This window comes from Halorubrum ejinorense (assembly GCF_039522565.1).
Classification (GTDB): domain Archaea; phylum Halobacteriota; class Halobacteria; order Halobacteriales; family Haloferacaceae; genus Halorubrum; species Halorubrum ejinorense.
In genome coordinates, this window is the sequence record NZ_BAAADQ010000010.1 from 52730 (window position 1) to 106933 (window position 54204).

Genomic DNA, 54204 nt, shown 5'->3' on the forward strand with positions numbered 1-54204 from the left:
CCGCGTCCCCCCCCGTCGCCTCCCGCAACCCCTTTTCGCCCGCGGCCCAACCGGATCGTATGGCCGAGCTACCGGACCGCGTCGTGGGCGACGCGCGGACGAGCGACTTCGGGTGGGACCTCCTCACGGACCTGACCGACATCGGGAACCGAATGGCGGGGTCGACGGGCGAGCGCCGCGGCGCCGAGCGCGTCGTCGAGGCGTTCGAGGCGGCCGGCCTGCGGAACGCCGGGCTCGACGAGTTCGAGATCCCCGGCTGGTGGCGCGGGGAGTCGTCGCTGTCGGTGTCGGGACCGGTCGAGCGACGCCACGAGAACTCCCACGAGGTGATCGCGCTGCCGGGGACCCCGAGCGGCGAGGTGACCGCGCCGCTGGTCGACGTCGGCGACGGCACCGACGAGGCGTTCGCGGCCGCGGGCGAGAGGCTGGAGGGCGCGGTCGCGATGGCCTCCTCGCGCACGCCGGAGAGCCACGACCGGTGGATCCACCGGATGGAGAAGTACGTCGCGGCGGCCGAGCGCGGCGCGGTCGGGTTCGTCTTCCGGAACCACATCGAGGGGGCGCTGCCGCCGACCGGCGAGATCGGCTACCACAACCGCCCCGGGCCGATCCCAGCGGTCGGCGTCTCGAAGGAGGTCGGCGACCGGCTCTCGCGGCTCGCCGAGGCCGCCGACGAGAGCGACGACGCGGACGGCGGTGTCGGCGACGACCACGGCGACGAGCGGCCGACCGTCTCCCTCGACGTCGACTGCCGGAACGAGCCGACGACCTCGGTGAACGCCGTCGCGGAGGTCGGCCCGGACACCGAGGAGGCGGTGTATCTCACCGCCCACGTGGACGCCCACGACGTGAGCGACGGCGCCAACGACAACGGCGCGGGCTCCGCGCTCGTCGCCGAGGTCGGGCGCCTGCTCGCGAGCGTCGAAGGCGACCTCGACACGCGGGTCCGGCTCGTGACCTTCGGCTCGGAAGAGATCGGGCTATGGGGCGCGTACCACGCCGCCGAGACCACGCCGCGAGCGGAGATCGCCTGCGTGGTCAACCTCGACGGCGCCTGTAGCTCCCGGAACCTCCGCGTGGGAACGAACGGGTTCGACGGGATGGCGTCGGTGTTCGAGTCGGTCACGGACGCGTTCGACGCGCCGCTCGCGACCGGCGAGACCATCTCCCCGCACGGCGACCAGTGGGCGTTCGTTCAGGAGGGGATCCCGGCGGTGATGGTGTCGACGACGAGCGACCAGTCCGGGCGCGGCTGGGGGCACACTCACGCCGATACCCTCGACAAACTCGACTCTCGAGACCTCGGCGAGGTGGCGACGCTCGTCGCCGCGTCCGTCTACCGCTTCGCGACGGGCGAGGTCGAGGCCACCCACCGGTCGCGCGAGGCGATCCGAGACGCTATCGACGAGGGGTACGTCGAGGAGCTGAAGACGGGCGGGCGGTGGCCCTACGGCGACTGAGCGGGGAGGCGAAAGGGACCGAACGTCGCGCGAGGACGCGGAGGGGACCGAACGTCGCGCGGCGGCTCAGGGCCGTCTCGACTCGTCGAGACGGCGATCACTCCTCGTCGGAGCCGTCGCAGACGCCGAGCGGGAGCGAGTCGGGGGCGTCGCCGTCGCCGTCGAGACCGGCGTATGCGTCGTCGATGAGCCGGACAAGCTGCGTCTCGGGGCTCACGCCGCGGGCGGCGGCGAGCGCCGCGAGCCGCTCGTACTGCTCGTCCGGCACGGACACCATTCCCTCGTCCATACGCGGCGCTCCGTCCCGAAGCTACAAAAGCGTTGTTCGGACCCGCGTTCACGGCGAGTCCGCCCGCTCGCCGTCGCGGACGGCCCCGATCGGTTCACCCTCGGCGAACCGGTCGAAGAGCGCGTTCATCACCGCCGCCTCGGCGCGAGAGAGGTGTTCCCAGACGGTCGTCGAGCCCAGCCCGAGTTCGGTCGCGACCTCCTCGACGCCCACCCCGCCGCCGTGGTCGTAGTAGCCCGCGGCGATCGCGGTCGCGAGGACTTCCCGTTGTCTGTCGGTGAGATCGTCGAGGAGCCCCGACGCGGGGAGTTGGGGCGAGCGCTCGATCGACGCCAGCTCCACGTTCCGCGCCAGCTCTACCTCGTTGCCGCCGCGTTCCAACTCGCGGATGACCGCAGAGAGGTCGTCGTCGTCCCCGAGGTACGCCGTCCACCGCTCGACGCCGCCGGAGATGGTCGTCCCCGTCCGGTAGTGGATCCCCATCCGCGAGAACCGCTCGCCGATGCCCTCCCAGTCGGCGGCCGCGACGTCGATCGTCAGGGCGACGTACGCGTGCGTCCCCTCGATGGGCGCGAGCGGTTCGGCGGACACGATCAGGTCGAACTCGCGGAACTCCTCGACGAACGCCTCGATCTCGGCCGGCGGTCCGGTGAGTTCGGCGATCCGCTTGCGCTCGGGCCCGCTCCCGGTCATCGACGAGACCGAGCGGTACCGCACCTCCGGGTGGCGCGCGCTCACCTCGCATTCCGGCTCCCCCGCGTGGTAGATCCGGAACGTCACTTCCCGCATGGAGAAGGCTGAGGCGGCCGAGGTTCAAACGGGTTCCGGACCGGCGCGATCCTCCTTACGCGGGAGACCGCGCGCCGCCGCCGCGGCGACACCGAGACGGGGGCTCCTCGCGAGAGCGGTCAGTCGCCGCGGCCCATCGCGTAGAACTCGTCGTTCGGGCGCATGTCCGCGACGGTCGCCATGCGGTTGGAGAGGTTGAAGAAGGCCGCGACCGAGGCCACGTCCCACACTTCCTCCGGTGAGAAGCCGGCGTCTCGGAGCCGCTGGACGTCCTCGTCCGTCACGGACTCGGGCGATTCGGTGAGTTTGACGGCGAAGTCCAGCATCGCCATGTGGTGGTCGGAGACGTCGGCCTGTCGGTGGTTCGTGGCGAGCTGGTCGGCGAGTTTCGGCGCGCCGGCGTAGATGCGACAGAGCGCGCCGTGGCCGACCACGCAGTAGAGGCAGTCGTTCGCGCCCGACACCGCGACGACGATCATCTCGACCTCTTCGCGGGCGAGCGGCGTGTCCGCCACGAGCGCGTCGTGGTACGCGAAGAAGGCCCGGAAGTGGCTGGGCTTGTACGCGAACGCCGAGAACACGTTCGGCGTGAACCCGGCGTCCTCGGTCTCCTCGTCGATGCGCTCGCGCAGATCCTCGGGGAGGTCCTCGTAGTCCGGCACGGGGAACCGCCGCATCGCGTCCTCGTTCATACCAGCAGACGCGCGCCGCGACCACAAAGCCGTTCCCCCGGACCGCCCGCCGTTGCGCCGCTCTCGGTCGACTCGGACGGTCTCGCTGACTCGGGGCGGTTGATTTATGCGAGGTCGTGCTGTGCGTTGGCACACACACATGGCCGACCCGAGTGACACCGGCGAGGGCGACCGGCGGCGGGCGACGAGTTCGGGTGAGGCCGACCGAACGGCGGTCGTCGAGCGACTGTACGGCGACATCCCCTTCCATCAGCGACACGGCCTGGAGGTGCTCTCCGTGACTCCCGACCGCGCCAGCGTCAAGCTGCCGTTCGACCCCGGACTCGTGGGCAACCCCGACCTCGGGGTCCTCCACGGCGGCGTCGTCAGCGCGCTCGTCGACCTCGCCGGCGCCGCCGTCTTCGTCGGCGGCCGCGAGGCGTACACCCCGACCATCGACCTCCGCGTGAACTACCTCGAGGCCGCCGGTCGGGAGCCGCTGTACGCGACCGCCACGGTGGACCGCCGCGGGGCCGACATCGGCGTTGCGAGCATCGAAGTCGAGTCCGGGGACGCCGTCTGCGCGACCGGCACGGGCGTCTACAAGCTCACCGATGACTGAGTTCCCCGTCGAGGGCGTCGTGGACGCCCACGTCCACCTCATGCCCGGGCGCCTGATGGCCGCCATCCGAGAGGCGCTCGGCGACGCCGCCGGCTGGGAGTTCGACCACCCGACCGACCGCGAGCGGATGGAGGCGACGCTGGCCGCCGCCGGCGTCGAGCGGTACGTCGCGCTCCCGTACGTCGCGCGTCCGGGCGCGGCGGCCGACCTCAACGAGTGGGTGATCGAGGCCGCCGCGGCGTCCGACCGCGCGGTCCCGTTCGCCACGGTCCACGCCGCCGACGACGACCCGGGGACCGTCGTCGCCGACGCCTTCGACGCCGGGGCGCGCGGCCTGAAGCTCCAGCTCCCGGTCCAGGGGTTTTCGGCAGACGACCCGCGGCTCGACCCGGCCTACGAGGTCGTCGCCGCACGCGACGCACCGGTCGTGCTCCACGCCGGGACGGCGCCGATGTTCGAGGACAGTCCGCACGTCGGCGTCGAGCGCTTCGAGTCGTTCCTCGCCTCCTACCCCGACGTGCGGGTGTGCGCGGCACACATGGGCGCGTACGAGGTCGACGCGTTCGTCGACCTCGCCCGCGACAACGACAACGTCTTTCTCGACACAACCTTCGCCATGTCGAGCGTCGCCGAGACGTACATGGATTTCGACCCGGCGACCGTCGACGACGACACGCTGATCGAGCTCTCCGAGTCGGTCATGTACGGCTCGGACTACCCGAACATTCCGTACCCCTACGCCCGGGAGCGGGAACACCTGCTCTCGCGGGACCTCCCGATAGAGGCGCAACGCGACGTCTTCTCTCGGACCGCGCGCCGCTTCCTCGGCGGCGACTGAGCGGCGACGCCGCTCCCTCGGCGGCGATGAGCGCCCGCGCCGGTCGGGGGCTCAGTACCGCTCGTCGACGACGCCGGTCTCGTCGAGGTCCGCGACCAGTTCGACGGCGTCGGGCGTCACGATGAGGCGGTCGCCGAGCGCCGCGCGCAGCTCGTCGACGTCGGCCTCGCCCTCGCAGACCACGACGAGGCGGTCGGTGGTCTCCGGCTGTGACACCTCGACGCGGTACTCGCCGGTCAACCCCTCGAAGCCGGCGAGCACCGTCTCGATGCTCTCCGGGTACACCTTCACGCCCTTGACCTTCAGCCGCTCGTCCGTGCGGCCGATGACGCCGTCGGGCAACACGACGGTCCCGTCCCGAACCGCCAGTTCGGCGAGGTCCCCGGTCCGGTAGCGCACCAGCGGGATGCCCGCCTTCCGGAGGTGCGTCACGACGACCTCCCCGCGCTCGCCGGCGTCTAAGACCTCGCCGGTGTCCGGGTCGACGGCCTCCACGACGGCGTAGTCGTCGACGACGCGGAGGCCGTCCTCGGCCGCGGTCTCGGCGGCCACGGGCATGATGTGTCGCGTGCCGAAGTAGTCCACGGCCGTGGACGCGTCGAGCGCGTCTTTGACCGCCTCGCGACGGCCGGGGATCGAGGTGAACGGCTCGCCGGCGCCGACGAACGTGTCGACCGAGCCGCCCGCCGCGCCGATCTTCAGCGCGAAGCTCGGGTTGCCCACGACGGCGTCCACGTCGTACGACTCGATGGTCGCGGCGGCCTGCTCGGAGTCGCCGGGGCCGAGCGGGAACACCTCCGCGCCGAGGCGTTCGAGCGCCCGATGGAGCACGTACCCGGTGCCGAACAGCTCGTAGCCGAACGTGTTGACGACGCGGTCGCCCGGCTCGATGCCGGCGCGTTCGAGCACGTCCGCGTTGGCGGCCGCCTGACCGTCGAGGTCGTCGGCCGTGTCGAAGACCGGCCGGAGCTGCTCGCCCATCGGCGAGAACGTGACCATCGCCGCGCCGTCGTACAGCGACCCCCTCGGCGGCGCGTCCTCGAAGTCGGCCTCGAGCTCAGCGGCCGTCGTGAACGGGAGGGCTCGGAAGTCGGCCCACGAGTCGACCGCCGTCGGGTCGACGCCCGCGTCCGCGAACTTCTCGGCGTAGAAGTCGCGGTCGGCGACCCGCTCCAGCTGCTCCCCCACCGCCGCGAGTGTACTGTCGTCGTACATCGCGTTAACACACGACAAACTGCCACATAAACCTCCGTCACCGGTGTGGTGGCGGGACGGGCGACGCCTGTGCGGCGCGGCGTCGGAGCGGAAACGCGCGTGCGGTCGGAAGGGTCGGAACGGAAACGCGCGTGCTGTCAGAAGGGTCGAGACGACCGGGTCGTGGACCGCGGGCCGTCGCGTTCAGTACGCGAACGGCCACGTGCGCAAGTACTCCTTGATCTTGCCGAGCCCGGCCAACACCCCCTTCGGCTCGACGGCGAGCACGACGATGATGATCGCGCCGAAGAACACCGGCAACAGCGCGGTCGCGTTGGTGCCCGTGAGGTCGGCGAGGAAATTCAGCCCGTCGTTGAGGTAGTCTTGAACGAGCGTGACGACGCCCACGCCGAGCAGCGCCCCCCAGACGCGTCCGAGGCCACCGAAAAGCAGCATGACGTAGTGTTCGAGGGTGAGCCCGATCGTGAAGTACTCCGCGTTGATGAAGCCGATCTGGAACCCGAACAACCCGCCCGCGACGCCGATCATGAACCCGCCGATGGCGAACGCGAGCAGCTTGTTCTTGAAGACGTTCACGCCGAGGACGGACGCGGAGAGGTCGTTCTCGTGGATGGCGCGGAACGTCTTCCCGACGCCGGTCCGGGAGAGGTTCAGCGACAGCATCGCGAACACCAAGAGTAGCACCAAAGCGAGCAGGTACTTGTCGATGGTCGTGCCGAGCGCGCCGACGGGCCCGACGAGCCCCACGTTCGAGGGCAGCGACTGGGTCGTCCCGCCGTGGATGAAGGCGAGCTGTGAGTTCACGAAGAACCACTCCTCGGCGATGAACTGGAGCGCCAGCGTCGAGATGGCGATGTAGAACCCCTTGACCCGGAACGACGGCAGACCGAAGCCGACCGCGACCAGCGCGGCGAGGAGGCCGCCGACGGCGAGCGCCGGGAGGAGTCCCGCTCCGACGGCGAGCAGTCTGCTCGCGCTGTACGCGCCGATGGCCATGAACGCGCCCTGCGCGAGCACGATCTCGCCGGCGTAGCCGAGGATGACGTTCAGCCCCAACACCGCGATGGCGAAGATGTACGCCTGCGTCAGCAGCGTCACCGTGCCGCCGCCGAGGAGGAACGGCGCGATGAAGGGGATCGGCAGCCCCAAAGCGAGGGCTATCTTCTGTGTCCGCCACCGGACCAGCCCCATTCGCGACTCGTAGTCGGTGAAGTACTCACCGCAGGGCATGCGACCACCTCCCGTCGGCCGCGGCCGTTCGAGTCGTCGGTGCACCGTCGGAGCGCCCCGTAGCGCGCGAACTGTGTCCCTTCATGGTCAGAGCCTCTCGATCCGCTCGGTCCCGAACAGGCCGTACGGCTTCACCAGAATGACGACGAGCAGGAGCACGAGCGGGAGAATCTCGCCGAAGCCCGCGCCGAAGTTGGCCTGGATGTTCGTGAACGGGACGTACACCGCGGTGCCGCCCACGAGGTAGTACGACCCCAGTTCCTGGAGGACGCCCACGACGATGGAGCCGATGAACGCCCCCGGGATGCTGTCCAGTCCGCCCAACACGACGGCGGCGAAGATGATGATCCCCGTGTTCTCGATGGAGACCGCCGCCCCTCCGCTGGACGTCGCCAGCAGGATGCCGCCGATGGCGGTGATGGCGATAGAGAGCGTCCACGCGAGCGCGATGGTGCGCTCGATGGAGACGCCGAGGACCATCGCGGCCTGCTCGTCGCTGGCCGACGCCCGGAGGATCGACCCGGTGACGGTTTCGCGGAAGAACAGCATCAGGACGGCGACGACGACCAGCGCGATGGCGACCGCGACGGCGTACGCCGCCTGTATCGACGTGCCGAGGGGGAGACTGAGCTGGCCGCCGAACGTCAGCGCCTCGGGGTACGCCTGCGCGTTCTGGCCGTACAGGAAGAAGATGACCCCCTCGAGGATGCTGCCGAGCGCCAGGGTCACGATGATGACCGACAACACCGGCTCGCCGATGAACTGTCGGAACACGATACGTTCGAGCGCCAGCCCGAGCACGAGGCCGAGCAGGACCGTCACGAGCACCGCCGCCCACGCCGGTATCGCCGCCGGGAGCACGGTGGCCGTGCCGAAGATGACGACCCCGTACGCGCCGACCATCGCGATCTGGCCCTGCGCGAAGTTCAGGACGCCGGTCACCTTGTAGATGAGCGAAAAGCCCATCGCCACGAGCGCGTACAGCGCGCCCAGTCCGAGACCGCTCAGCGAGATGTCGATGAGCGTGACCCAGTTGACCATCTAGCTCACCTCCAGTTCGCGTTCGTCGTCGAGGACCGGTTGGTCCACGTCGACGATGCGCATGACGCCGCGTTCCTCGGACTCTCTGCCGTCTTGGTACGTGATCGTGAGTTCCATCGCTATCTCGGTGCTGCCGTCGTACAGGGCCGTCACGAGGTCGCCGTATCGGTCCACGACGACCTCGCGGCGGAGCTTCCCGGTGCGCGTGAGCTCCCCGTCGTCGGCGTCGAACTCCTTGAACAGGAGCACGAACCGCTGGATCGGGTTATCGAGGTCCTCGTTGGTCTCCGCGACCACGCCGCGAAGCAGCTCTAAGACCGGTTCTTTCCGCGTCAGATCGCGGTAGCCCGCGTACTGGATGTCGCGCTGGTCGGCCCACTCCGCGACGTTGTCGTACCGGATGTTCAGGACCGCGGTGAGCTCCGCGCGGTCGTCGCCGACGACCATCGCCTCCTTCACGTAGGGGTTGAACTTCAGCTTCGTCTCGACGCTGATCGGCGCGACGGCGGTGCCGTCGGTCATCTCTAAGACGTCGTCCATCCGGTCGAAGATCCGCACGTGGTCGTCGTCGGTGAGCGCGCCGAAGTCGTCGGTGTGGAGCCAGCCGTCCTCGAACGCCGACTCGGTCTTCTCCGGCATCCCGTAGTAGCCGGAGGTGACGACCGGGCCGCGCACGAGCAGTTCGCCGCCCGGCGTGATCCCCACCTCGACGTTCGGGAACACCTCGCCGACCGTCTCCACTTGCACGTCGTCGTCGCGGTGCATCGTCACGAACCCGCAGACCTCGGACTGCCCCCAGATCTGCTTGAGCGGGACGCCCATCGCGTGATAGTACTCGAAGTGGTCCTCGCCGAGGGGACCGCCGCCGGTGTAGACGTTCTTCGCGCGCTTCAGTCCGATCTTGTCGAGTATCGGCCGGTAGGCCGCCCAGTAGGACAGCCAGTGGGCCCCGCGCAGCCACGCCGGCGGCTCCTCGTCGTTCCTGTCGCCGATGACGTACTCGGCGTACTTCTCGCCGACGCTCATCGCCTTGTCGTACACCCAGCCTTTGAACCGCGAGGTGTTCTCGATTTTCGCCTTGACGTCCGCGACCCACGCCTCGTACCGCTTCGGCGACGAGAAGATGATCTCCGGACCGATCTCCCGGAGGTCCTCCTCCTCGGTTTCGGGCTGTTCCGGGAAGTTCGCTGTCCACCCGGCGACGAACGCGGCCGCGAGCAGGATCATCTGCTCGCCCACCCACGCCATCGGGAGGTACGAGAAGTAGTCCGACTCCTTCGGCAGCGGGTCGATGTCGATGGCCGCGTTTGCGAGGTTCACGAGGTTGAAATGCGAGAGCCGGACGCGTTTCGGCATCCCCGTCGTCCCCGACGTGGGCGCGAGCATCGCGGTCGCCTCCGCGGGCACGGCCTGGATCTCGGACGCGAGGTAGTCGTCGCCCACGTCGCCGGACTCGCGGCGCTCGCGGCCGCGCTCCTCGACGTCCTCGTAGGCGACGATGTCGGGGTCGCCCGGCTCGGTCTTCTCGCCGTTCTCGTACCGGAACATGCCCTTGTCGTCCCGGTAGATGATCGTCGACAGCGACGGCACGCCGTCCGAGACGAGGAGGAGTTTGTCCACCATCTCCTGATCTTCGGCGTACACCACCTCGGGTTCGAGCAGCCGGAGCTGTTTCTCGATGTCCTCCGGCAGCATGTCCTCGTAGTTCGGGGCCGCCATCCCGCCGAGGGACTGCGCGGCGATCCACGCCCACAGCTGGTGGGGACGGTTGTACCCGATGGTGAACAGCACGTCCTCGTCGCCGAACCCGTACTCCTCTAAGCCGAGCGCGAACCGCTCCACGCGGTCGTAGTACTCCTCCCAGGTGAACTCCTGCCAGACGCCGTACTGCTTCCAGCGCAGGGCGATGTCGTCCGGGTGCTCGGCGGCGTGATCGATGAGGATCTCGGGGAGCGCCCGGTCGGAGACGATGGGCACCGACTCGCCCTCCGGCGCGGTCAGGACGCGCTCGACGGACAGCCCCGAGTCGGCTGAGTCGCCCGACCCGACGCCCTCGCTCTCGGCGTTTTCGGCCGCCATCTACTCGACCCCCGTGTAGACGCGGGCGACCTCGGGGTCGTCCGTCACCTCCTCGGGCGGCCCGCGAGCGATGACGCCGCCCTTCTGCATGACGATCATCCGCTCTGAGACCGCGGTGACGACTTCGAGGTCGTGTTCGATCATCACGAGCGTCAGCCCCTCCTCCTCGTGGAGGTCGGTCAGGAACCGGATCATGTCGTACTTCTCGTCGAAGGTGAGCCCGCTCATCGCCTCGTCGAGCAGGAGCACGTCCGGCTCGAGCGCGAGCGAGCGGGCGAGGTCGACCCGCCGCTGGACGCCCAGCGGCAGCGTCGAGACCGTCGTGTGGCGGTACTCCCAGAGTTCGAGGTAGTCGAGGATCTCCTCGACGAACCGCATGTTCTCGGCCTCCGTCTTCCGCCCGGTGCCGTAGTACAGCATCGCCGAGAGCACGTTCGGGCGTTTGGCGACCGCCCGGGTCGTCATCACGTTCTCTAAGACGTCCTCGCTCTCGAAGAGCTCTAACCCCTGAAACGTCCGACCGAGGCCGTGTCGGGCGCGGTAGTGTTCCGGCCTGCCGCTGACCTCCTCGCCGTTCAGGAACACTTCGCTCCCGGCGTCGGGCGTGTAGAAGCCGTTGAGGATGTTCAACAGCGTGGTCTTGCCGGCACCGTTCGGGCCGACGATGGACACCCACTCGCCGTCGGCGATACCGAGGTCCACGTCGTCGACGGCGGTGATCGAGCCGAACGTCTTGGTCACGTTCCGGCAGCCGATCGCGGCCTCCTCGGGAGGCACGTGCGCGCCGCTTCTGAGCGACGCCGCGCGCGCCTCGACCCCCTGATCGGCGCTCATCAGGTCCACCTCTTGCGGATCTTGTAGTGCCTGATGTCGGTGTACCGGGAGTCCTCGCTGGACGTCCCGAGGTAGAACTCCTTTATCTCCTCGCGCTCGACGAGTTCGTCGGCCGGGTCGTGGAGCTCGATCTGGCCGTTCTCCATGACGTAGCCGTAGTCGGCGATCTCGAGCGTGCGCTTTGCGTTCTGGTCCGCGATGAGCATCGTGATGTCCTCCCGTTCGTTGATCTCTACGAGCGTCTCGAAGATGTCGCGAACCAGCTTCGGCGCGAGACCGAGCGAGGGCTCGTCCAACAGGAGCAGGTTCGGCCGGTGGATGAGCGCGCGAGCGATGACGAGCATCTGCTGTTGCCCGCCGCTGGCGTAGCCGGCCTTGAGGTCTAAGATGTCCTCCAGTTGCGGGAAGTACTCGAAGGCGATCTGGTAGTCGTCCTCGTCGAATTGGAACCGGCGGCCCTGACGGTAGAGCCCGCACCGGAGGTTCTCCTCAACGGTGAGGTCCTCGAACACCCGCCTCCCTTCGAGGATGTGCGTGATGCCGCGCTGGACCATCTCGTTGGCGCCGTAGTTGGTCACGTCCTCGCCGCGCAGGAACACGCGGCCCCGCGTGACCTCGCCGCGCTCGCTCCGGCCGATACCGCTTATCATCTTCAGTATCGTCGATTTCCCGGCGCCGTTCGGGCCGAGCAGCGCGACGATGTCGCCCTCGCTGGCCGACATCGAGACGCCCTGTACCGCGAGGAAGTGCCGGTCGTAGACGATCTCGACGTTGTCGAGTTCGACGACCGGCGGGTCGCCGTCGTCCGCCGCGGTCGCGGTCGCTTGCTCGTTGGTCGCCATTACAGTCCGATCCAGGAGTCTCGGCGGGGCAGTTCGACGCTGGTGTCGAAGCTCAGGCTCCCGTCGGTGACCTCGAACAGCCGCCCGTTCATCGTCGGGCGGCGGTCGCCCTCCGCGTAGCTGAACGGCTCGGCGAGGCCGAACATGTCGTCGTCCTCGATGCCGAACATCCCCTGCCTGACGTTCGGGCCGGTCGTGACGTCGTTCCCGGCCTCGGCGGCGTTTTGCATGCCCTTCAGCGCGAGCAGGGCGTGGATCACGCCGCGCACGTAGTTGAGCTGGGCGACCTCGGGGTCGTCCATGCTGCGCCCCTCGCGCTCGAAGTTCGCCTCGATGATCTCCGCGCCCCGGCCGCCGCTGTCGAGCGCGCCCTGAAAGGTGCGGAACGCGTTGACGTACCGCACGCCCTCGAAGATGTCGGGCGACTGCTGGACCACGCGCTCGTCGACGGTGTAGGTCAGGCCGCACACCGTCAGGTCGGGGTAGATGTCCTGTCGGTCCTCTAAGAGCACCCGCATCGGCGCGGACGTGTTCTGGTGGATGAGGTAGTCGATGTCCTGGTCTCTGGCCTGTCGGAGCTGCGTCGTCGCGGAGTTGGCGGTCAGCGGGAGGTTGATGTCCGGGGCCACGTCGAGTCCGAGTTCCTCGGCGTACTGCTTGCCGCCCTCCACGGGCGACCGGCCGAACGCCGTGTTCGAGAAGATGAACCCGACCGTCGCCTCGGGGTCGTTGTCCGCGATCCACTTCAGATGCGCCCGGGCCTGGCTGGTGTAATCGAGGTTGCCGAAGAAGTTGTACGGGAACTCCTCGGTGACGAGGTTCGCGGAGTAGGACGCGGAGACGTAGACGATCTCGTCTTCCGCAACGGTGCCCGCCAGCGCCTCGGTGTCGGCGGTGCCCCAGCCGATGATCAGCGGCGGCGACGACTCGGAGGTGTACTGTTGATAGTACTGCTGTGCCTGCGGCACCTCGTAGGCGTAGTCGTTGTTCGGGTGGTCGATGCTCACGTCGAACAGGTCGTTCTCGTTGATGTACGCGATCGTGTCCCGAGAGCCGATGGCCGTCGGTCGCCCCACGTCGGACGTCGCCCCGCTCTCGTCGTAGATGCCGGGTACCGTGACCGAGTCGGGCATGCTCCCGTCGCCCCCGTCGCCGCTCCCGCCGTCGCCCCCGTCGCCGCCGCCGATACACCCGGCGAGCGCCAGCGTCGCCGCTCCCGCGGTGCCGCTCTTCAGGACGTTCCGCCGCCGGTACAGCCTCGACGAATCCACTGTGTTATCGTTTGTCATGAGTTTCTACCTACTACCGTGAGTGACATACTACATAATCATTAGGGATAGATTCAGCTCTCTGCGGGCAGTTACTCGGTGCCCGCGCGCTCGCGAACGGCGAGTGAAGCCGTCGATTCGCCGAAACAACCAAATGCGAGTGCCGAGACGACTGGTCCATGTTTACGTTTGTCGTGGGTATCGACACCGACGTGGGGCGGGCCGAGACGCAGGCGGAGACCATCGCGTCGATGCCGCTGGAGGCGGACGAGGTGACGGCGGTGCTCGTTCACTCGTTCGCCGAGAACCGGGAGGGCGGCACCGTCGAACAGGTCAAGTCCGTTCGGGTCGCGCAGTCTCGACTCGAAGACGCCGGGATCGAAGTGACGCCGGAGGGGTACGGCGGCGACGCCGCCAAAGCGATCCTCAACGTCGCCGACGACTACGACGCCGACCAGATCGTCGTCGCCGGCCGGAAACGCACGCCGACCGGAAAGGTCCTGTTCGGCAGCGTCACCCAGAGCGTCATCCTCGACACCGAACGGCCCGTCCTCGTCTGTAGCGGCGACGACTGAACCGACCGCTCGGCGCGTCCGCTCCAGACCCCGATCGGGATCAGAGCGGAACTCCCCGGTCCGACAGGGTGGTTCGAGAGTCACCGGGGCCCATCGCAATCAGTTTATAACTACGAGCGAGTATATCGGGTCGTGGTGGCGATGACGAGTCGGTTACCCCCACTGAGCCCCTTGTGACGACGGGTTTCCACCGAGCCACCGTTCCCACGACCGCCAGCGATGCGGCCGCTTCGCGGATCTGGGGAGTGCTACCGATCCCGAACTGACGGCTCCGAACGGGTCACAGTGAAAGTGGTTAGAATCGGTGTCGGCCGTTCGCTGTCGGGTGATTTCGATGCGAAAGAAGCGGGTGGGGTCGGCGACCGCGGTGCGGGGTCGTGACCCCGTTCCGCGGCTCAGTACGAGGCGGCTCGCTTGTCGAGGCCGGCGGCCTCGATGTCGTCGCCGTCGACCGAGGTGCGGAGCACGTCCATCCCGTCGTCGCCGTCGATGTCGAAGTTGCGGGCGTACAGCGCTTCGAGGCGGTCGTACTCGGCGTCGGAGATGGGCGGCACGTCGCTCGCGGCGCTCCACTCGGCGATGTCGTCGCCGTCGCGGAACGTCGGCGTGACGGAGGCGACCTCGTCGTGGGCCAGCAGCCAGCGGATCGCGGCCTGCGCCATCGTTCGCGTCCCCTCGCCGTGGTCGGGCGTTTCGAGGAACCGGATCGCGTCGACCTTCTCCCAGCCGGTCTCGTACCACTCCTTCGGTCGGTGCGAGCGGTGGTCGCCGTCTTCGAGGACGGTGTCGGGCGTCACCTGCTCGTTGAGGAGGCCGGAGGAGTGCGGAACGCGGGCGATGACGGACGTGTCGGAGTCCGACTCGCGGATCGTGTCGACGAAGTGGCGGCCGGGCTCCTGCTCGAAGAGGTTGAAGACGGTCTGGACCGCGTCGAACTCCTCGTACTCGACGGCGGCGTCGCCCTCGGCGAGCCAGCCGATCGAGGGGCCGAGCGCCCAGCCGAGCGCGCGGACGCGACCGTCCGCCTTCCACTCGCGGAGGAGGTCGCGAACCTCGGGCGTCACCTCGTCGACGTTCGCGTTGTGCAGTTGGAGCACGTCGACGTAGTCGGTGTCGAGGCGGTCTAAGGAGGCCTCGAACGCCTCGGTGAGGTACTCCTCGTTCAGCTCCTTCGGCAGCTCGCCGTGGCCGGCCTGCGGGTTGTCGTAGAAGTCGTAGCCGATCTTCGTCGACAGCGTCACCTCGTCGCGGCGGCCGTCGATCGCTTCGCCGATGATCGACTCGCTGTCGCCGTGGCCGTACACGTCGCCGGTGTCGACGTAGGTGACGCCCGCGTCGAGCGCCTCCTCGACCATCTCGACCGCCTGCTCGTCCGAGCGGTCGCCCCACCAGTCGGTGCCGACGACCCACGCCCCGAAGCCGATCTCGGAGACCTCGACGCCGGAGTTCCCCAGTTCGCGGTGTTGCATACCCGTCGATTGGCGGTCGGGACACTTATCGGGCGCGGTCGCTCCCACGGATGCGGAACGGTCCGGTGACGGCCGGTCCGCCCGCGAGCGCACCGTTGGAGTTTACACGGTCGGTCGCGTTCGGAACGCGTATGGAGAAGCCCCTCCGCCGGCGGCTCGACGCCGTCGTCGCCTTCCTCGCGGTCGTCGCCGTCGCATCCGTCACCGACCTGTTGTTGTCACACGGGAGAGCCGGGATCGTCACGGCCGTCCTCATGGCCTTCGGCGTGTCGTTCGTCGGCGTCGTCGTCGGACTGTTCGCCAACGCCATGCGATCCTAGCCGACGGGCGCTCGCGGGACCACACAACCGAATCCATATCAACCACGGCGACGAAGGAGGGCCGATGACAAAGCGACACGTGTCCCTGCCCGACGGCGCCGAGGCCGGGGTCCGAGGGTTCATCGACGAGGTGGACGAGCGGCTCTCCTCGGACGAGGACACCTGCGAGGTCGTCCGCGACGTGCTGGTCGACCTCCACGGCGATCGCGAGGCGTGGGAGGCGTGGCAGGACGGCGAGTCGGTGTCGCGCGCCGAGCGCGTCCGCCTTCAGGGGTACGACCCGTGTAACGCGACGCTGGAGTCCGAGTACTACGCCGAGAAAGACGAGGACCGCTTCCAGCGCTCGAAGCACCTCCAGTGGCTCTGGCGCCAGTTCGACGCCACGCCGATGGCGGACAACGTCGAGTTCGCGCTCCGGTTCCGCCAGATGCTCGGCGACCACCTGTTCGCCGAGTGCGGGGACAACTGCCGCTTTTTCAAGGGCATCTCCGTCACCTACGGCCACAACATCGAGGTCGGCGACAACGTGGTCGTCCACGACGGGGTCCACCTCGACGACCGCGGCAAGCTGACCATCGGCGACCGCGCGTCCATCTCCGACGGCGTCCACCTCTACAGTCACGACCACGACATCGTCGACCAGACCGAGGTTCGAAACTTCCACACGATCGTCGAGGCGGACGCCCGCGTCACCTACGACGCGATGGTCAGAGCGGGCTGTCGAGTGGGCGAGAACAGCGTCGTCGGCGCGCGTTCCGTGGTCCAGGGAGACGTGCCGGACCACCACGTCGTCGTGGGGTCGCCCGCCCGCAGCGTCCGCGTCAAGCCCGGCTGGGAGTCCGCCGCCGAGGAGTTGGAGGACGGCCGCCTCCCCGACAACCAGGACGAACGCGAGATCGAGTACGAACTCCCGGACGACCTCGATCAGTTCGACGAGTTCGGGCGGGACCTACAGCCGCCGGACGTGGAGAACCCCTCGCCGCCGACCTCGCCGGAGCGTTGAGGCGCCGAAACGAGTTTCAGCGGCGTCTCGTAGCGACTGTCAGACGATAGTTTCTGAGTATGACTCAGAATCGGTGACGATCACCGCCGAAGCCCCAGCCGCTTACTGCGACGCGACTCTCTCCGAGGACACGACCGCCTCGCAGCTGCCCCTTCGGGTCCCACCCACGGCCCCGCACCGCAGCCTCACGCCTCCCCAGCCTCGTCGGCAGCTCCCGATGGTCGACGCCGACTCCAGCGAGGGACCGAAGGTCCCTCTGGCAGCCGGCGCGTAGCGCCGACTCCCTCGCGCGTGCTTCTCGCGGTCGCCCCCGGCGACCGCTCGCAGGCACGCGCCACCGCGAACCGCGGTCGCGGTCGGTCGTCGCGACCAGTTTTTGACATCAGTCCGCGGTGTGCTACCGCTCGCCAGTATCGTTATGAGATTGCGACACGTACGGCCACATGGTGTTACGCACATGACAGGACAACAGATACTGATGATCGTGGGCGACTTCGGGGAGGACTACGAGATCATGGTGCCGTATCAAGCGCTTCAGGCGGTGGGCCACGAGGTCCACGCCGTCTGTCCGGACAGGGAGGGCGGCGAGTCGATCAAGACCGCGATCCACGACTTCCGGGGCGACCAGACGTACCTGGAGACGCGCGGGCACAACTTCGAACTCACGCACGGGTTCGGCGAGGTCGACCCCGCTGACTACGACGCGCTGGTCGTCCCCGGCGGGCGCGCCCCCGAGTACCTCCGCGGCTACGAGGAGGTGCTCGACGCGGTGCGACACTTCTTCGAGGCGGACAAGCCCGTCGCGTCGATCTGCCACGGCCCGCAGATCCTCGCGGCCGCGGGCGTCCTCGACGGCTACGAGATGACGGCGTACCCGGCCGTCAAGGCGGAGGTCGAGGCCGCGGGCTGCTCGTGGGTCGACGGCGTGACGACCGACGGGAACCTCGTGACCGGCCAGGCGTGGCCCGACCACCCGGAGTGGATCGCGCAGTTCCTCGACCTGCTCGGGACCGAAATCGAGCACGGCGCGCCCGCCGCCACGGCGGACTGATCCCCGACCGACTTCCCGTTTTTCATGACTGACCCACGAGCCGTCGCCGTCAACGTCGCCGCCAACACGAACGAGCCCGGCTTTCGCGGCCCGGTCTACCCGGACGGGTCGTTCGCGTACGTCCCGATCCCGGAGTCGGCGGCGACGCTCCCGCGCGAGGGGTTCCCGGTCGACGAGCCGCTCCCGACCTACGGCGGCCTGGACCTCCCCTTCGCGGTGCCGACCGACCTGCGCGAGACGCCGGTTCACGCGGACCCGGAGTTCCCCGGTGTCCACGGTCGCGGGCGCGCGAGCTACGGTGACCCGCACGGCGTGAAAGCCAGCCGGATCGCCGGCCTCGAACCGGGCGACTGGCTGTTCTTCTACGCGACGCTGTCGCTGCGACCGCACGGCTGGGCCGGTCCGGGCGAGGGGTCGGTCGAGGAGCCCGGGGGCGTGCGAGCCGACGACGACTTGGCTCCGGAGTGGGGCGCGTACCTCTTCGCGGGGATCCGGATCGAGCGGGTGCTGGCGGCGGGCGGCTCCGAGACCGTCGACCGTGAGGCGGCGGCTGCCCGCGCGCCGACCAACGCGCACCTGAAACGCGACCCGTTCGACGCCCGCGTCGTCGTCACGGGCGACGCGGACGCGTCCGGGCTCTTCGACCGCGTCGTCCCGCTGAGCGCGCCCGAGGCCGGCGCCGAGGCGAACGCGCTGGTGACCGAGCTGTCGAGCGACTCCGGAAAAGGGCCGTGGTGGCGACGCCCGATGGCCTTCGACGCGGCGGCGACCGCCCGCCTGCTGGAACGGATCGACCCGGCCTGACGATCGGTGTGAGACGGGTCGGCCGAGCGGTGACGGGGCCCGCGGCTCGATCCGGCACCGCGATTTATACCGTGCGCTCCCGTCTTTACAGGTATGAGCGATGACACCACTGAGACGACCGCGGAGAGCGACGGTCGCGGCGCGCCCTCGCGGATCGGCCGCGTCCTGCTCGGCGTCGGCCTCGCCGCGCAGGCCTCCGAGGACTTCCGCGACATGGACGACACCATCGAGTACGCCGAGTCGGCCGACGTCCCGATGCCGGAGTTGGCGGCGCCGTTCGCCTCCGGGATGATGGTCGTGGCCGGCCTCGGCATCGCGCTCTGGCGGCTCCCCCGGATCGCGACCGGCGCGGCCGTCGGGTTCCTGACGGTCGTGACCGCGACGATGCACGACTTCTGGAACGCCGACGAGGACGACAAGGGCGGCGAGCGGCTCGCCTTCTTCGGCAACCTCGCGATGCTCGGCGGGGCCTTGGTGTTCCTGCGCGAGGCGTATAAGAAGTGAGCGAAGAAGCGGGGAACCGTTCCGAAGCTACGGGCGTTTGTCTGTAACTCGTTGCTGGCGCTCTCGACGGCGAACAGCTTCAAAGCCCCAGTCGCGAGGACGACGCAGACGACGTAAGCACCGCAGCGAGTGAGCAACGCGAACGAGCGAGGAGCACAACGAGTGTGCGTCGTCCTCGCGACCGCCCCTTTGAGTCCCACCCCGCACCGCAACCGCGGCCTCACACCTCCCCAGCCTCGCGGTTCGTTCGGGGCTCCCTACGGTCGCCCTCTCACCGCGTCCCTCGCGCGTGCGATTCGCGCCGCGGTGCGGCGCCAATCGGTACGCGCCACCGCGTCGTTCAGTATACATCGCCGGCGTCGAGCGGGTCCTCTAACTGCCCCATCACCGCCTCCATCGCGTCGGTCGCGGTGAGCAGCCCGACGACCTCGCCGTCCTCGACGACCAAGGCGAGCTCCTGCGACTCGGCCTGAAACCGGTCGTAGGCGCTGCTGACGCTCGCGTCCGCGGAGACCGTCATCGGCGGCGCCGCGACGTCACCGAACGTCAGGTCGCCGTCCCGGAGCCCGTCGTAGCGGCTCACGATGGAGGGGGCGTACACGATACCCTCGAAGTCGTTCAGGTCGTCGCCGACGAGCGGGAAGCGGGTGTGCGGCGTGTCCCGGATCCGATCGAGGTTCTCCGCGACCGACGCCGTCGTCGTCAGGGAGACGACCTCGTCAGGAGCGGTCATCACGTCCGCGACGGTGACGCGGTCCACGTCGAGCGCGTTGAGGACCTCCTCGCGGCGCTCCTCGGAAATTTCGACCTCCTCCATCATCGAGCCGAGGCGGTTGCGGAGCTCGGCGCGCGTCTCCAACACCTCCTCTTCGGCCTCGGTCCACGAGCCGGTCATCTCGACGCCGAACAGCCCGAGCGTGGCCTTCGCGACCCAGTCGCCGAACTTGATCAGCGGCGAGATGAGCCACGCGAACCAGTAGAGGGGTCGGGCGCCGTACTCGGCGACCTGCTTCGAGCGCTCGACGCCGAGGTACGTCGGCGTCTGCTCGCCGTGCGTCAGGTGGACCATGTTGATGAGAAAGAATCCCAACAGGGAGCCCGCGCCGGCTGACGCGAGCGCCGTGTTCTCGAAGATCGGGGCGAAAAGCGCCGCCAGCCCCGGCTCGGCGACGATACCGAGCGCGATAGACGTCCCGGAGATCCACACCTGACAGGTCGTGAGGTAGAACTCCAGGTCGTCGGTCATCTCCCACGCGCGACGCAGTCCGGGGGTGTCCATCTCCGATTCGGGGTACTGCCGCAGTCGGGTCAGCCCGAACTCGATCGCCACGAAGTACGCGTTGATCAGGATGAGCGCGACCCCCGCGGCCACGCGGAGGGCGACCTCGGTGGGAGGCATCGCCGTTGCGAGCGGGATCATCGTCCCCACCGTCCCGACGCGTGATTGAAAAGCGTTCAGGGATCGCGTCGCCCCCGCCGATGAGCCGCTGGCGCGCAGCCGCGTTACTCGTAGTCCTCGTACGTCGGCAGCCCCTCGTCCGGGGGGAACTCCTCGACCGGTACGGTCGTCTCGTCGCCGCTTTCCATGTCTTTCACCGTGTACTCGCCGTTCTCTAAGTCGCGCTCGCCGACGACCACGACCGTCTCGGCGTTGATCGAGTCGGCGTAGCCGAGTTGGGCGCCGAACGAGCGGCCCGAGACGTCCTGCTCGACGACCACGTCGTCGCCGAGCGCGCGGAGGTCGCGGGCGAGCGCGGCCGCCTCGCTCCGGGTGTCGCCCACGCTGAGGACGTAGTAATCGGTCGTCAGCTCCTCGTCGGGCCAGACGCCGGCGCGCTGGCAGAGGAGCTTGAGCGTCGCGTGGCCGGGCGCGACGCCGACCGCGGGCGTCGGCTGGCCGCCGAAACTCTCGATGAGGTCGTCGTAGCGCCCGCCGCCGAAGACGGAGCGCGACACCTCGCCGGTCGAGTCGAAGCACTCGAAGACGACCCCGGTGTAGTAGTCGAGCCCGCGGGCAGTCGTCAGCGACACGTCACAGAACTCGCCCGCGCCGAAGTCGTCGGCCGCGGCGAGGACGTTCCGGAGGTTCTCGACCGCGGCCTCGACTTCCTCGCCGCCCGCTTCCGCGACCGCGTCGAGGTCGTCGACCGTCTCCACGCCGGCGATGAGATCGTCGAAGTCGCGCGCGGTGTCGCGGGCGAGTCCGGCGTCCGAGAGCAGCCCGACGTACTCGGCGTCGTCTGTCTTCGCGCGCTTGTCGACCGCGCGGATCGCGGCCGCGGTGTCGACCGCCTCGGGGTCCTCGGCGAGCGAGCGGACGAGGCCGCCGAGGATGTCGCGGTGAGAGACCCGGAACTCGAAGTCGTCGCCGGTGAGCCCCAAGTCCGTGAGGGCGTCGGCGGCGACCGCGAGCACCTCGGCGTCGGCCTCGGGGGCCGAGGAGCCGAACACGTCGATGTTCGTCTGATAGAACTCGCGGAACCGCCCCTGCTGGACCTGCTCGTAGCGCCAGAACGGCCGCGTGGACATCCACTTGATCGGCTTCGACAGCTCCTGGCCCTTCGCGACGACCATCCGGGCGACGGTCGGCGTGAGCTCCGGGGTCAGGGAGACGCCGCGGCCCCCCTTGTCGTCGAAGGCGTACAGCTCCTCGACGATCTCCTCGCCGGACTTGTCGACGTACATCTCCGTCCGTTCTAAGGCGGGGGTGGCGATCTCGCGGAAGCCGTGTCTGGCGGCCGCGCCCTCGACCGCGTCGGTCACCTCGCGGCGGGCGGACTGCTCGCCGGGGTAGAAATCGCGGAATCCCTTGAGGCCGTCGTACATGAACCCCGGTTCGGCGAGCGCCCGCTTGAAAGCATCCCTTCGGGGGCGGCCCGCGCGAGAGGGCGCCCGGCCTGCGGGCGCCGTCGGAGAGCCGTCTCGCCTAGTCGCGCTGGTACTCCTTCTGGAACCCGCGGAACTCCGTCCGGTGGGCCTCCTCGTCGGAGAGGAGCGTCACGGCGAGGTCCTCGGTGACCGGGTCGTCCGCGTCCTCGGCGGCGTCGATCAGGTCGCGGTACGTCGCGATGGCGCCCTCCTCGGCGTCGAGCACGCCGTTTATCACCGAGAGCACGTCGGTCGAGTCCGCGGGCGGCTGGAGGGAGTCCTGGCTGGCGGTGAACTCCGCCGACCCCGGCGGGCGCGCGTCGAGCTGTTTGAGCCGCTGTCCGATCTGTTCGGCGTGGCCGAGCTCCTCCTGAACGTCCTGTTTGAGGCTCTCTTTGATCTCCTCGGCGCGGACGCCGTCGAGGACGATGGCGTTCGTCTGGTAGTTCATCACGGTCTCGATCTCGTCGGCGTACGCCTCTCGGAGCAGCTCGACCACTCGTTCAGATGACATACGTGCCGCTACGAGCGCGGGGTCAAAAGTCGTTCCGACGCTCCCGGGCCGACGGGAACCGGTCGGTCGCGTCCGGTATCGACGAGCGGGCCGGTCAGTCGTTCCGACCGTGGACGTAGGTCTGGTCGTGGTCCGGGAACACGTCACCGACCGTCTCCTCGCCGTGCGTGTCGGCGATGAGCGCGCGAAGCTCGTCCTCGTAGTCGGCCTTGGGCACCTCCTCGCTCGGCCCCTGTTGGACGTCGAAGGTGGCGTCGACGAGCTGGTCGACGGCGTGTCGGCCGAACCCGGAGAGCGGCGAGATGTAGTCGATCCCGTTGCGGTCTTCGAGGCTCTGCGCCTGCGCCCGCGACACCGTGGGGACGCGGTCGTCGCGGCGCGTCCCGTCCGCGATGGCGTCCACGTCGAGCGCCGCGATGGTCTCTAAGGCGTGCTCGTGGACGCGCTGGATTCCGTTGCGGGGGTAGCCGTCCGCGACCATCGTCTCGACGGCGCTCTCTGCCACCTCCCGGTCGAGGTCGACGCGCTCGAACGGGAAGCCGAGCTCGGCGGCCGCTCGCTCGGCGTGCTCCCAGTCGTCCGTGAGCCCGAAGCTCCCGGTGACACACCGAACGTCGTAGAACCGGTCGAGCAGGTGGGCGGCGAGGGAGGAGTCTTTCCCGCCGCTGTACAGCAGCGCGAGCTCCATCTACCGCCGCCGGATGTCGAAGCTCTTCTGGTCGGGCTGGAGCTCCTTGAGGAGCTCGCGCATCTGATCTTCGTCGATGCGTCCCTGAACGCGCCCGCTCTGTGCCAGCGCGGCGACCTGCTGTTTCACCTTCTCGCCGAACTGGGGCTTCGACATCTCGACCGCGTTGAGCCGCTGGCGCGCGCCGTCGGTCAGGTGCTGTTTCAACACCGCTTCCTGCTGGGCCTCGGCGCGCTCCTGGGCCTCCTGTTGGGCCTCGGCGGCGTCGCCTTCGCCGCCTTGGCGCTCGCGGAGCTCCTCCATCTTCTTTTCGCGTAGCTCTTCGAGCCGTTCGTCGTCGGGGTTCCCGCTCATACGTGCCCGTTCTCGGTCCGTGCGAAAAACCATTTCGGAGGTCGCGACCCGACGCGGCGCGCCCGAACTCGCCGTCGCCGGGGAGCGGCGGCCGCGTCGGTCCGCGTCAGTCCGCGCCGTTTAAACGGGTCCTCGGCGTATCCGCGCCCAATGAGCGAGTCGCGGGAGTTCTGTCCGCGCTGTGGCGATTCGGTCCCCGAGCGGCGCGACCCCCTCCCGGGCGAGCCGCGCGGGCGAGACGCGCTGCTCTGTGACGACTGTTACTTCGAGGACTTCGACCTGGTCGACGCGCCCGACCGGATCGAGGTGCTGGTCTGTTCCGGCTGCGGCGCGGTCAGGCGCGGCGAGTCGTGGCGCGACGTGGGCGCGCGCGACTACACCGACGTCGCCGTCGACGAGGTCGCGGAGGCGCTCGGCGTCCACGTCGACGCCGCGGACGTCGAGTGGGGCGTCGAGCCGGAGCAGGTCGGCGAGAACACCGTCCGGATGCACTGCCGGTTCTCCGGCGTGGTACGCGGGACGCTCCGCTCCGCGGAGGTGACGGTCCCCGTGAAGATATCGCGCGGGACCTGCGACCGCTGCGGGCGCATCGCCGGCGGGTACTACGCCGGGATCGTTCAGGTCCGCGCCGACGAGCGCGACCTGACCCCCGCGGAGCGCGCCGAGGCGCTGTCGATCGCGGAGACGTACGTCGCCGACCAAGAGGCCGACGGCGACCGCGAGGCGTTCATCACCGAGGTGGTGGAGACCGACGACGGGCCCAACGTCAAACTCTCCTCTAACCGGCTCGCGCAGAACGTCGCGACGCGGATCACGGATGCGCTCGGCGGGAGCTTCGAGTCGTACCCGACGCTCGTCACCGAGGACGGCGACGGCAACGAGGTGTACCGCGTCACCTTCGCGGTCCGGCTCCCGAAGTACGCGGTCGGCGAGATCGTCGACCCCGAGGACGGCGACGGCCCCGTCCTCGTCACGAGCGTCTCGGGCCGCCTTCGGGGCGTCCGACTCGCGAGCGGCGAGGGGTACACCTCCGAGTACGCCGAGGCGGAGGCCCCGGAGGCGACCCGGCTCGGCACCCGCGACGACGCCGCCGAGACGACCGTGGTGACCGTCGAGGACGAGAACGCGATTCAGGTGCTCGACCCCGTCACCTACGAGGCGAAGACGGTCCCGAACCCGACGTTCGTCGACGACGACGCGGACGCGGTGCTGGCGTTCGAACACGACGGGGAGATTCACCTCGTGCCGGAGGAAGACGCCGGGCCGCGGGCGACCGAGGCGCCGAGTCAGGAGTAGGGCGCTCGCCGCCGGCCGGGGGGATAGAAGGGAAATGGCGGCGTCGGATCTGATCGTTCGTGGGACTACTCGTGAAAACGGACCGATCCGACGGGGGTGGGCCGAAACTTCGGAGACCGTTCAGTCGGCGCGGGCGGGCTGCTCGCGGCCGAGCGCTGCGGCGCGTTCGGACTCGGTTACCTCGATGCCGCGGCGTTCGAGTTGCTCGATGAATTCGGCCTCGCTGAGCCCTGCCTGTGCCGCTGCCTGCGACAGCGTCAGCGTTCGCGCACCGTACAGCGTCAGCGCACTCGACAGCCCGTTCGTTGCCATACACCTACTGGACGCGTGAAGGTTTATGAAGGTTACTACTTCATTGAGGGCCATGATACACCTTATACGATATATATTGACGATCGGTCGGCGTCGTGACCATAATACACGAATCCACGGTCGCCGGGCCCGCGGTCGCGTCGGCGAGGCGAGCGAGGGCGCTCAGCCGCGCTACCGTCGCCCGCAGGAGTTATACCGCTCTGCGGTCCAAACGCGGGCATGGACAGACAACAGATCTTCGCGCTGTTCTTCGCGTTCCTCATGGTGAGCTCGATGGTCGCCTACGGCGTCTCGCTGCTGTAGCCGCTCGGGCGCCCGGTCGGTCGGCTCAGCCGTCGCCCCAGACGTCAGAGAGCGGGTGGTTCTCCCGCCGCTCCGCGTCCGCCTCCGAACGCGTCCGGACCGAGTCGTCTGATCCCCCGGGCTCGGCCGGCGCGTCGTCGGTCCCGCCCTCGCGAGTCGAGGAACCGCGCGCTCCCTCCGAGCGGTCGGCCCGGCCGTTGCGCCGTCCCGCGCCCGGGTCGCCGGCGTTCCGCGGCGGCGTCGCGTCGATCCCGGCGAGCGCGGCCTCGGGGTCGAACGACGGCAGCGACGGGGTCGTCATCGCGTCGACCTGCTCGCGGAACCACGAGGGCGTGTCGGCCTCGGCGCGCTCGAACAGGTCGAGCAGCGAGTCGTCCGCCAGGTACGTCGCGCCGTAGTCGTCGGGCGCGCGGACGACCCGCCCGCAGGCCTGGATGACGGTCCGGAGCGCCGTGCGGTGGTACCACGCCCACTGGCCGTCCTCGAGCCGCCGGGCGACCCGCGAGTCGTTGGTGTTCCGGTACGGCGCCTTACACACCACCTGCCAGCGACAGAGGTCGCCCTTGAGGTCTAACGCCTCCTCCATTTTCACCGAGACGAACACCTCCGGGTCCGAACTCGCCTTCCACGACTCCAGTTCGGCGTCGCGGTTCCCGCGCGAGTGTCGCCTGACCCGCGCGGCGACGCCGAACTCGCCGAGCCGCTCGGTGATCCGGTCGGCGATGTCGTACGAGTGCGCGTGGATGAGCCCCTTCTCGTCGGGGTGTTCGGCCATCAGCCGGACGATCAGGCGGGCGATCTTCGGGACGGTCTCGTCGCGGTGCTCGTAGGTCATCGACCCCTGCGTCACGTCGTACAGCGGGCGGTTCGCGAGCGGGAACGTGTGCTCGACGTCGACGAGGGCCACGTCGGCGGGGTTGAGGCCGACGCCGCGGCAGAACGCCTCCTTCGAGAGGATGGTCGCCGACAGCAGCGCGAACCGGTTCCCGCGGTCCCAGACGGTGTGTTTGAGGTACCGCGCCGGGTCGAGCGGCTTGATGTCGATCGCCGACCCCTCGCCGCCCGGCTGGTCGACGACCCACGTCGTCGGCGACTCCGGGTCGCGGTAGTCCTCTAGGAACCAGCCGAGTTCGCTTATCAGCTCCTGGAGCCGGTCGCGGCGGGCGACCTCCTCGCGGTCGAGTTCGGGTCGCCCGACCAGTTCGTCTTTCGCGCGGATCGCCACGTCGCGGAGGGTCTCGACGAACCGCGCGGTCCGGTCGAGCGCGTCCTCCTCGGGGCCGGCGTCGGCCGCCACGTCGGGGACGCCCACGTCGTCCCAGACCGGGACGCGCTCGGGGGAACACTCGATGGTGGCGTACATCTCGGCCCACTCCGCGAGCCCGTGGGCCTCGTCTATCACGGCCACGTCGCGCTTGCGGAACACCTCGGAGCCGGCGGTGCGCATGAAGTACGCCAGCGTCATCGCCGCGAAGCGGTTGCCGGAGGCGATGGCGCGGTCGGAGAAGTACGGACAGCGGTGCCGGATCGAGCAGTCGAACCCCTGCTGGCGCGCGCAGGGGGCGCGGTTCACGGGCGTGTCGTGCTCGCCGGGCAGCACGCAGTCGTAGTTCGACTTCCCGCGGATCACGGCCAGGTCGTCGAGCAGGTCGTCGGCCTCCACGTCGTCGATCTGCGACACCTGCGGGGTCGTGTAGTAGGCGCCCGTCGCCTCGCTGGGCGCCGCCTCGCCGGCGGTCTCGGCCGCGCCCATGATCGCCCGGGCGAGCAGCGACTTGCCGCTGCCCGTCGGCGCGCGCACCAACACGACCCGATTCCCCGCCGCGAACGCGTCGCGGATGTCGGCGAGGGCCTGCTTCTGTGCCCCGCGGTAGCTCGGCGCGGGGAACTCGTCGGGGATCCGGCTCGGGTCCACACGACGCCCTCGCGCGCTGGCGGAATTAAACCCTCGCTTGGTGGGCGCCGGCGACACCTATTGATACTCCGGGTCGAAACGGGAAGAGGAGATGAGCGACGACGGGATCCTCGGGTCGCTGTCCGCGGTCGGCCTGCTGAGCCTCTGTTGTATCGGCTTCGGCGGCGTGGCGGGCGGGGCGGCGGTGATCGGCGGCTCCGCCTCGGCGAGCGCGTTCGCGACCGGGGCGACGAGCGTCCGCGGCGCGCTCGTGTCCGGCGCCGTCACGTTCGCGACCGTCCTCGTCGCCGCCGCGGTGATCCGCTGGCGACTGAGACGGTGAGCCGAACCCGGAACTCGGCGGTGAAAGCGGGTCGTTCGCACTAGGTGACTCGCCGCGCTCGCAGCCCGTGAACGTGCGTCGGAGACGGCCACGCTCCGTGCGACCGCCGAGCGGACGCAAGAACGCTGGCAGACACGTCCCCTCACGGCCGTCACCGACCTCAATGACGCTCGCAAGGGTCCTCCGGCGCTGCTGTTCTCGTTCCGTTCGGAGGCCTGGCCAGCGGTCAACACCCCGTCCGATACGCCGGGCACGCCGGTGGTCTTGCGTGTCGGCGCTACGATGCTCGGTGCGGCCGCCGGGGTAGCGTTCTCCCGTCGCGCGGTCAAGACCGGCCACTGGAAACCCGTCCCATTATCAGTAATCCGCAACGGAAGCCGTGGGCTTGTCAGTGGGAACTCCTCTCAGCGCCATACTAACGGGGGAGCTACACCCAGAAGTCAAGTACAGTCGCCGTAACACCGGTACACGACAGATTCGCTTTCACCAGAAGGTGTCCCTCGCGAGTGGATCGGTCGAGAATCTCGCGATCGACGCTCCGTCTCACATTGTAATCCGCATTCGGTTCGTACTCACGGTTCTGACAGACGAGTCAGTGTGTCGCCGTTACGGGTCGTGTTCAATAATCACGCGAATTACTGGGCCGTACAGAACCGTCACCCGACAGGTCTGAAACTGAAACTCTGCCGACGGAAGCCATCCGCTGTCGTCTGTCGCCTTCGTCTTGAACAGCCCGTTTAGTCGGTCGGTGTCGACAAAATTGTACAGCGGTGGCGTTTCGGAGAGCTCCGACCACTGTTCGATGGCGTCCGTGACCGCCGAACGGACGGCGTCTCCCACGTGGAACGGCCGATCGAACTCCCGTACCAGTTGCGTGTCGGTTGTCCATCCCGGCGTGCGGTGGGCGCTCGCCTCTAGCTGGCTTTTCGCATGTGGCACCGAGTTCGGATCGCTGTGACCGCTCATACTAACAGAGTGGTGTACCGGAATACAGTACCTCTGCCGATGAGCATCGAGTCGGCGGTAAGAACACCGATGTGTATCGGTGAGATTCGAGGATACCCGCGGGGATATGTCACGAGAACAGCTCTGCGAGGATTTTGCGCTCTGCCGTTCGGAGATGTTGGCTAAGGGTGGACTGCGCGATACCGACCTCCGCGGCGACGGTGTCAGCGTCGGCGGCCCGCGGCTGGTCGAAGTAGCCCGCGTGGAAAGCCATCCGGAGTACCTCGCGCTGTCGGTCAGTCAGCTGGTCGTCTACGGCTTTAGCGACGGTCGAGCTCGATTCCCAATCAGCGGATCGACGATTCTTTGCGACGAGTTCGACGCAGTCCAAAGCGGCGGTGACGGTATTTACGTACTCTCGGACATCGGTTTCGTACGGTAACTGTACCGTCACGGCCAACTGGGCTGAATCGGGACGTATCTTCACCTGTTGGAGTGCGGCACCCTGTCGGACCAGCTGCTGAATCGGCGACTCCGGACGTAATGTCACGACACAAGTCATTCCGGTCGTGTCGGCGCGGAGCACCGACACGCCGGACGTGTCGCTGAGTCGTGTTTCGATCCGGTCACGGTCGTGGCCGGCAGTAATCGTAACCGCGACGAATACGATACATGTTCCGCTGTTTCGGTGCGAGACATCAGATATCTCGAGGGGAGCGTCGACGGTCGTCAAGAGCCGGGACAACGCAGAATCCGAGTCGACGTGGAATGTGAGATCTGCCCCACCGCCCGACAGGAGGGCGTCTCGCTGTCGGATCGCACCGATAGCGTGGCCGATGGTCACACCGAGTTCCGCCAGGGCCTCGACCTCCTCTTCTGCCATCCCGGTCGGACGGTTGAGGTGTACCTCTATCGCGCCGAAGCGTGTGGTGTTGTGGACGACCGGTACCGCGACGATCGTGTTGGTTCCGCGCTTCAGGCCTCGGCCACGCCACCACACGTCGGATTCGATCGTCACGAGGTCCGCCACAGACACCGAGGACCCTGTCTCGTAGGCCTGTCTCGCGGGGGACGTCGGCGCCGCCTCGACCGGTTCTATCTTGCTCGCATTCGATGTCGCTCTAGGGATGTCTGAAAGGTAGCTGTCGAGGTCACCCGCTTGAGTCCTACGGACAGTCCCGTCGGTCGAAAGGTCGACGTCTGCGATCCACGCACCGGTAACCGAATCCATCTGTAGCAGGCGGCGACACACCTCTTTCTCGATCTCTGCGCGGGTATCTGCGCTCACCACCGCCGGGCCAATGGACCGAATCAGGCGGTTGATCCTGTCGAGGCGTGACAGTCGTTCGTTCTGTTGTTCCAACTTCTGGTCACGCTCTCGAAGGCTCCGAGTTCGAGCCAGTTGCTCGAGCGCCTGTCTGGTGTTCGCAGCCCACGTCTCTGCGAGAGTCCGTTGCGTCGGCGAAAGAGAGTGTCCGTCTGTTGTGGCCGCGAGGAACACCCCCCGTTGGCCGAGTGGGCAGGCCATCCAGTCGCTAAATGCGTCCTCAAGCCAGTCCGCGGATCCGGTACGTTCTCGATGCCCCTCCGCTTTCAGACGGTCCGTCTGGTCGGCGAAAGCCGTCCAGACTGGATCCGTACCGCCGGAGAGCGTCGGTAACGTCGGATCGACTCCGGGAGTGGCTGCTGCGCTGGCCGCCGGAACGAGATCGCCGGTCGATTCTTCTCTGGTAAACACCGCAGCGTACTGGAAGTCGAGGGCCCCCGTCGCAGTCGTGACCGCATGGGTGGTGACGGCCTCGTCCCGCTCGGTACTCATCAGGTGGCGCGTTTCACGGTGGAGGGTCTGAAGATACCGTTCGCGCCTGTACCGGCCGGTGATATCGTGATAGTGGTCGATCCGCCCGCCAGCGTACAGCCCGGTCTCGATCGGTGCGCTCCAGTACTCGAGCCACCGCTCCGTCCCGGTCTCGCCCTCAGGGAAGTGAACGGTGGCATCGAGTTCGTCTCCGTGGCTCGCCAGCCCGGTTCGTATCAGCGACGCGAGCGACTCTTCGCCGGCGTCGATTCCCTCGAAGTGATCCGTGGCGGCGTTCGCGTACTCGCGCCCTCGGAGGTTGCTCCGGTCAACGCCGAGCAACGCCTCGGTCGCCTCGTTGGCCCACACGACGGTGCCGGCCGCGTCCACCACGACCATCGCCTCCCGTGAGCTGTCGAGCACGTCCTCGGTGAGCGACTCGTACCGCTGCTCGCTCGTCCGTTCGGCGGCCGTCCGCTGGATGTGTTCGGCGGCGACGCGAAAGTCCTCGTCTGGGAGGTCGGTGAGCAGTGACTCAACGTCCGTCTGTACCCTCGCGAGGCGGTCAGTGAGCGAGCGGTACTCCTCGCTGGCTTCGAGGACCTCGGGCTTCTCTGTCGCTTCGAGGGTGTCCTGCCGCTCGATCAGGGAGAACAGTTCTTGGAGCTTCTCGTCGTACTCGGCCCGGGTCAACATCCGGTCGATCACCTCGTGTAACGCTGTGGCCTTGACCGGTTTTTCCAGGTACGCGTCGAATCCCATCTTGACGACATCGAGGCCGGGGGTGACCGCCGAAACCATCGCGACGCGAGGGTCGACGTCGGCGTTCCGGATCGCCTCGAGGACGTCTCCTCCGGAGAGACCGGGCATCATCCGGTCGAGCAACACCACGTCCACGGTCTCGTCCAGGCGTTCGAGAGCTTCAGTTCCGTCGTAGGCCGTTTCGACGTCGTAGGTCTCCCCGAGCCATTTGGCATACAGCTCGGCCGTGTTCCGGTCGTCTTCGACGACGAGGACACCGGCGGGGGTCGGCTGTTCAGTCATTACTCTACGGTCCTGCCAGACCGTTCGCTTTCCATCGTCTGTCTCTCCGGCAAACGGAGGCACACCTCTGTCCCGTCGCGAGTCGACTCGACGGATGCGTCACCGCCAGCTTGAGTAACAATCATTCGTACCATCCACAGGCCGAGCCCTTGCCCGTGATTGAGTTGGGATTCTTCGCCGGTCTCCAGAACGCTCGCTTCCATGTCCGGCATCCCCGGGCCGTCGTCTCTCACGAGAACCTCGGTCCAGCCGTCCGCCGAGTGGTCGACTCTGACCTCTATGGCAGCCTCTGATGACGCCTTGGCAGCGTTTTCGACGAGTTCGCGAACCGCGTCGAGGAGCTCCACAGGGACTGGTGGCCCGTCGTCCGGAACGTCAGTCGCGACCGTCGCGGCGGCGTACTCCTCGCGGACTGGAGCGACGGCGGCTTCGACCAGTGCCCCAACCTCTCGTTTTGGCTCCCGTCCCTGGCGTGAATCGAGGACGGACCGTATCTGCTTCATTTTCTCGGTCATCGCGACCCACTTGTCGAGGATCCGTTCTGTGATCTCGAACTGTTCGGCTCGTTTGTCCGCGTCGGTCTCTTCAGCTATCAGCTCTGTCCAGCCGCGCAGCTTGGTCAGGTCGTTTCGCATGTTGTGACGCATCACCCGCTGCATGACTTCGAGGTGGCGTTTGTGTTGGTTCCGTGCCGTCACGTCGCGACCTTCGACGACGAGCAGAGACACCTCACCGTCCTCGTTGGTCACGGGCTTTACCGAGAAGTCGATCGTTGCGAGGCCGTTACCGCCGCGTACGTCGGTCTCGTACCTGACGAATTCCCCACTTGCGGCCCGTCGGATCGCGTCTCGAACCCGCGTGCGGACAGTGTCGGAGTGGCTCCACCAATCTACCTCTTGGAACGGAGTTCCGACGATATCACTACGGTCGAACTCCCCGAACGCTAAGGCGGCGTCGTTTGCTTCGACGATCGTCCCGTCGGGCTCCAGCAGCCCGGTGAACTGGAAAGTCTGGTTGAAGATGCTCTCGTACCGCCGAGCGCGCTTCCTGTTCTCGGTCACGTCTCGAAGGTACAGCAACATTCCGCCGATGGCGTCATCCTCCAACATGTTTCGACACTGCGATTCGACGTTGAGCCACGCGCCGTCGCCCGACTCGATACGCCACTCCGCTTGGATGTCCGCGCCGGGGTCGTCGACGCCGTCGAAGAACGTCTCCATCGCGTCTTCGCGACTTTCTGGGTGAAGGTAGTCGAACAGGTTCGTTCCGACGAGGTCGTCCCGGTCGTATCCGAGAACGCGGTCGGCGGAGCCGCTCGCGTATTCGACCGTTCCGTCGGTGTCGACGATCGTCACCACGTCGGTGGACTCTTCGACGAACCGCTCGGTTCGGCGTTGCTGGCGGCGTGGATCGGTCATATCATGCACGACCATCGCGTACCCGTGGAACCCACCGTCGTCGGTTTCCAGCGGTGCGTACCGGACGTCGGCGTAGAACTCCGAGCCGTCGGCGCGAGCCTGCCACCCTTCGTGAGCGCTCTCACCGGCGATACGGGCCTGCTGGAGCAACCGGTCGGGGAGTTCCGAGTCACGGTCACTCTCCGGGTACAGTCGCCCCATCGACATCCCCACGGCGGTCTCGCTATCGTATCCGAAGAGGCCGCTGGCACCGGTGTTCCACGTCTGGATGACGCCGTCTCCGTCGACGATGACGAAGGCGTACTCGTCGATACTTTCGACTAACAGCTTGAACTGTTCCCGTTCGCGCTCGAGTTGCTGTTGACGCTCTTTCCGATCGGTGATATCGGTCGCCACGGTGAGGACGCGAACTGGGTTCCCCGCGTCGTCGTATCGCGGAACGGCCCGGACTCCCTGCCAGAGATACGTGTCATCGGTCCGCCGCAATCGCAGGTCGCCAATCCACGGCTCGCCCGTTTCGAGCATCCGTTCCAGTTCCCGTTCCACGCGTTGCCTGTCTTCGGGGTGGACGAGCGCTTCGAACTCCTCGAACGTCTCGATATCCTGACCGATCATGTCGACTAGGGTCTCGTTCCACTGGACCGTGCCGTCCGTCAGGTCCCAGTCGGCGATACCGGTCTGCGTTCCCGACAGAGTCAGCTCCAGCCGTTCCTGCTGTTGACGCAGTTCCTCGCGAGCGTCCCTCCGTTCGATCTCGTAGCCGGCCCACTGTCCGAGGAGACTGACGAGCGACCGTTCGAACTCGTCGAAGGGGCGCTCTCGCTGCTCGCTCGAGGCGAAACACAGCGTCCCGTACACGCGATCGTTGACCTTGACCTTCCCACCGACGTACGTTTCGAGCCCGAACGTATCGTACGCGGCGTCGTCGACGAGTTCGCTCTCGGCGGCATTCACGAGTCCCGTCGCACCGTCGTTCTCGATCGTCAGCCGACAGTATGATTCCGAGAGTGGCCTCGACTCGCCCGACTGAAGGAGTTCGTGGGGACCGACCCCCTCGACTATCCGCTGGGTTGAAGCGGTCGACTCCTCGCCCGTGTCTATCCGTGTCAGGAAGCCGTACGGCAGGTCCAAATGGTCCTGCCCCGCGTTCAGTAGCCCGTCGATCTTCTCCTCGAAACTCGTCTGCGGGTCGGTCGTCACCTCGTAGATGCGTTCGAGCAAGTCCACCCGCGTTTCGGTCTGTCTCTCGCGCTCTCGTCGTTTCGATATATCCACGAACAGGGCATTCGTCCCGCTCGTCTCGTCTCGGCGAGGGACCGCACGCAAGAGCGCGTACACGGACTTACCGTCCGAACCGACGAGTTCGCGTTCGCTCACTCCGAACTCGCCGTCGAGCGCACGTCCGTATCCCTCCTCGCGCAGTTTCGACGCGGAATCGGAAGTGTAGATACTCGCGAGCGGGCTCCCCTCGACCTCCTCGCGGTCGTATCCGAGCCGGTTTAGCAGCTGGTCGTTACACGAATCGATCACCGCTTTTCCGTCGACCTCTCGGGTCTCGACGAACAGGAGTGGCCCCTCGTTCAGGAACTGTCGCAACCACCGGGTGTGCTCCTTCCGGTCGGTCACGTCCTGCTGGATACCGACGTAGTTCGTCACCACTCCGTCTTCGTCCGTCACGGGCGCCACGGAAACCCGCGTCCAGTACGGCGTTCCGTCCTCCCGGTAGTTCTGGAGCTCGAGGGAGATCGGCTCTTCGGAATTGATCGCCTCCCGAAGCCGTGCCACTTGTTCTGGATCGCTGTCCTCCCCCTGGAGGAATCGCGGATTCCGGCCGATCGCGTCCGCTCTCCCGTAGCCGGTCATGCGCTCGAACCCGTCGTTGACGTACACCAGGGGGTTGCCGTCCTGCGTCGCATCGGTGATTTGGATGCCGACGGTGGCCTCGTCCATCGCGCGCTCCTTCAGTTTGAGTTCGCGCTCCCGGGCTCTGCGCTCCGTCACGTCCCGGACGACGCAGACGATACGCCCGTCGTCGAGCCGCGCGAGTGACAGGTCCTGGGGAAACGTTGTCCCATCCTTCCTGAGGCCGACCGCCTCACCGCGCCACCCGCCGGTTTCGGTGAGCGACGAGAGTGCCTCCGACGTCAGCCGGTCGCACTCGGGGCCTTCATAGCACTTCTCCCAGCTGTCGCCGACGAACGCCGCCGAACCGTCGTACCCGTACATGTCGGCGTGCGCTCGGTTCGCGTACGTGTACTCCGCGTCCTCGTTGAGGATCGCGACGCCGTCTTTCGCGGCCTCGATAGCGGCCGAGCGCCCCTCAAGCTCTCGCTTTCTCGCCTGCTGCTCGGTCTCGTCGCGCACCGTACAGACGAGGCGGCCGTCGTCGATGGCCGTCAGAGAGAGCTCCGCCGGGAATCTGCTGCCGTCAGGGCGACAGCCCGTAACCATCCCGCGCCAGTAGCCGTCGGCTTCGAGCGCCGGGAAGGCTTCGGCCTCCAGTCGCTCTACCTCGTCGTCGTCGTACAGCTCCCGCCAGGTCTGCCCGATCAGTCGCTCTTTGCTCTCGAACCCGTACATCTCCACGTGGGTTCGGTCGACGTACGTGTACTCCCCGCCGTCGAGAATCGCGACGCCGTCCCTGGCCGACTCGACCGCCTGCTGGAACGATTCGAGTTCGCGCTCCCGGGCTCGGCGCTCGGTCTCGTCGCGCACCGTACAGACGAGGCGACCGTCTCCGATGATTGTCAGAGATAGCTCCGCCGGGAAGGTCGACCCGTCCGGCCGGCTGCCAGTGACCATCCCGCGCCAGTAGCCGTCGGCTTCGAGCGCCGGGAAGGCTTCGGCCTCTAGTCGTTCGACCTCGTCAGCGGCGTACAGCTTTCGCCACGTGTTACCGAGGAGTTGGTCTTTGGCTTCGAACCCGTACATCTCCACGTGGGTTTGGTCGACGTACGTGTACTCGCTGCCGTCGAGAATCGCGATTCCGTCGGCCGCTTCGTCGATCGCTCGCTGGAACGACTCGAGTTGTCGTCGTCGCTCCTTGCGATCGGTAATATCTCTGAGAACACCGGCCGTGCCACGGAACTCCTCGTCGCCGATAAGCGCGAGTCGATTCTCGACGGTCTTGTGGTCTCCGTCGGCCGTTTCGAGCTCGAACTCAGTTGTCGCCGATCGGTCGCCCGTGGTGAGTAGGCTCTCAATCTGTGCTTCCATTCGTTCGACATCCGAGTCATCCATCCCGACTGTGGGGTGGTTGCCGATGACGTCCTCGTCGTACCCGAACTCGCGTTCTGCCGCCGTGTTGACGAACGTGAACCGTCCGTCCGTGTCCAGCGCGTACACCGGGTCGTCGACGGCTTCGAGAATCGTCTCGTACCGTTCTAGTTCCGCAAATCGGCGGCGGCGTTCGATCTCAGTGCCGATGTGCTGTGCGATGAGTTTGACGAACTCTCTCTCTTCAGGGCGAAACGCCGCTGAACGCGGTTTCCCCATCGAGAAGTTGACCGTACCGTAGGTGTCACCGTTGGCGACGACGGGCGCTGCGATGTATGCGCTGACGCTTCCGGCCGCCGGATTGTCTTGGTGGTCGCTGTCCGCGACATCGGCAAACGCGAGCGTTCCGGTTACCTCGCCGGCGAGCGTCGCGTCGCACATCGTGTCCGTGAGGTCGTACACGGTGCCCGCCTCGTGTGACCCGGTCTCGTCGACCACGACATCGACCTCGTAGTCGCCTCCGTCGACTCGTGAGAGAATACCCGTGTCCAGACCGAAGGTCTCACAGCCGAGAGACAGCAATCGACCGATGGTCTCGTCGAATTCACCGGCATTGACGGTGAGTTCGTTCAACTGACGGAGGGCAGCCGTGTCGTGCCCGATCGGATCCGCGGGTCGCTCTCGGCTGAGTTGTGGCTTTGACGAGGGGCCGTGGGCTGTCGTGCGAACGTAGGTACTCCCGTCAACATCGATTGGCCGGCTCGTGAGTTCGACCCGAAAGGCTCCGCCGCGTGCGTGCTCAAGGCTCGTCACGATGGTTTTGGGCGTTCCGGAGACGGTACGCTCGAGATGTTCACGGACGGGACCAGTCGCCGTCTCCACGGCGATGTCGGGGAGCCCGTTCGTCAGGAGCGCGTCTCGGTCTCGACCCGTCAACTCGACTGCGGCTCGGTTGACTGCCACCAGCGTTCCGTCGGTGTCGCTGACGAACGCGGGCTCGTTCGACTGATCGAACAGCGCACGAGCGAGATCGCAACTATCGCTCGTCGACCGGCGGCCCTCGATCCGAGCAAGCGCCGTTCGGAGGTTCGCCGCAATTCCTTCGATGGTGGCGGTCTCGGCGTCGTCGAACCCCTCCGGTTCCGTGATACCGACGCGCAGCACGCGGCCACCTCCGACGGGAACGAGAGTCTCGGCCCGGATCGGTCCTCGAATATCGGTATTGACTGTCGCTTCGACAGTGCCGTCAGTCGGTTCGTCGTCTCCGCCTTCTGTATTAAGAAGCGACTCAAAAATCCGTTTTGGAGCGCTCGTGACTCCGATCGAAGACGGAGCACCGGACCCGATAGTGGAGACTGTGCCCGTTTCCGGGTCGTACGTACAGACACTCGCGACCGGCTGATCGCACACCGTGTCCACTAACTCAATCGCGTGCGTGACCGCAGTCGCTACCGATTCGGCGTCGCTGAGTCTCGCTGATAGAGAGAGAAGGCGTCCCGGAGGTCCGTAGGAGGTCTGAGACTCAGTCATGACGTACTATTGTTTTGAACACGTTTGAATTGTTCGTCTGCTAATCATTTGTCGCGGGCTTCGGTCGCTCTTTAGCAGCCTCAGATCCCCTAATGGGCACAGAAACCCGCGCAGAGCGGACTTGGCTCCGTCTCTCATTGTTCGGGGACATCGCGAGAGGCGACTCGTTAGCGTCGTCGGCCACGAGTACGAACGCCCGGGCCCAGAGCGACGGTGCCGGACCGAACCGGATTGCCACGGCGCTGGTCGTCCGCTGGTACCGGGTCGCCTTTGAGCTGCTTTCGTTATCGCTCCGGTGCTCATCTAACAGGCCGACTGTGGTGAGTTCGCTGACGCGGCGGTAGCACGTCGCGATCGGGATGTCCAGCGACTCGCTGAGGCTGGCTACCGACGCCGGCGTCTCGGTCGCCCCGAGGATCGCCATGCTGTACTCCCGGCCAAGTGTTCGTACAGTTTCCATGACAATTGTCGTGGGGATACAGTCGACATCGGGAGTCAAATACGCAGTTGCGATCAGCATCGGTACGCGCTCACGGATACCGATACGTATCGCACAGCGGGCGATGCGAAATGACGGCGACAGGTCCTCGGAGTTACCGCACAGGTTTTGTCCGTTTCGAGGTCGAATGCCCGAGACGCTTCTGTCGGTGTTTGCTCAGTTGGGGGGCATCCGACACTACCGGTTCATTGTTCGTACCGGACGGCAGCGGCAGACACGCAGTTCGAGGTGTCCGACCTCGGTCGGCGACGTTCTGCGATCGATGCGACGATCGAATTAAAACAGCCAGCGACAGGGGTCGCGGAGGCGTTAGTCGCGGAGCGAACGGCCGGTTCGCCGGTGGCTACACCGGTGGCTGGCTAGTGTCGAGCGAGACGGTATCCGTCGTGTCGTCCGGCCCTTCGAGGTGGACGGCTGTGACGCGCATCGAGGATCGGTCGGTCGCACCCCGCCGGGCGCCGTGCGGCCGTTCGGCGGGCCGCGTCGCCGAGCTCAGTTGACCTCGATGATCTCGACGTCGAACGTCAGCGTCTCCCCGGCGAGTCGGGGGTTGAAATCCACGCGAACGGTCTCGTCGTCGACGTGGACGACCTCGCCTTGCCCGCCGCCCTGGGCCTCGAGGTACGACCCCACTTCCGGCCGCTGGCCGTCGAGCATCGCTTCGAGCTCCTCGGTGTCGAACTCCTGGACGTGCTCCTCGCTGGGTTCGCCGTACGCCTTCTCCGGGGGGATGGTCAGGGTTTCAGTCGCGCCCTCCTCGAGGCCGACGAGGCCCTCGTCGAGCCCCTCGATGATCTCTTCGTCGCCGATCTCGACCGTCAGCGGCGCGTACTCTCGGTCGGGCTGCGCCTCCGCCAGCCCGGTCTCCTCGGCGACGGACTGCCGAGAGGTGTCGAACACGGTGTCGTCGTCCAGTCGTCCGGTGTACGCAAAGGTCACGGAGTCGCCGGTTTCAATCGACATACGGGCCCGATGAGTGCCACACGGAAAGGGTGTCGTATTGAGGGCGACGAGAGACGTTCCGAGCCGCGGTGGCGTGCGCCCGCGACGACGGCCGGCCCGGTGCGATCGCGGTTCCCGGTGGTTACGCCCGTGACCCGTCGGTGTCGGGGGAGACGGTGTCCGTCGTGTCGTCCGGGGCTTCGAGGTGGACGGGATGGTGCGTGTGGCGCGCGTGAGCGGTCGCCCACCGCCGCGCGGGGCGTTCCGACAGGAACTGCTCGCCGTCGGGACAGCGCCGGCACCGAACGATCCACGGCGTCACGTCGTCCGGGAAGTGGCCGGTGTGTCGCTCGTGATCGAGCGCGAACTGTTCGACCGCGCGGTTGCCGGCGCGGAGGTCGTCTAACTCGTGATCGAGGTCCCAGTCGCGGCCGCAACGGGTACACGAGACGGTCGGAACGCCGGAGTCGTCGGGGGCGGACGGGTCGTCGGTCACGGGTCGGAGTTGCGCTCTATCCACTTGAACGCCGGTCACGACGCCCCCGAAACCGCTTTGATCGTCGGCGCGCGCTCTTCGGCATGGACCACAGGATCGATCACGTCACCGTCGCGGGGCGTGATCTCGACCGCCTCGCGGAGGCGTTCTCGGCGGCCGGACTCCCCGTCGAGTACGGTGGTCGCCACTCGAACGGTGTCACTCACATGGCGATCGTCGGCTTCCCCGACGGGAGCTACGTCGAACTCATCTCGAAGCACGCACCCGACGCGACCTCGCCGTGGTGGGAGGCGGCGATCGACGGCGACGCCGGTCCGTGTGCGTGGGCCGTCGGCGTCGACGACGTCGAGACGGCGACCGCGACGCTTCGCGACCGCGGCGTGACCGTCGACGGCCCCACGGCCTACGAGCGGGAACGCGACGACGGAACGCTCGTCGAATGGGACCTCACGTCGCTCGAGGGCGGTGACCCCGGGACTCGCCTCCCGTTCCTGATCGCGGATCGCACCCCGCGGGAACGGCGGGTACGGCCAACAGTCGATCCGGCCGCGTCCCCGCTGCGAGGGGTCGAGGCCGTCGTCGTCGGGGTCCCGGACCTCGCGACCGCAGCCGACGCGTTCGCGACCGCCTTCGACGCCCGAGAGCCGACGCGAACGGCGTGCGCTGACCTCCGCGCCGCCGTCGCCTCGTTCCCCGACCTGCCGGTGACGCTCGCGGAACCCACCGGCGACGGCTGGCTCGCCGAGCGCGTCTCCCGGACCGGCGCGTCGCCCGCCGCGTACCTCATCGGGTACGAACGCGGCGCCGACCACGCCTTGGAGACGCTCGGCACGGCCTCGATCGGCGACCGATCGGTCGCGTGGCTCCCCGTGACCCGTCCCGTCGGCCGTCCGTATATCGGGTTGGTCGCGAACGAGTGATCGGGCCGTCGCGGACGGCGCTCCCGCCGTCGCTTCGCCTCGTCGCGTCGCTTTCACCCCGTTTTCGACCTGGTATATCACCGGTCGTGGCCGGGGCTGGGACCGTGAGACTGCGGCGGCAAAAGGATGCTCCGGCTGGGATTCGAACCCAGGTCATCACCGTGAGAGGGTGATATGATTGGCCGGACTACACCACCAGAGCGCACGTCCGTTCGACGCGATTTAGGGTATGAAAGGAGATTGTAAAACAGTTCCGTTTCGACGCCGCCGTGCCCCGGTTTGTCGTGGTGAGCGGGCCGAACGCGGGCGGGAACGCAGGTGTGGCGTCGACGGCGCTCGGGCGGGTTTCGGCGGTGAGCGTCAGACCTCGACGGCGAACGGCTCCGCCCCGCCTCCGGCGTCGCCCGCCGCCGAGACGACCGCGGCGAGGAGGTCCGCGACCGCGTCGAGGTCCCCGGTGTCGATCACTTCGACCGGCGTGTGCATGTACCGGTTCGGGATCGAGACGGTGAGCGCGGGGACGCCGCTCCGGGCCGTGTAGAACGCGTCCGCGTCGGTGCCGGTGCGCGTCCCGGCCGCCTGGATCTGTACGTCGACCTCGGCGTCGGCGGCCGCGTCGCGCGCGAGGTCGACGAGGACCGGGTGGTTCGCGCTGCCGCGGCCGATCACCGGTCCGCCGCCGAGTTCGACCGGCCCGCGGCGCTCGCGGTCCACGTCGGGGTTGTCGGTCGCGTGCGTCACGTCGACCGCGACGAACGCGTCGACGGCGTCGAGGTCGGCGCCGACCATCCGCGCCCCCTGAAGGCCGACCTCTTCTTGGACCGTCGAGACCGCGTAGACCGTGGCGTCGACGCCTGCCTCGGTCGCGCGGCGGAGCCCCTCCGCGGCCGCCCACACGCCGGCCCGGTTGTCGACCCCCCGAGCCGCGATGCGGTCGCCGACCAGCTCGCGGACGCCGGTGGAGAAGGTGACCGGGTCGCCGACCTCGACGTGGTCGCGCGCCTCGGCCGCGTCGGCCGCGCCGATGTCGACGAACTGCCCGGCGACGTCCTCGTACTCCTCGTCGCCGTCGCGTAGGTGGATCGCGGTCTGCCCGACGACGCCCTGGACCGGCTCGTCGGCGTGGACCGTGACGTGCTGGCCCTTCGAGACGGTGCGGTCGGCGCCGCCGACCCGCGAGATCCGGAGGAACCCCTCGTCGAGCACGTCGCGGACCATGAACCCGATCTCGTCGGCGTGGCCGGTGACGGCGACCGTCGGCGCGTCGGGGTCGCCCTCGTGGACCGCGACGGCGTTGCCGTAGGCGTCGGTCTCCACGCGGTCCGCGAACTCGCTGACGTAGTCGGTCCAGACCCGCTGCGCGGCGGTCTCGAAGCCCGAGGGGCTCGCGGTCGAGAGGAGGTCGTCGAGGAACGCTCGGTGCGCGTCGTCCATATCTCGGGGAATCTCGGGCCGGGCAAGAAGACACCGGTGTCGACCGCGGTCGGAGTCGGCGGGAGAGAGCGGCGCTCGCGGGAGCACCCGACACAAGCGCTTTGAGGCGTCCGGCCGTCCGATCCGTATGGACATCCTCCGAAGCGTCCGCGCCGTCGCCGAGGCCGACGGACCGGGCGTCGTCGACTGGGACCGGGCCGCGGCGGCCGCGAAGGCGGGGACCGACCCCGGATCGCTCGCGCTCACCGACGCGGAACGCGCCGGCTACGCCGCGGACGTCCGGGACGCCCGGGCTCGGCTGGCCGAGGTCGCCGGGATCGAGTTCGACGTGCCCGACAGCATCGAGGTTCAGAACCGCCACCACTGGATCGACGCGAGCGTCGACACGTTCCGCCGCGTGATGGAGCCGATCGAGGCGGCCGCGGTCGGGGACGCCGGCGGCGACCTCGGCGGAGGCTCCGTCGACCCCGTCGACGCCGGCGCCGGAAGCGACTCGCTCGACGTGATGCCGGACCCCGCGTCCGGACCGCTCGGGCCCGCGCCGGGGGCGGCGATCGCACAGGACCTCTCTCGGATCGCCAACACGGGCTCGATGGCGTTCGCGCTCGGCTTCCTCGCGCGCAACGTCCTCGGCCAGTACGACCCGCTCCTCCTGGCGAACGAGCCGGACGCCGACCACGGCCTCTACTTCGTCCACCCGAACATCGTCGCGGTCGCCGCGGCGCTCGACGTGGACTACCCCCGGTTCCGTCGCTGGATCGCGTTCCACGAGGTCACCCACGCGGCCGAGTTCGGCGCGGCGCCGTGGCTGCCCGAGTACCTCGAATCGCGCGTCGAACGCGGCGTCGAGGGGATGGTCGGCGGCGGGGGCGGCGCGGCCGGCGGGCTCGACCCCGACGCCTTCGCGGAGCTTCAGGCCGCGATGACGGCGGTCGAGGGGTACGCCGAGGTGCTGATGGACCGCGCGTTCGACGAGGAGTACGACGACCTCAGGCGAAAGCTCGACGACCGGCGCGGCGGCGGCGGTCCCGTGCGCCGGCTCGCACAGCGCCTCCTCGGGCTCGGGCTCAAGCGGCAGCAGTACGAGCGCGGCGCCGCCTTCTTCCGGCACGTCGCCGACGAGCGCGGCATCGAGGCCGCCGGGGCCGTCTGGGCGGACCCGGAGCACCTGCCGACCGCAGCGGAGATCGACGACCCCGAGGCGTGGATCGTTCGCGTCGATCCCTGAGGCAGGCCTGTCGCCCCGGCGCGGACGGTCACTCCAGGTCGAACTCGCGCTCCCGGTTCCCGGTCGACTCCGCGATCCGCGACCCGTCGGAGCCGACCTCGTCGAAGCGCTCGTCGACGTCCTCGGTCGCCAGCAGGCGGTCGAGCTTCCGTTCGAACTCCGCCTCGTCGATCTCACCGGTCGCGTAGCGGTCGCGCAGCGTCGCGACGGGGCGGTCCGCGCTCGCGCCGACGGCTACCGCCCCGTCGGCCGGTTCGTCGTCGGACGCGACGAGCGGGAACCGATCGCCGAGCAGGCCGACGAGCGGGATCAGGATGAAGAACCCGGTGATGAACGTGGCGGGGATCAGCGGTCCGAGAACGGTCGGAAGGAGGACGGCGAGAAGCGCCGTAAGCCCGAACGTGAGGACCCCGATGAGTGCGATGAGCCGTTTCTTCTCGAACGTTGGGAGGGCCATACGTCACCGATGTTATCTCGTCGACAAAAACGTACTGTTGCGGTCGGTCCGCTCGGCGCGTCACCCGGACGGCGAGGACCGCCCGCGACCGACGGCTATTCGTCGCGCGCGCACCCACGCCGATCCGTGCTCAGGTACGTGACGACGAACCCGGGGAAGGTGCGCGAGGCGGAGCGGTACCTCCCGGACGGATCGGTGGAGCGGCTCGACTTCGACTACACGGAGATACAGGCCGACGAGCTCGGCCCGATCGCGGCGCGGGGCGCCCGCGAGGCGTACCGCCACGCCGACGGCCCGGTCCTCGTCGACGACGCGGGGCTGTTCGTCGAGGGGCTGGACGGCTTCCCGGGCCCGTACTCGTCGTACGTCCACGAGACGCTCGGGGTCGAGCGCGTCCAGGAAATCGCGAGCGAACTCGACGACCGCCGAGCGGCGTTCCGGTGTACGCTCGGCTACTGCGACGGCGAGGGGTTCGCCGCGAGCCCCGACCCCGTCGACCGCGCGGACCGCGACACCGCCGCCGCGGCGGGGCCGGACGCGGGCGAGTCCGACGCCGACGGAGGCGGCGACGAAGACGAGGCGGCCGACGCCGACGCGGACCCGCTCCCGGTCAAGCTGTTCGAGGGGTACGTCCCGGGCCGCATCGTCGCGCCGCGGGGCGACGGCGGATTCGGGTACGACCCGATCTTCGAACACGACGGCGAGACGTTCGCGGAGATGGACACGGACCGCAAGAACGCGGTTTCACACCGCGGCCGGGCGTTAGAGAAGTTCGCAGAGTGGTACGCGGACCGCTGAGGACGGCGACCGCGGATCGCGGCCGACGGCTCAGACCGCGTCGGCGACGGCCGCGGTCAGGAGGTCGGCGCCGAGGTCGATCTCGCGTTCGGTGACGTCGAGCGGCGGGAGGATACGGAGCACCTTGTGGCCGCACGCGAGCGTCAGGAGTCCGCGAGAGAAGGCGTTCTTCACGACGGCGTCCCGACGCTCGTTCGTGTCGAACTCGACGGCGAGCAACAGCCCCTTCCCGCGAACGTCGTCGACCGGGTCGAGGTCGGCGTCGCGAAGCGTCTCTTTGAACTGCCGGCCGCGGACGACGGCGTTCTCCATGAGGTCGGCCTCCTCGATGGCGTCGAGCGTGAGCGCGCCCTGCGCGGAGGCGATCAGGTCGCCGGCGCCCCACGTCGAGGAGAGGCGGCCGGTCTCCTCGGGGAACACGTCGTCGCGCGAGACCGTCGCCCCGACGCGGAGGCCCTTCGCGCTCGCTATCACGTCGGGCTCGTAGGCGTAGTGGTCGGAGCCCCACATCTCGCCGGTCCGGCCGACGCCCGACTGGATCTCGTCGGCGATCAGCGTGACGTCGTGTTCGTCGGTGAGCGCCGCGATCTCGTCCGTGAACGCCTCGGAGGGGAACCGGTAGCCGCCCTCGCCCTGGATCGGTTCCATGATCAGGTAGGCGATGTCGTCCGGGTGGACGTTCCCCCGCTTCGGGTCGAGCTTCTTCCGGAGCCGGGAGACGCCGTCCGCGAAGAAGCCGCACGAGCAGGTCTCGGGCGAGCAGGTCCGGTCGTCGCAGTAGGGCATCTCCATCACGCCGCTGACCTCCGGGAAGTCGCGGCGGTACACCGCCTTCGAGCGGTTGAGCGAGAGCGCGCCCAGCGTCCGTCCGTGGAACGCCCCGTCGAAGGTGATCGCGTACTTGGCGCCGTCCGACTCGTCGTAGGCGATCTTGATGGCGTTCTCGACCGCCTCCGCGCCGGAGTTCGAGAGGAAGACGGTGTTCATGCCGTAGTGCTCCGTGAGGTCCGTCAGGCGGTCCATCAGCCCGGAGGCGCCGGGGACCCCGTCGTCCGGCGTGGGGCCGCCCGCGGCGTAGAAGTCCTGCCCGGCGATCTTCAGCGGGTCGACCAGGTCGAACTCCGCGAGCCGGTCCATTATCAGCGGGTTGTTGTACCCGAGCGGCGCGGCGGCGACGTGGCTGGTGAAGTCCATGAGGACGTTGCCGTCCACGTCGGTACAGAACGGACCTTCTGCGGGGGCGGTGCGGTCCCAGACGAACTCGTAGACGTAGGTGCTCGGCGCGGCCGACTCGTGGTGGTACTCGACCCACTCGCGGGCGCGTTCGCCCGGGAGGTCGTCGACCGCAGGCGTAGCGGTGTCGCGATCCATGGGTTCCGGTGGCACGCGGGTAAAATAAGTTCAGGGCGATCGCGGAGAGATTGGATATTTCTCCAACTTCGGGTCGGCGCGTGCGATTTCGTTGCCGGACGGCGTCGGGCCCGTCACGCGCCGACGTACACGAGGCACACCCCGAACAGGACGAACCCGTATCCGACGTACTTGGTGTACCGCCGTTGTTTTCGCGCGGCTCGGTCCGGGTCTCGCTGCCACTCGCTCGGCCCGACGAAGTTACGGACCGTTTCGTTCCCCGGGAAGGCGACGTTGAGCGCGCCCCAGGCCAGGAACGCCACCCCGACCGTGAGGAGCGCGAGGTTCGTCATCGGTGGGCTCGCTTGTCGGCGGGCCAGGTTAATTCCTGTGTCGGTCGAACTCCTTCCCCCGGAACCGGAGGCCGGTGGTTCCGGCGTAGTCGTCGGATTCCACGGCCGAGCGATCGCCTCCTGGCCCGAGCGAGCGCCTCCTGGCCCGAGCGAGCGCCTCCTGGCCCGAGCGAGTGCTCTCGCGTCCCCGTCCGGGCGCGGTTCGACCCAGCACGACTTTCACGCTCGGCCGCCACCGGAGAGGCATGAACCGCGAGGAGCTCGCCGCCAGCATCGACCACACCGTCCTCGGCCCCGAGACGACCTGGGCCGACACGCGGGCCGTTCTCGACGAGGCCGCATCTCACGGGATGAACGCCTGTATCCCGCCCTGCTACGTCGAAGAGGCCGCGAGCTACGAGAGCGCGCCGGAGACGATCGCCACCGTGGTCGGGTTCCCGCACGGTCAGCACGCGCCCGAGGCCAAACGCGACGAGGCGGTCGGGGCGTGGGAGGCCGGCGCGGACGAGATAGACGTCGTGATCAACGTCGGCCGGCTGAAGGCGGGCGCCGACGGGGCCGTCGCCGACGAGCTCTCGGACGTGGTCGCGGCCGTTCCGGTCCCGGTGAAGGTGATCATCGAGACCGCCCTCCTCGACGACGCCGAGAAGCGCCGCGCCTGCGAGGCCGCGGTCGCCGCCGACGCGGACATGGTGAAGACCTCGACCGGCTTCGCAGACGGCGGCGCGACGCTCCCGGACGTCGAACTGATGAGCGAGTACCTCCCGGTGAAGGCGTCCGGCGGCGTCGGCTCCTACGAGGAAGCGGTCGACATGCTCGACGCGGGCGCGGTCCGGATCGGCGCCTCCTCCGGCGTCGCCATCGTCGAGGGACACCCCGAAAGCGGGGACTAGCGGTCGTCCGGCGACGCGTTTCGACCGTCGCCGTCGGCGGCGAGACCGTCGCCCGTCGACGAGTCGTCGGCGTCGCCGGCGTCCGGCCGGCTCGGGTCGTCGCCGGGGTCGGCGTCCTCGATCTCGTCCGGGTCCACGTCGACCTCGAAGGCGGAGACGGACGCAGAGAGCGCCTCGGCCTGTCCCCGGAGTCGGTCGGCGTTCTCCGCGATGGTGGTGACGGTCGCCGTCTGCTCCTCGGCGGCCGCGGACACCTGTTCGGACCCGGAGGCGACCTCGCCGCTCACCTCGGCGACGTCCTCGACCCCCTCGACCGCGCGCTGGGTCGACCGGGCCTGGTCCTCGGCCGCCTCGCTGATCTCCTGAACGCCGTGGTTCGTCTCCTCGACGGCGTCGACGACGGCTTCGAGCGACGACGACGCCTTCCGGACGGTGTCGGAGCCCTCGTCGATCCGCGCGTTCGTCTCGCGGATGTCGTCGACGGTCTCGTCGGCCTCCTCGCGGACGGCCTCGATCTGCGATTCGATCTCGGCGGCGGCCTCCTGCGTCTCCTCGGCGAGCTCTTTGACCTCGTCGGCGACGACCGCGAAGCCCTCGCCCGCCTCGCCGGCGCGAGCGGCCTCGATGGAGGCGTTCAGCGCGAGGATGTTCGTCTGCTCGGCCACGTCGGTGATGAACTCGACGACCTCGTCGATCTCGTCCATCCGCTCGTCGAGCGACTCCATCTGCTCGACCGCGGCCGCGGAGCGCTCCTCGATCGCGTCCATCTCGTCGAGCGCCTCGGTCGCGGCCTCGCGGCCGCCGACGCCGCGCTCCGAGGCGGCCTCGGCCGTCTCGGCGACGGACGCGGCCGACGACGCGACCTCCTCGATGCTGGCGGAGAGGTCGCTCATCTCGCTGCTCACCTCGTCGAGCCGCTCGTCTTGGCTGATCGCTCCGTCCGCGATCTCCTGGATCTGCTCGCTGACGGTCCCGCTCGCGGTCTCGACCTCGTCGGCGCCGGCCGCGAGGTCCGCGCTCGCCGAGTCGACCTCGCCGGCGAAGGCGGCGACCCGCGCGGTCGTCCGTTCGAGCTGTGCCACCATGCCGTTGAACTCCGAGGCGATCTCGCGCATCGCCTCCCGGTCAGCGTCGGGGTCCATCCGCTGGGTGAGGTCGCCGTCCGCGACCGCGCCCATCACCTCGCTGTAGTCGGCCGCGCGGGCCTCCATGTCGCGGGTGACGGCCTCGGCCTCCCGCCGCGCTTCCTCGGCCTCGTTGGCGGCGGTCTCGGCCTCGGCGATCCGCTCGCGGAGCGCGTCGCGCATCGCGCCGAAGCTCGTGAACAGGCGGCCGATCTCGTCGATCCGACCGGTCGAGAGGTCGACGTCGAGCTCTCCCGACTCGATCCGCTCCGCGCGGTCGCGGAGCCGGGCGAGCGGCACGACGGTCCGGCTCCCCAACACGACGCCGACGGCGCCCAGCGACGCGAGGGTGAGCAAGATGAGGAGTAACACGGAGTCGCCGACGTCGTTCCGGACCGCGAACGCCGTCGACTGGTCGACGCTCGTCACCGCCACCCAGTCGGTGTCGGGGACGGACGCGTACGCGAACACCCGGTCGTCGCCGATCCGACTCGCCGTCGTCGCGTTGCCCTGCCGGATCGCCGCGACTTCGTCGGCGTGTCGCTCCTCGTCGACGGTCCGGTCGATGTCGAGGACGGTCTGTCCCGCGGCGTTGAGGATCGTCGTCTCCTCGCCGGTGTCAGTGTTCTGGATCCGTTCGAGCTGCGGCTGGATCCGGGTCACGACGACGAGGTACCGGCCGTCCGCCCGCGGCACGGAGCTGGCGAACGCCATCACGGGACGGTCGTTGAGCACGGGCGACCGATAGGACCGCTCCGACCGCCAGACGCGGTCGTCCTCGCCGACCCCTTCCGGCACGTCGGCGTCGCTCCACGGGGCGTCCAACTCGCTCGGGGCGCGCCCCTCGAGCGGCCGTTCCGTACTGGCCACCACTCGGTCCTGGCTGGCGTCGACGAGGTGGATGCTGACGATGTCGTCCGAGAGGAGCTGGTCTTTCAACAGCACGTACGCCGGCGCCCGCCGGTCGGAGCGCAGGGCGTCGGCCGCCGACATCGACCGCGTTTCCGTGCTCATTCGCTCGGTCCACGAGCCGATGGCGTCGGCCTGGAGGCCGCTGGTCTCGGCCAGTTGGGCCGTCGCGTCCGACTCGACGGTCTGTTCGGTCTGGAGGTACGTGAACGCGCCGCCGGCGACGACGACCGCGGCGACGACGAGGAACGCGAGCGCGAACTTGGCGGCGTACCGGCGACGGACCGCGTCCGGGAGGAGTCCGCCGACGGCCCGCGCCAGTCGGTCGGTCGGCCCGTCAGTCATCGGTCGGACTCCTCCAGTTCGGACGGAACGGTCAGGTCGCCGCCGGTGATCCGCTCGCCGGACTCCGCGACGGCCGCGCGCACGTCGTCGGGGATGACCGGACCGAGCGACGTGCCGTAGACGAGTGCGACGCCGTCCTCGGCGAGCCCGAGCGCCGTCGTCGATCCGGTCTCGAGGGAGTCGTTGATCGTCCGCTCGGTGGCGTCGTAGACGGCGGTCCCGACGCGTTTCACCATCGAGGCTAAGATTACGTCGGCGTAGCGCGGGTTGCTCCGCGACTGGTCCGAGTCGACGCCGATCGCGTACCGGCCGTACTCCTGTGCGGCTTGGAACACGCCGAGTCCGCTGCCGCCCGCCGCGTGATACACCACGTCGGCCCCGCCTTCGTACATCTCCGCGGCGGCGGCGTAGCCGGCCTCGGGGTCGTCGAAGGCGCCGACGTACGTGGAGCGCACCGACGCGTCGGTCGGCGCGTGGTCGACCCCCGCGCGGTACCCGGCCTCGAACCGGCGGATGAGCCCCGAGTCGACGCCGCCGACGAAGCCGACGGCCCGCTCGTCCGGGCGCGTCGAGCCGGCACCCACGGAGAGGTCGCGGCCCGTCACCAGCCCGGCGAGATGGCCCGCTTGGAACGACCCCTCGTGTTCTCGGAACACGTAGTTCGCCACGTTGTCGCGGTCGACGACCGAGTCGACGATGGCGTACTGCTGGTCCGGGTACTCGCCCGCGACCGTCGAGAGCGCGTCCCCCTGGAGGAAGCCGATACAGCAGATCAGATCGTAGTCGGGGGACTCGGAGGCCGACAGCGTCGCCTGCGTGGTCTCGAAGTCCGGCATCGACGCCGGTTCCTCGTTCGAGAACGCCACGTCGTAGTCGAGCCGAGCGCGCTGGATACCCCTGTTCGCGGCGTCGTTGAACGAGCGGTCGTCGAGCCCACCGAGCGCGTATATCATGCCGACCGTCGCGCTGGCGTCGGCCGCGTCCGAGATGCCGTCCGTCTCTTCGGTCGCCGTGTCGTTCGCGTCGATCGACGCCGCCCCGGAGTTATCACCGCCGAGACAGCCTGCCGTTGCGCCCGTGAGCGCACCGCCGAGACCGACGGCGACCCGACGGCGAGAAAGCGCCTGCGTCCGCGTGTTTGTCATCTCATCGGCGTCGGCCTGAGGGAGATAAAAGCGCTCGGAGCAAATTATCAACACCAATACTGAACTCGGAAGTTCGTCGTCACGGGCCCGGGACGCCGCCGTTCCACCGGCGTGAGAATCCGCTCAGGTGGGTTTATGTTCGGAGCCCGTACGACGGGGTATGAGCCACCAATCGGGATCGCCACGCTTCGACCTCGACACGGCGTTCAAAGCGTTCGGCGCGGTCGGAATCGCCATCTCCCTCGCACTCATCGTCGCCGTGTTCGCGCTGACGGACCCGTTCGGCGAGTACGTCACGGCCTCGCCCGCCGTCTTCGGCACCCTGCTTTCCGCCGGGCTCGTCGTCGCAGTCGGCTACACGACGTACGCCCTTCGCCGCCGCTGACGACGCGTCGACCCGAGGAGTGAGGCCACCGACGAGTCACGAGGGCCGGCGCCGAGAGACATAAACCGCTCGCGGCGGGACCGGCGTACATGTCCGACGAGCCGACCGACGCGGCAGTGGAACGATTCCTCGACCGAGCGGCGGCCGCGTTCGACGACTACGACCAGGGGTACGCCGACGCGGACGCGACGCTGGCGATGTTGCGCACGCACATCGACGAACTGTCGGCAGGCGTCGAAGAGACGGACGAGACGGACGGACCCGAGTAGCCGGAACGCGCCGACCGACCGACTACGGGCCGGCGCCGATCAGCTCCCGCACGCGACCGACGTACTCCGCGAAGGTGGGGTCGCCGCGCTCGCGGGGACGTTCGGCGTCGACGTCGACGATCTCGCGGACCCGGCCGGGCTCGGCGGCCATCACGACGATCCGGTCGGCGAGCGTCACCGCCTCGGCGACGTCGTGCGTGACGAAGAGGACGGTCTTTCCGGTCGAAGCCCACACGTCGAGTAGCTCCCGCTGGAGCATCTCTCGCGTCTGGGCGTCGACCGCGCCGAACGGCTCGTCCATCAGGAGCAGGTTCGGGTCGACGGCGAGCGACCGCGCGATGGCGACCCGCTGTTTCATGCCGCCCGACAGCGACTTCGGGTAGGCGTCGCGGAACTCCGTCAGCCCGACGAGATCGAGCATCTCGTCGACTCGGCGCTCTCGCTCCACCGGCGAGCGGTCGCTCCGTTCGAGCCCGAACCCGACGTTCTCCTCGACGGTCAGCCACGGGAACAGGTGGTACTCCTGAAACACCACGCCCATCTCCGTCGTCGGGCCCGTCACCGGCGTCCCGTCGAGTAGCACCCGGCCGTCGGTCGCCTCGATCAGCCCGGCGACGATCCGGAACAGCGTCGTCTTCCCACAGCCCGAGGGGCCGACGAGACAGACGAACTCGCCGTCCGCGACCGAGAAGGACACGTCGTCGAGCGCGCGCACCGAGCCCTCCTCGCCGTCGCCGCCGTACGTCTTCCCGACCCCGTCGAGGGCGACGCTCGCCTCGGCGGGCGCGGGCGCGTCGTCCGCTCCGCCGGCGTCGCCGTTCACGCCCGCCACGCCAACACCCTCCCTTCGACCGCGCGGAACGCGACGTCGACGAGCAGGTACATCAGGCTCAACACGAGGATGTACGCGATCGCCCGGTCGACGCGCAGGTTGTTGCTGGCGCGGATGATCTCGCGACCCACGCCGGGGACGCCGAATATCTCGGAGGCGACGACGAGCATCCAACAGCGACCGAGCCCGGTCCGGATCCCGGTCATGATCCCCGGCATGGACGCCGGCAACACGATCGACCGGACCGCGTCGAGGTCGCCGCGGACGCCGAGCGTCCGCCCCACGTCGAGGAGGTCCTCGGAGACGCCCTCGACCGCGCCGTAGGCCGCGTAGAAGTTGATCCAGAAGGCGCCGACCGCGATGATGAACGCCGCCCCCCAGTCGTTGATCCCGAACCACGCGATGGCGAAGCCGATGAGCGCGAGCGGCGGGACCGGCCGCAGCGTCCGGACGAGCGGGGCGGTCACGTCGTCGAGGAGTCCGCTCCACCCGAAGGCGACGCCCGCGGCCACGCCGAGGCCGGTCCCCGCGAGGGTGCCCGGGATCCAGTGGCGGACGCTCTGGGACAGCGCCGTCGTCATGTCGCCGGAGGCGAACTCGCTCGCGAACGCCCCGGCGACCGCGACCGGCGAGGGGAGGACGAACGGGTCCTGCGTGAGCGAGACGGCGTGCCAGACGAGGAGGAAGCCGGCGATCCCCGCCACCCCGCGAGCCAGCCGTCGCCTGTCGCCGAGGCCGACGCCGGCGAACGCCGCTTCCCCGTCGACGCGCGATCCGGTTTCGGTCGCCATCAGAGCGAGTCGTACACCGCCAGGTCGAATATCTGGTCGGTCGACAGCTGTTCGTCGATCTGACCGTTACCGGCCGCGAACTCGGAGAACACCTGCGTCGCGTCCGTGATCTGGCTGGGGTCAGTGATGAAGTTCGACAGCGGGGAGTCGAGCGCCTTCCGCGCGCGGTCGACCGGCATCCCGATCCCCTCCTCGACGTGGCCCGCGGTCGCGTCCGGGTTCTCGTCGATGAACTCGGTCGCGCGGACGTGCTGTTCGAGGAACTGCGACGCTATCGGCGAGTCGCGGACCGCGTCGCTCATCAGCGTGACCGCGGCCGGCTGGCCGGGGAGCACGTCGGCGGCGGTCCGGAGCATCGTCACGGACGAGTTCTCCGCCTGCGCGATGGTCGGAACCGGCTCCATGATCGAGGTGCCGTCGATCTCGCCGTTGGCGATCGCCTGCCAGACGGAGCTCGCGCCGTTGATCTCGATGATCTCGACGCTGTCGTTCGCGGCGGGGTCGACGCCGACGTCGCGCAGCCAGTAGCGGAGCAACACGTCCGGGACGCTCCCCTGCGGGAACGTACCGAAGGTGAACGGCTCGCCCCGCTCGTCCGCCCACGCCGCGAACGCGTCGCCGCCCTGCTGTTCGAACGTCTCGTGGAACGACTCCTCGGCCATGATCCCCATCGGCTCGCGGATGTTCGCGGCGGTCACCTGCGCCGAGATACCGCGGTCGATCGCGATCATCGCGGGGACGATCCCGAACATCGCGACGTCGATGTCGCCGCCGCCGAGCGCCTGAACGATCGCCGGCCCGTTGCCGAACTCCTGGCCGGTTATCTCGGCGTCGATCTCGGAGAAATAGCCCTCGCCCTCCATCACGTACCACTGGAGGTCGGGGTAGATCGGCATGTGCGCGACCGTCACTTCGTCGATTTCACCGCCGCTGCCGCCGCCAATACAGCCCGCGAGTCCGACCGTCGCCGTACCGCCCGCAGCCGCGAGGAACGACCGCCGCGACGCTGTCCGCGTAGGTTCGTACATAGCGTGAACACGGACGCGACGGGCAACACCCCCTCGTCACCAGCAACCGAAGCGGCTTCCGATGACGGCGGAAAGAGACTATATTGCCGCGAAAGCACGTAAAACGCCCCATTTCGGCCCTTACTCAGTTCGGTGCTGTCACCGAACGACGCAAATATTGCTGTTAGGTCCTTCCGAGCGAGACCCTGCGGAGCGGTCGGTCGTCCGCGCCGGGTCACGGCTGCGCGGTCGCTCCCCTCGGGTTACGGCTGTTCGGTCGCGTCCTCGTCGAACAGCCCCAAGTCCTCGGCGACGAGGTCGGCGAGGCGGTCTTTGATCGCCGGATCGACCTCCGCGACCGACTCACCGTCGTGTTTCGTCTCGTTGTGTTTCTCGAGCGCGTCCGCGAGGTCGTCGAGGGGCACCCGGGTCTCCGTCTCGCACTCGGCGCACACAATCGGGACGGACGGCTCGTCGGTAGACATTACCCCGACGATCGCCCGTGGCGGATATATGCCTTCGGGCGTTCGATGCCGTCGCGTTAAGTTAGAGGATGAGGCGCTCGACTTCAGAGTGTCTATGGCCGAAACCGAGCGCCTC

The 54204-nt window shown here is 68.4% G+C and carries 51 protein-coding genes and 1 tRNA gene; 17 read left to right on the forward strand and 35 right to left on the reverse strand.

Annotated elements, in window-relative coordinates; all coding sequences use genetic code 11:
* Positions 1-59: 59 nt before the first annotated feature.
* On the forward strand, positions 60-1460 hold the full coding sequence (locus tag ABDZ89_RS10000; RefSeq protein WP_343778727.1) for a M28 family peptidase: 1401 nt from the start codon (positions 60-62) through the stop codon (positions 1458-1460).
* 97 nt (positions 1461-1557) lie between these two features.
* On the opposite strand, the gene ABDZ89_RS10005 is transcribed toward ABDZ89_RS10000, so the two are convergent.
* From ABDZ89_RS10005 to ABDZ89_RS10015, 3 genes are all read right to left on the reverse strand, one after another.
* Complete coding sequence (locus ABDZ89_RS10005; RefSeq protein ID WP_343778729.1) at positions 1558-1749, reverse strand: hypothetical protein; 192 nt, start codon at positions 1747-1749, stop codon at positions 1558-1560.
* A gap of 48 nt (positions 1750-1797) precedes the next feature.
* Positions 1798-2538, reverse strand: coding sequence for a helix-turn-helix domain-containing protein (locus ABDZ89_RS10010; RefSeq protein WP_343778730.1), 741 nt, complete (start codon positions 2536-2538; stop codon positions 1798-1800).
* A gap of 119 nt (positions 2539-2657) precedes the next feature.
* Positions 2658-3230 carry a peroxidase-related enzyme gene (locus ABDZ89_RS10015; RefSeq protein WP_343778731.1) on the reverse strand — a complete coding sequence of 191 codons (573 nt, stop codon included), beginning with the start codon at positions 3228-3230 and terminating at the stop codon, positions 2658-2660.
* A 121-nt stretch (positions 3231-3351) separates the two neighbouring features.
* On the opposite strand from ABDZ89_RS10015, the gene ABDZ89_RS10020 reads away from it, so the two are divergent.
* Together ABDZ89_RS10020 and ABDZ89_RS10025 are read left to right on the forward strand one after the other, a co-directional pair.
* Positions 3352-3831 (forward strand): PaaI family thioesterase, encoded by a 480-nt coding sequence (locus ABDZ89_RS10020; protein ID WP_343778732.1) that lies wholly within the window; start codon positions 3352-3354, stop codon positions 3829-3831.
* Positions 3824-4669 (forward strand): amidohydrolase family protein, encoded by an 846-nt coding sequence (locus ABDZ89_RS10025; RefSeq protein WP_343778733.1) that lies wholly within the window; start codon positions 3824-3826, stop codon positions 4667-4669. The genes ABDZ89_RS10020 and ABDZ89_RS10025 overlap by 8 nt, the downstream gene beginning before the upstream one ends.
* Before the next feature lie 51 nt (positions 4670-4720).
* Here ABDZ89_RS10025 and ABDZ89_RS10030 read toward each other — a convergent pair whose 3' ends face one another.
* The 7 genes from ABDZ89_RS10030 to ABDZ89_RS10060 all read right to left on the reverse strand — a co-directional run bounded on the left by ABDZ89_RS10030 (position 4721) and on the right by ABDZ89_RS10060 (position 13199).
* Entirely contained in the window at positions 4721-5884 is a 1164-nt protein-coding gene (locus ABDZ89_RS10030) for a phenylacetate--CoA ligase family protein (RefSeq protein ID WP_343778735.1), read from the reverse strand.
* A gap of 183 nt (positions 5885-6067) precedes the next feature.
* Positions 6068-7114, reverse strand: a complete 1047-nt coding sequence (locus tag ABDZ89_RS10035) for a branched-chain amino acid ABC transporter permease (protein ID WP_343778737.1) — start codon at positions 7112-7114, stop codon at positions 6068-6070.
* 87 nt (positions 7115-7201) lie between these two features.
* Positions 7202-8155, reverse strand: a complete 954-nt coding sequence (locus tag ABDZ89_RS10040) for a branched-chain amino acid ABC transporter permease (protein WP_343778738.1) — start codon at positions 8153-8155, stop codon at positions 7202-7204.
* Positions 8156-10234 carry an AMP-binding protein gene (locus ABDZ89_RS10045; protein ID WP_343778739.1) on the reverse strand — a complete coding sequence of 693 codons (2079 nt, stop codon included), beginning with the start codon at positions 10232-10234 and terminating at the stop codon, positions 8156-8158.
* Positions 10235-11068 carry an ABC transporter ATP-binding protein gene (locus ABDZ89_RS10050; RefSeq protein WP_343778741.1) on the reverse strand — a complete coding sequence of 278 codons (834 nt, stop codon included), beginning with the start codon at positions 11066-11068 and terminating at the stop codon, positions 10235-10237. It lies immediately after the preceding gene.
* Entirely contained in the window at positions 11068-11910 is an 843-nt protein-coding gene (locus tag ABDZ89_RS10055) for an ABC transporter ATP-binding protein (RefSeq protein WP_343778742.1), read from the reverse strand. The genes ABDZ89_RS10050 and ABDZ89_RS10055 overlap by 1 nt, the downstream gene beginning before the upstream one ends.
* Positions 11910-13199: an ABC transporter substrate-binding protein gene (locus ABDZ89_RS10060; protein WP_343778743.1), complete on the reverse strand. Its 1290-nt coding sequence runs from the start codon at positions 13197-13199 to the stop codon at positions 11910-11912. The genes ABDZ89_RS10055 and ABDZ89_RS10060 overlap by 1 nt, the downstream gene beginning before the upstream one ends.
* Before the next feature lie 158 nt (positions 13200-13357).
* On the opposite strand from ABDZ89_RS10060, the gene ABDZ89_RS10065 reads away from it, so the two are divergent.
* Complete coding sequence (locus tag ABDZ89_RS10065; protein WP_343778744.1) at positions 13358-13753, forward strand: universal stress protein; 396 nt, start codon at positions 13358-13360, stop codon at positions 13751-13753.
* A gap of 395 nt (positions 13754-14148) precedes the next feature.
* Here ABDZ89_RS10065 and ABDZ89_RS10070 read toward each other — a convergent pair whose 3' ends face one another.
* Complete coding sequence (locus ABDZ89_RS10070; protein WP_343778746.1) at positions 14149-15222, reverse strand: aldo/keto reductase; 1074 nt, start codon at positions 15220-15222, stop codon at positions 14149-14151.
* Between the two features lie 131 nt (positions 15223-15353).
* Here ABDZ89_RS10070 and ABDZ89_RS10075 point away from each other — a divergent pair, with 131 nt between their 5' ends.
* From ABDZ89_RS10075 to ABDZ89_RS10095, 5 genes are all read left to right on the forward strand, one after another.
* A complete protein-coding gene (locus ABDZ89_RS10075) occupies positions 15354-15542 on the forward strand; it encodes a hypothetical protein (protein ID WP_343778748.1) in 189 nt (62 codons plus the stop codon).
* Positions 15543-15606: 64 nt separating this feature from the next.
* Positions 15607-16545 carry an acyltransferase gene (locus tag ABDZ89_RS10080; RefSeq protein ID WP_343778749.1) on the forward strand — a complete coding sequence of 313 codons (939 nt, stop codon included), beginning with the start codon at positions 15607-15609 and terminating at the stop codon, positions 16543-16545.
* 457 nt (positions 16546-17002) lie between these two features.
* On the forward strand, positions 17003-17596 hold the full coding sequence (locus ABDZ89_RS10085; protein ID WP_343778751.1) for a DJ-1/PfpI family protein: 594 nt from the start codon (positions 17003-17005) through the stop codon (positions 17594-17596).
* Positions 17597-17620: 24 nt separating this feature from the next.
* Positions 17621-18400, forward strand: coding sequence for an Nmad3 family putative nucleotide modification protein (locus ABDZ89_RS10090; protein ID WP_343778752.1), 780 nt, complete (start codon positions 17621-17623; stop codon positions 18398-18400).
* Between the two features lie 93 nt (positions 18401-18493).
* Positions 18494-18904: a DoxX family protein gene (locus ABDZ89_RS10095; protein WP_343778753.1), complete on the forward strand. Its 411-nt coding sequence runs from the start codon at positions 18494-18496 to the stop codon at positions 18902-18904.
* Positions 18905-19244: 340 nt separating this feature from the next.
* On the opposite strand, the gene ABDZ89_RS10100 is transcribed toward ABDZ89_RS10095, so the two are convergent.
* From ABDZ89_RS10100 to ABDZ89_RS10120, 5 genes are all read right to left on the reverse strand, one after another.
* Complete coding sequence (locus tag ABDZ89_RS10100) at positions 19245-20324, reverse strand: CNNM domain-containing protein (RefSeq protein WP_343778755.1); 1080 nt, start codon at positions 20322-20324, stop codon at positions 19245-19247.
* A gap of 83 nt (positions 20325-20407) precedes the next feature.
* A complete protein-coding gene (gene hisS / locus ABDZ89_RS10105) occupies positions 20408-21730 on the reverse strand; it encodes a histidine--tRNA ligase (protein WP_343778756.1) in 1323 nt (440 codons plus the stop codon).
* A 100-nt stretch (positions 21731-21830) separates the two neighbouring features.
* On the reverse strand, positions 21831-22286 hold the full coding sequence (locus ABDZ89_RS10110; RefSeq protein WP_343778757.1) for a ferritin-like domain-containing protein: 456 nt from the start codon (positions 22284-22286) through the stop codon (positions 21831-21833).
* A 94-nt stretch (positions 22287-22380) separates the two neighbouring features.
* Entirely contained in the window at positions 22381-22974 is a 594-nt protein-coding gene (locus ABDZ89_RS10115) for a DUF7411 family protein (RefSeq protein ID WP_343778759.1), read from the reverse strand.
* Positions 22975-23328, reverse strand: a complete 354-nt coding sequence (locus ABDZ89_RS10120; protein ID WP_343778761.1) for a DNA-binding protein — start codon at positions 23326-23328, stop codon at positions 22975-22977.
* A 150-nt stretch (positions 23329-23478) separates the two neighbouring features.
* On the opposite strand from ABDZ89_RS10120, the gene ABDZ89_RS10125 reads away from it, so the two are divergent.
* Positions 23479-24624: a 60S ribosomal export protein NMD3 gene (locus tag ABDZ89_RS10125; protein WP_343778762.1), complete on the forward strand. Its 1146-nt coding sequence runs from the start codon at positions 23479-23481 to the stop codon at positions 24622-24624.
* A 120-nt stretch (positions 24625-24744) separates the two neighbouring features.
* Here ABDZ89_RS10125 and ABDZ89_RS10130 read toward each other — a convergent pair whose 3' ends face one another.
* Both ABDZ89_RS10130 and ABDZ89_RS10135 read right to left on the reverse strand, forming a co-directional pair.
* The gene (locus tag ABDZ89_RS10130; protein ID WP_017344020.1) at positions 24745-24936 is read right to left on the reverse strand and encodes a DUF7317 family protein; all 192 of its coding nucleotides are present in this window, start codon (positions 24934-24936) and stop codon (positions 24745-24747) included.
* A gap of 328 nt (positions 24937-25264) precedes the next feature.
* Entirely contained in the window at positions 25265-27154 is a 1890-nt protein-coding gene (locus tag ABDZ89_RS10135) for a helicase C-terminal domain-containing protein (RefSeq protein WP_343778764.1), read from the reverse strand.
* A gap of 91 nt (positions 27155-27245) precedes the next feature.
* Between ABDZ89_RS10135 and ABDZ89_RS10140 the strand changes: the two genes are divergently transcribed.
* Entirely contained in the window at positions 27246-27476 is a 231-nt protein-coding gene (locus tag ABDZ89_RS10140; RefSeq protein ID WP_343778766.1) for a hypothetical protein, read from the forward strand.
* Between the two features lie 606 nt (positions 27477-28082).
* Here ABDZ89_RS10140 and ABDZ89_RS10145 read toward each other — a convergent pair.
* The 6 genes from ABDZ89_RS10145 to ABDZ89_RS10170 all read right to left on the reverse strand — a co-directional run bounded on the left by ABDZ89_RS10145 (position 28083) and on the right by ABDZ89_RS10170 (position 39364).
* A complete protein-coding gene (locus tag ABDZ89_RS10145; RefSeq protein WP_343778769.1) occupies positions 28083-28442 on the reverse strand; it encodes a HalOD1 output domain-containing protein in 360 nt (119 codons plus the stop codon).
* 109 nt (positions 28443-28551) lie between these two features.
* Entirely contained in the window at positions 28552-31263 is a 2712-nt protein-coding gene (locus ABDZ89_RS10150; RefSeq protein ID WP_343778771.1) for a helix-turn-helix domain-containing protein, read from the reverse strand.
* Entirely contained in the window at positions 31263-37061 is a 5799-nt protein-coding gene (locus ABDZ89_RS10155) for a PAS domain S-box protein (RefSeq protein ID WP_343778773.1), read from the reverse strand. The genes ABDZ89_RS10150 and ABDZ89_RS10155 overlap by 1 nt, the downstream gene beginning before the upstream one ends.
* Positions 37062-37467: 406 nt before the next feature.
* Entirely contained in the window at positions 37468-37851 is a 384-nt protein-coding gene (locus ABDZ89_RS10160) for a helix-turn-helix domain-containing protein (protein WP_343778775.1), read from the reverse strand.
* Positions 37852-38418: 567 nt separating this feature from the next.
* Positions 38419-38889, reverse strand: coding sequence for an FKBP-type peptidyl-prolyl cis-trans isomerase (locus tag ABDZ89_RS10165; protein WP_343778777.1), 471 nt, complete (start codon positions 38887-38889; stop codon positions 38419-38421).
* 121 nt (positions 38890-39010) lie between these two features.
* Positions 39011-39364, reverse strand: coding sequence for a DUF8062 family protein (locus ABDZ89_RS10170; protein WP_343778779.1), 354 nt, complete (start codon positions 39362-39364; stop codon positions 39011-39013).
* Positions 39365-39447: 83 nt separating this feature from the next.
* Here ABDZ89_RS10170 and ABDZ89_RS10175 point away from each other — a divergent pair, with 83 nt between their 5' ends.
* The gene (locus ABDZ89_RS10175) at positions 39448-40284 is read left to right on the forward strand and encodes a VOC family protein (RefSeq protein WP_343778781.1); all 837 of its coding nucleotides are present in this window, start codon (positions 39448-39450) and stop codon (positions 40282-40284) included.
* A gap of 127 nt (positions 40285-40411) precedes the next feature.
* On the opposite strand, the gene ABDZ89_RS10180 is transcribed toward ABDZ89_RS10175, so the two are convergent.
* Both ABDZ89_RS10180 and ABDZ89_RS10185 read right to left on the reverse strand, forming a co-directional pair.
* A tRNA-Glu gene (locus ABDZ89_RS10180) sits at positions 40412-40486 on the reverse strand.
* A gap of 158 nt (positions 40487-40644) precedes the next feature.
* Positions 40645-41718, reverse strand: coding sequence for a M28 family peptidase (locus tag ABDZ89_RS10185; protein ID WP_343778783.1), 1074 nt, complete (start codon positions 41716-41718; stop codon positions 40645-40647).
* Between the two features lie 127 nt (positions 41719-41845).
* On the opposite strand from ABDZ89_RS10185, the gene ABDZ89_RS10190 reads away from it, so the two are divergent.
* Complete coding sequence (locus ABDZ89_RS10190) at positions 41846-42946, forward strand: zinc-dependent metalloprotease (protein WP_343778784.1); 1101 nt, start codon at positions 41846-41848, stop codon at positions 42944-42946.
* Between the two features lie 28 nt (positions 42947-42974).
* Here ABDZ89_RS10190 and ABDZ89_RS10195 read toward each other — a convergent pair whose 3' ends face one another.
* A complete protein-coding gene (locus ABDZ89_RS10195; RefSeq protein WP_343778785.1) occupies positions 42975-43403 on the reverse strand; it encodes an SHOCT domain-containing protein in 429 nt (142 codons plus the stop codon).
* Between the two features lie 126 nt (positions 43404-43529).
* On the opposite strand from ABDZ89_RS10195, the gene ABDZ89_RS10200 reads away from it, so the two are divergent.
* The gene (locus ABDZ89_RS10200) at positions 43530-44201 is read left to right on the forward strand and encodes a non-canonical purine NTP pyrophosphatase (protein ID WP_343778786.1); all 672 of its coding nucleotides are present in this window, start codon (positions 43530-43532) and stop codon (positions 44199-44201) included.
* 30 nt (positions 44202-44231) lie between these two features.
* Here the strand turns inward: ABDZ89_RS10200 and ABDZ89_RS10205 are convergent, their stop codons facing one another.
* Positions 44232-45572: an aminotransferase class III-fold pyridoxal phosphate-dependent enzyme gene (locus ABDZ89_RS10205; protein WP_343778787.1), complete on the reverse strand. Its 1341-nt coding sequence runs from the start codon at positions 45570-45572 to the stop codon at positions 44232-44234.
* 113 nt (positions 45573-45685) lie between these two features.
* Positions 45686-45904, reverse strand: a complete 219-nt coding sequence (locus ABDZ89_RS10210; RefSeq protein WP_343778788.1) for a hypothetical protein — start codon at positions 45902-45904, stop codon at positions 45686-45688.
* 245 nt (positions 45905-46149) lie between these two features.
* Between ABDZ89_RS10210 and deoC the strand changes: the two genes are divergently transcribed.
* Positions 46150-46797, forward strand: coding sequence for a deoxyribose-phosphate aldolase (deoC, locus tag ABDZ89_RS10215; protein WP_343778789.1), 648 nt, complete (start codon positions 46150-46152; stop codon positions 46795-46797).
* Here the strand turns inward: deoC and ABDZ89_RS10220 are convergent.
* Together ABDZ89_RS10220 and ABDZ89_RS10225 are read right to left on the reverse strand one after the other, a co-directional pair.
* Positions 46794-49175 carry a methyl-accepting chemotaxis protein gene (locus ABDZ89_RS10220; protein ID WP_343778790.1) on the reverse strand — a complete coding sequence of 794 codons (2382 nt, stop codon included), beginning with the start codon at positions 49173-49175 and terminating at the stop codon, positions 46794-46796. The genes deoC and ABDZ89_RS10220 overlap by 4 nt on opposite strands.
* Positions 49172-50320: a BMP family lipoprotein gene (locus ABDZ89_RS10225; RefSeq protein WP_343778792.1), complete on the reverse strand. Its 1149-nt coding sequence runs from the start codon at positions 50318-50320 to the stop codon at positions 49172-49174. The genes ABDZ89_RS10220 and ABDZ89_RS10225 overlap by 4 nt, the downstream gene beginning before the upstream one ends.
* 160 nt (positions 50321-50480) lie before the next feature.
* Here ABDZ89_RS10225 and ABDZ89_RS10230 point away from each other — a divergent pair, with 160 nt between their 5' ends.
* Both ABDZ89_RS10230 and ABDZ89_RS10235 read left to right on the forward strand, forming a co-directional pair.
* Positions 50481-50705: a hypothetical protein gene (locus ABDZ89_RS10230; protein ID WP_343778794.1), complete on the forward strand. Its 225-nt coding sequence runs from the start codon at positions 50481-50483 to the stop codon at positions 50703-50705.
* A gap of 89 nt (positions 50706-50794) precedes the next feature.
* A complete protein-coding gene (locus ABDZ89_RS10235; protein ID WP_343778795.1) occupies positions 50795-50974 on the forward strand; it encodes a hypothetical protein in 180 nt (59 codons plus the stop codon).
* Positions 50975-50996: 22 nt separating this feature from the next.
* Here ABDZ89_RS10235 and ABDZ89_RS10240 read toward each other — a convergent pair whose 3' ends face one another.
* The 4 genes from ABDZ89_RS10240 to ABDZ89_RS10255 all read right to left on the reverse strand — a co-directional run bounded on the left by ABDZ89_RS10240 (position 50997) and on the right by ABDZ89_RS10255 (position 54089).
* Positions 50997-51806: an ABC transporter ATP-binding protein gene (locus ABDZ89_RS10240; RefSeq protein WP_343778796.1), complete on the reverse strand. Its 810-nt coding sequence runs from the start codon at positions 51804-51806 to the stop codon at positions 50997-50999.
* Positions 51794-52597, reverse strand: coding sequence for an ABC transporter permease (locus ABDZ89_RS10245; protein WP_343778797.1), 804 nt, complete (start codon positions 52595-52597; stop codon positions 51794-51796). Before ABDZ89_RS10245 ends, ABDZ89_RS10240 begins: the two co-directional genes overlap by 13 nt.
* Complete coding sequence (locus tag ABDZ89_RS10250) at positions 52597-53625, reverse strand: ABC transporter substrate-binding protein (protein WP_343778799.1); 1029 nt, start codon at positions 53623-53625, stop codon at positions 52597-52599. The genes ABDZ89_RS10245 and ABDZ89_RS10250 overlap by 1 nt, the downstream gene beginning before the upstream one ends.
* Before the next feature lie 242 nt (positions 53626-53867).
* Entirely contained in the window at positions 53868-54089 is a 222-nt protein-coding gene (locus ABDZ89_RS10255) for a DUF8149 family protein (protein WP_343778801.1), read from the reverse strand.
* Positions 54090-54204: the final 115 nt, after the last annotated feature.

Excerpts from the sequence above, each read along its gene's own strand:
- ABDZ89_RS10000 (WP_343778727.1), top strand. The coding sequence starts at position 60 with ATGGCCGAGCTACCGGACCGCGTCGTGGGCGACGCGCGGACGAGCGAC.
- ABDZ89_RS10005 (WP_343778729.1), bottom strand. The coding sequence starts at position 1,749 with ATGGACGAGGGAATGGTGTCCGTGCCGGACGAGCAGTACGAGCGGCTC.
- ABDZ89_RS10010 (WP_343778730.1), bottom strand. The coding sequence starts at position 2,538 with ATGCGGGAAGTGACGTTCCGGATCTACCACGCGGGGGAGCCGGAATGC.
- ABDZ89_RS10015 (WP_343778731.1), bottom strand. The coding sequence starts at position 3,230 with ATGAACGAGGACGCGATGCGGCGGTTCCCCGTGCCGGACTACGAGGAC.
- ABDZ89_RS10025 (WP_343778733.1), top strand. The coding sequence starts at position 3,824 with ATGACTGAGTTCCCCGTCGAGGGCGTCGTGGACGCCCACGTCCACCTC.
- ABDZ89_RS10030 (WP_343778735.1), bottom strand. The coding sequence starts at position 5,884 with ATGTACGACGACAGTACACTCGCGGCGGTGGGGGAGCAGCTGGAGCGG.
- ABDZ89_RS10035 (WP_343778737.1), bottom strand. The coding sequence starts at position 7,114 with ATGCCCTGCGGTGAGTACTTCACCGACTACGAGTCGCGAATGGGGCTG.
- ABDZ89_RS10040 (WP_343778738.1), bottom strand. The coding sequence starts at position 8,155 with ATGGTCAACTGGGTCACGCTCATCGACATCTCGCTGAGCGGTCTCGGA.
- ABDZ89_RS10045 (WP_343778739.1), bottom strand. The coding sequence starts at position 10,234 with ATGGCGGCCGAAAACGCCGAGAGCGAGGGCGTCGGGTCGGGCGACTCA.
- ABDZ89_RS10050 (WP_343778741.1), bottom strand. The coding sequence starts at position 11,068 with ATGAGCGCCGATCAGGGGGTCGAGGCGCGCGCGGCGTCGCTCAGAAGC.
- ABDZ89_RS10055 (WP_343778742.1), bottom strand. The coding sequence starts at position 11,910 with ATGGCGACCAACGAGCAAGCGACCGCGACCGCGGCGGACGACGGCGAC.
- ABDZ89_RS10060 (WP_343778743.1), bottom strand. The coding sequence starts at position 13,199 with ATGACAAACGATAACACAGTGGATTCGTCGAGGCTGTACCGGCGGCGG.
- ABDZ89_RS10065 (WP_343778744.1), top strand. The coding sequence starts at position 13,358 with ATGTTTACGTTTGTCGTGGGTATCGACACCGACGTGGGGCGGGCCGAG.
- ABDZ89_RS10070 (WP_343778746.1), bottom strand. The coding sequence starts at position 15,222 with ATGCAACACCGCGAACTGGGGAACTCCGGCGTCGAGGTCTCCGAGATC.
- ABDZ89_RS10075 (WP_343778748.1), top strand. The coding sequence starts at position 15,354 with ATGGAGAAGCCCCTCCGCCGGCGGCTCGACGCCGTCGTCGCCTTCCTC.
- ABDZ89_RS10080 (WP_343778749.1), top strand. The coding sequence starts at position 15,607 with ATGACAAAGCGACACGTGTCCCTGCCCGACGGCGCCGAGGCCGGGGTC.
- ABDZ89_RS10085 (WP_343778751.1), top strand. The coding sequence starts at position 17,003 with ATGACAGGACAACAGATACTGATGATCGTGGGCGACTTCGGGGAGGAC.
- ABDZ89_RS10090 (WP_343778752.1), top strand. The coding sequence starts at position 17,621 with ATGACTGACCCACGAGCCGTCGCCGTCAACGTCGCCGCCAACACGAAC.
- ABDZ89_RS10095 (WP_343778753.1), top strand. The coding sequence starts at position 18,494 with ATGAGCGATGACACCACTGAGACGACCGCGGAGAGCGACGGTCGCGGC.
- ABDZ89_RS10100 (WP_343778755.1), bottom strand. The coding sequence starts at position 20,324 with ATGATCCCGCTCGCAACGGCGATGCCTCCCACCGAGGTCGCCCTCCGC.
- hisS (WP_343778756.1), bottom strand. The coding sequence starts at position 21,730 with ATGTACGACGGCCTCAAGGGATTCCGCGATTTCTACCCCGGCGAGCAG.
- ABDZ89_RS10110 (WP_343778757.1), bottom strand. The coding sequence starts at position 22,286 with ATGTCATCTGAACGAGTGGTCGAGCTGCTCCGAGAGGCGTACGCCGAC.
- ABDZ89_RS10115 (WP_343778759.1), bottom strand. The coding sequence starts at position 22,974 with ATGGAGCTCGCGCTGCTGTACAGCGGCGGGAAAGACTCCTCCCTCGCC.
- ABDZ89_RS10120 (WP_343778761.1), bottom strand. The coding sequence starts at position 23,328 with ATGAGCGGGAACCCCGACGACGAACGGCTCGAAGAGCTACGCGAAAAG.
- ABDZ89_RS10125 (WP_343778762.1), top strand. The coding sequence starts at position 23,479 with ATGAGCGAGTCGCGGGAGTTCTGTCCGCGCTGTGGCGATTCGGTCCCC.
- ABDZ89_RS10130 (WP_017344020.1), bottom strand. The coding sequence starts at position 24,936 with ATGGCAACGAACGGGCTGTCGAGTGCGCTGACGCTGTACGGTGCGCGA.
- ABDZ89_RS10140 (WP_343778766.1), top strand. The coding sequence starts at position 27,246 with ATGAGCGACGACGGGATCCTCGGGTCGCTGTCCGCGGTCGGCCTGCTG.
- ABDZ89_RS10145 (WP_343778769.1), bottom strand. The coding sequence starts at position 28,442 with ATGAGCGGTCACAGCGATCCGAACTCGGTGCCACATGCGAAAAGCCAG.
- ABDZ89_RS10150 (WP_343778771.1), bottom strand. The coding sequence starts at position 31,263 with ATGACTGAACAGCCGACCCCCGCCGGTGTCCTCGTCGTCGAAGACGAC.
- ABDZ89_RS10160 (WP_343778775.1), bottom strand. The coding sequence starts at position 37,851 with ATGGCGATCCTCGGGGCGACCGAGACGCCGGCGTCGGTAGCCAGCCTC.
- ABDZ89_RS10165 (WP_343778777.1), bottom strand. The coding sequence starts at position 38,889 with ATGTCGATTGAAACCGGCGACTCCGTGACCTTTGCGTACACCGGACGA.
- ABDZ89_RS10175 (WP_343778781.1), top strand. The coding sequence starts at position 39,448 with ATGGACCACAGGATCGATCACGTCACCGTCGCGGGGCGTGATCTCGAC.
- ABDZ89_RS10185 (WP_343778783.1), bottom strand. The coding sequence starts at position 41,718 with ATGGACGACGCGCACCGAGCGTTCCTCGACGACCTCCTCTCGACCGCG.
- ABDZ89_RS10190 (WP_343778784.1), top strand. The coding sequence starts at position 41,846 with ATGGACATCCTCCGAAGCGTCCGCGCCGTCGCCGAGGCCGACGGACCG.
- ABDZ89_RS10195 (WP_343778785.1), bottom strand. The coding sequence starts at position 43,403 with ATGGCCCTCCCAACGTTCGAGAAGAAACGGCTCATCGCACTCATCGGG.
- ABDZ89_RS10205 (WP_343778787.1), bottom strand. The coding sequence starts at position 45,572 with ATGGATCGCGACACCGCTACGCCTGCGGTCGACGACCTCCCGGGCGAA.
- ABDZ89_RS10210 (WP_343778788.1), bottom strand. The coding sequence starts at position 45,904 with ATGACGAACCTCGCGCTCCTCACGGTCGGGGTGGCGTTCCTGGCCTGG.
- deoC (WP_343778789.1), top strand. The coding sequence starts at position 46,150 with ATGAACCGCGAGGAGCTCGCCGCCAGCATCGACCACACCGTCCTCGGC.
- ABDZ89_RS10220 (WP_343778790.1), bottom strand. The coding sequence starts at position 49,175 with ATGACTGACGGGCCGACCGACCGACTGGCGCGGGCCGTCGGCGGACTC.
- ABDZ89_RS10225 (WP_343778792.1), bottom strand. The coding sequence starts at position 50,320 with ATGACAAACACGCGGACGCAGGCGCTTTCTCGCCGTCGGGTCGCCGTC.
- ABDZ89_RS10230 (WP_343778794.1), top strand. The coding sequence starts at position 50,481 with ATGAGCCACCAATCGGGATCGCCACGCTTCGACCTCGACACGGCGTTC.
- ABDZ89_RS10235 (WP_343778795.1), top strand. The coding sequence starts at position 50,795 with ATGTCCGACGAGCCGACCGACGCGGCAGTGGAACGATTCCTCGACCGA.
- ABDZ89_RS10245 (WP_343778797.1), bottom strand. The coding sequence starts at position 52,597 with ATGGCGACCGAAACCGGATCGCGCGTCGACGGGGAAGCGGCGTTCGCC.
- ABDZ89_RS10250 (WP_343778799.1), bottom strand. The coding sequence starts at position 53,625 with ATGTACGAACCTACGCGGACAGCGTCGCGGCGGTCGTTCCTCGCGGCT.
- ABDZ89_RS10255 (WP_343778801.1), bottom strand. The coding sequence starts at position 54,089 with ATGTCTACCGACGAGCCGTCCGTCCCGATTGTGTGCGCCGAGTGCGAG.